We start from the raw sequence: 56,681 nt of genomic DNA on the forward strand, positions 1-56,681 counted from the left end.
AATCATTGCTTCCCATCAAATTATAAGAGGCTAAACTCTGAAAACCAAAAAATAAAATAAAGTTGAAGAACATTGCCAATATGTACGCCATGACTTGATTTTTGGTAAGACTTGATGCGAAAATTCCAACTGCTGCAAATAAACTTCCCAATAAAATCAAACCCAAATAGCCGCACCAAATGATGCCGTAATCGATATTCTGTTCAGGTAAAACCAGCTTTTCTAAGCTGTTGAGGTAGGGAAGGGTGAAAAGTAGGATGAATAGCACCAAGATGATGACGCTGGCATATTTTTCGAGTATGATTTGACGAATGTTGATCGGTTGTGTGAATAACCATAGCAAAGTACCATTGGCTTGCTCTTCAGCAATTTGGCGCATGGTAAGGGCTGGGATTAAGAACATCAGAACCCAGGGCGCTATGAAAAAGAAGCTGTTGAGACTTGCCAACCCAGAATTGAAGATGTTGTAGTCTTGATCGAAAAACCAGAGAAAAAGTACGCAAACCACATTGAAGATAAGCGCGGCGATATAAGCCGTGTAACCTAAAAAGTAAGTTTGCAATTCTTTTTTGAGAATGGTGAGCATAACCAATTATTTTTTGTTTCGATTTACAAGTTTCACGATCATCATCAAAATGATTCCAACCCCAAAAAAACTAATGATTGCCCAAGGCCAATGCCTTTCGAATCCGCTTTTTTGTATCACGGCAAACACAACGGCGAATAAGATTATGGTCGCTACTTCGTTCATCATCCGCAACCTTACAGAAGTGTATTTGAAGATGTTTTGCTGAAACTCTCTCAGTGTTTTCCAACACCAATAATGATAAGCGAACAAAAGCAGTATAAAACCGAGTTTGAATTGCATCCAACCTGCATTCAATAGACCAGGAGATTTGTACAGCATATTGATCCCCATAACGACCATGATCACAAACGCTGGAACAGTGATGATATTCCATAAACGCTTCTCCATGAAGGTATATTGTTTGGTCAATATTTCTTTTTCTGGCGAAGGTAATTTTTGGGCATCGGTATGGTAAATCATCAGACGCACGATATAGAAAAGCCCAGCAAAGTAACTCACGACAAAAATGACGTGTAATGATTTGTATATGTAATAATTGTAAGGTTCCATAAACGTTATACTGTAAATTCAATAGAGATGACATCTCCTTTTTTCAATCCCATCAGACGTTGTGCGCTCCCATTCTGCGATGGATTACTTTTGTACAAAGTAACTTCTAAAAAGCCAGAGCTGTTGAATATCGCCATTGTTTTACCGTTGGCAATAGATTCTTTGTTGTAGTCGATTACCATATCGTTGTAATGATTGTGTATCGTGGTGACTTGTATGGATGAATAATCGTGCTGACGTAAAAAAATCTTGTAGGCTCGTCCTTTGTTCACGCTTTGGAAATATTGGCGAGAGATGTTGGTTACCGCATTTCCGAAATGATCGATGTACACAATGTTTCCTCTCAGAACACGGTCTTCGATATAAATGGGTTTCAATCCCGTCAACTGATGATAAGTGCTCCGTTTGTTGCCAATGAGCGATATCACGCCGCCGCGTGCCAAATGACATGCAACCGGAACAAAAATATCTGCTACAGCATTCATGCTATTCGATTTCTCGGAATTGATCGAAATTTCGTAAATTGCGTCTGGTAACTTTTCTTCGCATAGCAGCGAAATGAAACCATTGTCTGCCACAATAAAATAATGCTCATCGAATAAAAAACACATTGGTTTTTGGTTGGGATGTAACACCGCATTCACACCAATGATATGGATGCTTCCTTTCGGAAAGTGGGGATAAGATTTCTGTACAATAAACGCAGTTTCGGCGATGTCGTAATGACTTACCTGGTGTGTGATATCAATAATGCTCGCATTGGGGAGCTCACTAAGAATCTGACCTTTTAAGGCAGCTACAAAATAATCCTTGTATCCAAAATCAGTTGTTAATGTAATTATTGACATTTTATTTATAATAGAGAACAAATATATTGCTTATTTTTGTGTTAGTACAACTAAATAAATCAGCACTTTTGACAGAAATAATTATAGAACTCAACGAGATCAATGCACAAGACTTTTATGGTGCAAACAATGAACATCTTAGAAGAATCAAAGAATACTTTCCGAAGTTGAAAATTGTTGCAAGAGATAAAACACTCAACGCCCTCGGAAACGAAGATTTACTAAAGGTTTTTGAGAAAAAAGTACAACAAATCATCCAACACATTCAGCATTATAATCGATTGACGAATCGGGATCTCGAAATCATTTTGACTTCCGATTCCAAAGAAGAGAAAGATTTGACCAATCTGAAAGATGTGATTGTGCATGGTGTAAACGGTAAAATGATAAAACCGCATACGCCAGGGCAAAAAGAGTTGGTGCAAAAAGTGCACAAAAACGATATGGTTTTTGCTATCGGACCTGCTGGTACTGGTAAGACCTATACTGGGGTTGCATTGGCAGTACAGGCGCTCAAAAACAAAGAGGTAAAACGTATCATTCTTACTCGGCCAGCTGTTGAGGCGGGCGAGAGTTTAGGTTTTTTGCCTGGCGATCTCAAAGAAAAACTCGATCCGTATCTGCAACCACTCTATGACGCCTTGAAAGATATGATCCATTACGAGAAACTCAGCTCTTATCTCGAAAGAAGTGTAATCGAAGTAGCTCCCTTGGCATTTATGCGTGGTAGAACATTAGACGAAGCTTTTGTTATTCTCGACGAGGCACAAAACACTACCAGTGCGCAAATGAAAATGTTTTTGACGCGTATGGGAAAAAACTCAAAATTCATCATCACAGGCGATCCAGAACAGGTCGATTTGCCACCGAAACAAAAATCGGGGCTTCGTCAAGCGATGACGATTTTAGATGGTTTGAAAGATATCGGCTTTGTTTATTTGGATGAGAAAGATGTGGTGCGTCATCAATTGGTGCGCGATATCCTGAAAGCGTATAAAGTGAGTGAAGACAAAGAGCGAGAATTTGAGCAAAAAAGAGAAGAAAATCGATTGAAAATCAAACAAACAAATTCAAATCATGATTAAAAGTGGCATCAGCCACTTTTTTCATTTCCATTGATCTCTATCCAAACTGCGGTATTGAATCGCCTCGGCAATATGACTCGAGTTGAGCGATTCCGAACGATCCAAATCTGCAATTGTTCGGGCTACTCGTAATATTCGATCATAGGCTCTTGCAGACAAGTTGAGCCTTTCCATTGCTATTTTGATGAGCTGTTTCGAAGCCTCGTCCAACTTGCAATACCGATCCAATTCTTTAGAACCCATTTGTGCGTTATAATGAATGTTCGATCCTTTGTACCGCTCCAATTGAATAGCCCTTGCGCAGATTACTCGGGCTCGTATGGCTTCGCTTTTCTCTCCTTTCCGCTCATCCGACAAGTCGTCAAAAGGCACCGGATTCACCTCGATATGCAAATCGATTCGATCCATCAACGGACCAGAAATTTTGTTCATGTACCGTTGCATCTCGGCGAGCGTCGAAGTGTTTTTGGGATCATCTGGAAAATAACCACTCGGACTAGGATTCATCGATGCAACCAACATAAAACTGGCAGGATAAGTAACCGTAAAACGTGCGCGAGAAATGGTAACTTCTCGATCTTCTAGCGGTTGACGCATGACCTCTAAAACAGTGCGTTTGAACTCGGGTAATTCGTCCAAAAATAGAACTCCATTGTGAGCCAAAGAAATTTCACCTGGCTGAGGGTAAGATCCGCCACCCACCAAAGCAACGTCGGAGACCGTGTGGTGCGGATTGGAAAATGGGCGGAAGGTAACCAATGAATTTTTATTCAATTTCCCAGCAACACTGTGAATTTTTGTTGTCTCGAGCGATTCTTCAAGGCTCATCGGTGGCAATATAGACGCAATGCGTTTGGCGAGCATGGTTTTTCCACTTCCGGGCGGACCAATCAAAATGATGTTGTGACCGCCAGCCGCAGCAACTTCCATAGCGCGTTTTACATTTTCTTGTCCTTTGACCTCGGCAAAATCATAGGGATACTGTTGGACGAGATCGTTAAAATCTTTTTCTAAATCGACCCGATGCGGATTCAAATCGTTTTTACCATCAAAAAAATCGATGAGTTCTTGTATGTTTTCGATTCCAAAAACCTTCAAATCCTTCACTACTGCGGCTTCGTTTGCATTTTCTTTGGGTAAAATAAAACCTTCGAAGCCGTCTTGTGCAGCTTGTATTGCGATTGGTAAAGCACCTTTTATTGGGCGTAGCGAACCGTCTAACGATAATTCACCCATGATGATATATCGCCCAATATTGTCGCATTCGATTTGTTCAGAAGCCGCTAGAATTCCGGTTGCAATGGTAAGATCATAAGCCGAACCTTCTTTTTGCAAATCGGCAGGCGCCATGTTGATGGTAATTTTCTTGCCCGGAATTTTATAGCCTACATTGCGCAATGCAGCATTGATTCTGAAGTTGCTTTCTTTGATAGCGTTATCGGGCAAGCCTACCAAATGATACCCCACACCCGTATCGATGTTAACTTCTACCGTTATCAATTTAGATTGAACACCATAAATTGCACTTCCGAAAACTTTTACCAACATACCGAATCGTGTTTAAGGATTGAATAATGTGTGAATTTGACTTTATTAAATTAATAAATTTTTTTTGAAGAAAGTCAATTTCAGCTCAATTTTATTAAATTTACATCCTTATTCTTCTGATGAAAAAGGTGAAATTTAATGAAAATCAATTGTAAAAACAGCATTTTCTGTCGATGAAAAAAATAAAATTTTCATTTGAATATCTTGAATATCAAGATGTTGATGAGTTGACTGCCGAGCAAGCTGAGGTTTTGAAAAAAGCTTTGGCCATCTCGAAACAAGCTTATGTACCGTATTCCAATTTTCATGTTGGTGCAGCTTTGGAATTAGAAAACGGGAAGATATTTGCCAGCACCAATCAAGAGAATGCATCCTATCCTGTCGGGACCTGTGCCGAGAGAGGTTTGTTGGTCTATGTTTCGTCTCAATTTCCAAATGCCGTTATCAAACGATTAGCAGTTTCTACCGAAGATTTAGACCAACCATTGCCGCCTTGTGGGATGTGTAGGCAAGCCATTTTGGAATACGAAAAAAAACAAAAACAACCCATCGAAATTATTTTAGCCGGAAAAACTGGTGTAATCCATGTTTTAGCATCGGCAAAAGATTTGTTGCCCTTGCATTTTGATGATGATTTTTTAGAGCTCTAAATTTTGGCTTATAACAAGCAAAGACTTATTTTTGTTGAGTGAAAAGTGTAATATGGAAAAATTAACGAAAGAAAAATACCTAGAATGGTACAAAGACATGAATTTTTGGCGTCGCTTCGAAGATAAATGTCGCTCATTGTACTTGAAACAGAAAATCAGAGGATTTTTACATTTATATAACGGACAAGAAGCTTTACCTGCTGGTTTCTTGCATGCCATGAAAGAGGGTGATAAAGTCATCACGGCATATCGTTGTCACATTTGGCCAATGGCAATGGGTGTAGATCCGAAACAAATCATGGCAGAGCTTTGTGGTAAGGCTACAGGAACTTCGCAGGGTTTGGGTGGATCAATGCACATCTTCAGTAAAGAACACAATTTCTTCGGTGGTCATGGTATTGTAGGAGGTCAAATTCCGCTTGGCGCAGGGATGGCTTTCGGAGATAAATACAATGGCAAAGACCATGTTACCATCTGTCTGATGGGGGATGGAGCTACACGTCAGGGAACATTGCACGAAACTTTTAACATGGCAATGAACTGGAAATTGCCTGTAGTATTTGTATGCGAAAACAATCAATATGCGATGGGAACATCGGTAAAACGTACCGCCAACCATGAAGAAATTTGGAAATTAGGATTAGGCTACGAAATGCCTTCGTTTGCAGTAGACGGAATGGATCCGGTAAAAGTAGCAGAAGCCGCATACGAAGCTATCGAACGTGCGCGCAGAGGCGACGGTCCTACTTTTTTAGACATTCGCACTTACCGATATAGAGGTCATTCGATGTCAGATGCAGAACCTTATCGTACCAAAGAAGAGGTCGAAGAGTACAAACAAGAAGATCCTATACTTCACGTAGAAAAACAAATTTTAGATAACAACTGGGCTTCTCGAGAAGAGTTGGATGCCATCATATCTGAGGTAAAAAAAGAAGTTGAAGCATGTGCAGAATTTGCCGAAAATTCTCCTTATCCAGAAGATGATGTGATGTATAAATACACTTACACCGATCAAGAATATCCTTATTTAGATAAATACGAAAACAACTAGATTATGGCTGAAATTATTACCATGCCACGCTTAAGCGATACAATGGAAGAAGGAACTGTTGTAAAATGGCATAAAAATGTAGGAGATAAGGTTTCTGAAGGAGATATTTTAGCAGAGATTGAAACAGATAAAGCAATCCAAGAATTCGAATCAGAATTTGATGGCGTTTTATTATATCAAGGTGTTAAAGAAAACGAACCGTCGCCCGTAGATGCGATTCTGGCTATTATAGGAGAAGAAGGAGAAGATATTTCGGGGCTTACCAGTGGAAATACAGCAAAAACGGAAGCATCTGTTCCTACAGAAGTAAAAGAAGATCAAGACCTTGTGACAGAAGAAGCAACGTCTGAATCGAATACCACAGCAGCAATTCCAGACAATGTAAACGTGATCACCATGCCGCGTCTGAGCGATACGATGGAAGAAGGAACAGTCGTGAAATGGCACAAAAACGTAGGCGATTCAGTTGCTGAAGGAGATATTTTGGCTGAAATCGAAACCGATAAAGCAGTTCAGGAATTCGAATCAGAATTCGACGGAACCTTATTGTACCAAGGAGCAAAAGAAAACGAATCTGCACCAGTAGATACCATTTTAACTGTCATTGGAGAAGCAGGCACCGATGTTTCTACTCTAATCAACGGAGGTGGTCAATCGAAAAACGATGCCGTTAAGGTAAAAGAAGAAGCGGCTCCAAAAGATAAAACCCAAGAGACCAAGCACACCGAAGTAGCGACTGCAGAAAACACTTCAACCGATCGTATTTTTGCTTCCCCTTTGGCAAAATCTATTGCCAAAGAAAAAGGAATCGATTTGGCGCAAGTAAAAGGTTCTGGTGACAACGGACGCATCGTTCGTAAAGATGTAGAAGCATTCAAATCTACAACTGTAACTGCAGAATCTACTGCGTCTTCTGCCAAAGCAACAACGGTATATACTTCTGGTGAAGACCAGAAAATTCCGAATTCGCAAATGCGAAAAGTGATTGCAAAACGTCTGGCCGAATCCAAATTTACCGCACCTCATTATTATTTGAATATCGAGTTGGATATGGACAATGCCATAGCGGCTCGCCAATACATGAATGCTCTGCCAGATACCAAAGTATCGTTCAACGATATGGTGGTAAAAGCAGTTGCAATGGCTTTGCGCAAACACCCAGCGGTGAATGCTACTTGGACCGACACCGAAATCATTCAGCATGGTGACATCAATATTGGTGTAGCGGTAGCAGTAGAAGACGGATTATTGGTGCCGGTGGTAAAAAATACCGATCAGAAATCGCTTTCTCAAATATCTGCAGAGGTAAAAGATTATGCCGTACGCGCAAGAGATCGCAAACTGAAAGCGGACGAAATGGAAAAATCAACTTTTTCTGTATCGAATCTTGGAATGTTTGGTATCGAATCGTTTACATCGATTATCAATCAACCCAACTCGTGCATCTTATCGGTAGGAGCAATCATCGAAAAACCAGTGGTGAAGAACGGGCAGATTGTCGTTGGCAACACCATGAAGCTTTCGTTGGCTTGTGACCATCGAACAGTTGATGGTGCGACTGGAGCACAGTTTTTACAGACTTTAAAATCGTATATCGAAAATCCGGTAACGATGTTGGTATAATACCATCCGAAAGATAAAATTTTAGGCTATTCGAAAAAGAATAGCCTTTTTTCATTAATTTAGTTACATGCAAATGCTCAAAGCGATTTTTCAAATATTTAAACAAACCATTACAGAATTTTCTGACGATCGAGTGATGAAAATGAGTGCATCACTTACCTATTACGCCTTGTTTTCTCTTTCACCTATAATTCTGATTATCATATCGTTGGCGAGTTTGTTTTACAAAAAAGAAGCAATTGAGAACCGATTGTATTACGAAATCAAAGAATGGGTCGGTTCAGATCTTGCCTTGCAAATACAGAATTTCGTGGCAAATTCTACCATCTCGGGTGATAGTAATTTTATTCTCTACCTCGGTGTCGGGGTGTTGGTTTTTGGTGCAACCACCATGCTCACCGATATGCAAGACAGCCTCAACCTCATTTGGCATGTAGAGGCAGTGCCCAAAAAAGCCTTTCTCAAGTTTTTAGCCAATCGAGGTGTCTCTTTTTTATTCATTATGGCAATGGGCATTTTGCTGTTTTCATCTGTCCTTGTCAGTAGTGTGATGATGCGTTTTGGCGAAGATCTCTTTGCACTATTAGAGTTAGACAAAACCATTTCTGCCTCCACCTTTTTGGTGATCAACAACATTTTTTCTTATTTATTGTCGGTCATCGTCTTCTTTCTGCTATTCAAATTTTTACCCGATATAAAAGTAAAAGCGAAACCAATTTGGGTGGGCGCATTTGTTACAGGGGCATTTTTCTTTTTTGCTAAATATTTCATCCATTATTACCTGTCAATTTCCAAGTACAATACCATTTTTGGCTCTGCGGGTTCGGTGGTAATCCTCATTCTTTATATCTATTACAATGCAACCATCATGTATTTCGGAGCGAAATTCACCAAGGTGTATGCAGAATATTATCATTTCGAGATACGTCCGACCAAATTGGCAAAAAGGCGTAAAGTAACACACGAAGATAACGAGGTGGAGTAGATTTTGGGCGTGCCCTTCGGTCGGGCTCTCCGGTCTCGCTTTGTGCTTTCGCTGGGCTCCAGCACAAGAGCTCAAACAAACCTTCGATCCCTCACGCGAATCGAGATCGTCATCCTACCCGATTCGGATTGTCTTTGAGAAATGCATCCCAACCCGAATAGCTTTTTTGTTTGCTTCCCAAAGCGTTCATGTTCAAATAATGACAAACCGCAGCGGCAAGCCCGTCGGTAGCATCCAATCTTTTCGGAATTTCTTTCAGACCGAGCAAATTTTTCAGCATTCCCGCGACCATTTCTTTCGACGCATTTCCGTTACCAGTAATCGCCATCTTTATTTTTTTAGGAGAATATTCTGTAATGGGAACCTCGCGATACAAACCCGCAGCCATAGCAACCCCCTGTGCTCGACCCAACTTCAACATCGATTGTACGTTTTTCCCGAAAAACGGAGCTTCAATCGCCAACTCATCTGGATGATATTCGTCGATTATGGAAAGCGTCTTGTCGAAAATCCGTTTCAATTTCATTTCATGGTTGGGCAGTTTGTGCAACAGTAATTCGTCCAAAGTAATCAATTTCACCTTGTTGCTTTTTACTTCGATCAAACCAAATCCCATAACGGTTGTCCCAGGGTCTATTCCCAAAATAATTTTTTCCATCTCGATTATGCCGAATTTCTACCTGCGTTGATGTTTCCGAACAACGCTCGCGTTACCATTTTTTCGTATGCACTTTTCAAATCTGCATTTCGATGAATCTTGTCCAACGCATATTGCTGAATGGTAAGCAAAGGTAAAACTATTTTTTCTCGCATCAAGACAGAAGCTCGGTTGATGGGTTCGTCTTCCATCAGACTTTGCAATCCCGAAACTTCTAAACTCAGATCTTTCGATAATTCGTATTCATCGTAGAGCATTTTCCAAAATTCGCCATATTCTGGGTCGTCTTTCATATAAGCCGTTAACGGAAAATATGTTTTCTGCATCGACATCATGCTATTCAAAATCAAAGTTCTGAAGAAACCTACCTCTCTGAAAAGTTTTTTCACCTCATCCAATCGTCCTTGTTGCTTCATAGTTTGCAGTGCGTAGCCAACACCGTAATAGCCTGGGATGTTTTGTTTCAACAAACTCCAAGATCCAACAAAAGGGATGGCCCTCAAATCTTCAAATTTCATTCTTTCGTCGTTACCTCTTTTGCTCGGTCGGCTGCCGATATTGGTGTTGCCATAGTATTTGAGCGTACTCATGTTTTCTAAATAGGGTAGAAAACTCGGATGAGCTTTGAGCTCGCTATAATGTTGATAACTGATGTTTGCCAACTCCTCGATAAGCAATCGCTGATCGTGGTCGATTTCCAACAAATCTTCGTCAAAAACCGAGGCAATGATACCTGCCGTAAAGAGTTGCTCGAAGTTGTATTGCGATTGTTCGAGAGTACCATAATTCGAGGTGATAGTTTGCCCTTGTATGGTGATTTGTATTTGGTGGTTTTCGATTGTTTTGCCTTGTGTTGCGTAAAATTCGTGGGTTTTTCCTCCGCCTCTTGCTGGTGGACCACCTCGTCCGTCGAAGAAGATTACTTTCACTCCATGGTTTTGTGAAATCCGCGTAAGGACTTCTTTCGTGCGGTAAATTTCCCAATTTGCCTTGATGTATCCACCGTCTTTGGTCCCGTCAGAAAAACCAAGCATGATGCTTTGTCCTTGTTTTCGCCTTCTCAGATGTGCTACATAAACGGGAAGTGTAAAGAGTTTTTCCATCGTTTGTTCAGCATTTTCCATACCTGCTATGGTTTCGAAAAGCGGCATAATGTCGAAATGAATTTCGTCTAATGCGTAACCACAGAACCGAAAAAGAGCCATCACATTCAGTACATCGAAAAGGTTTTCAGAGTTGGAGATGATGTATCGATGCGTCCCCAATTCACCATTCAGAGTCTGTATTTGTTTCAGTTGTCGAATGTTTTTTATCGTGTCGATAATGAGGGGATTGGTAAAATCTTCTGCTTTTACAGTAAAACTTGGGTTGATCATCAACTCTATTCGTTCCGATTCTTCCAAATCCTCGAGATTGATTCCGGTATAATGTTCTACAATTTCGCACACAATATTTTCGTGTACACGTGCGTCTTGTCTGATGTCTAAGGAGGCAAAATGCAATCCGAAAATGTGAATTTTCTGAATGAATTCATCAAGCAGCGATAGAAAAATTCCATTATGAAATTCGATGAGAAACTGGCGTACTTGTGCCAAACGCATTTTGATTTCCTCTAAGGTCAAAGTGCCTTCATCACGGTATAAATCGTGATAAATGCGATCTCTAAGTTGTTTTAATGGCTCTTTTACTTGTTTGAAAGTGAGCCTGCGTTGCAAAAACTTTACATCGTCGTAATAATTTTTTAGAAGAGCAGTTCGCAATGTTTGGGCTACTTTCTTGGTGGTCTCGTACGTAACGAATGGATTTCCATCTCGGTCCCCTCCTGGCCAAAAACCGAGCTGTATTATTGGCGATTGCAATTCTTCGTTCGGAAAGAATATTGTTTTTATTTTCTGATTCAAATCACTTATCGCATGGTAATAAACATTTTTCAGGTAATAAATAATCGATAAAGCTTCGTCGTATGGGGTTGGTCGTTGCTCGTTGAAAAATGGGGTTTGACCTAATTGTTGCAACAGCAAATCGATCTTGCTCACCGAATCTTCACGAATCGCATTGCGTAAATCTTGAATGATTTGTTGCACTTCGGTCGGGTAAAATTGTGTCGGATGCGCTGTGAAAACAACTCGGGTAATAAAATCTTGAATTTTCGATTTTACTTTTTCGAGCTTACCTTGTTGCAAAGCAATCAAATAGATACTTTCCAAACTTCCTTTGCCGTTGGCAGGAAAAAGCTTAGAAAAGGCTGCGTCTTCTATACTGTCGAACAATACCACTTGTCGTTCGATGTATTGAATCATCCGAAACATCAAATCTAGTCGTTCGGCTTCGTTTTGGATGTCGGTGTATTTCTCGAAAAAATGATGGATAATTTCTTCTGGAGATTTTCCACTTTCAAAGCCTAATTTACTTTCTTCGTACAAAAACGGAATCAACGAGCCAATGTTGAACATATTTTCGTAGGGAAGATTCATAAACAGACTGTTGTAGATTTGGTATTTATTTTCTACACTCTGATGAAATTTTTGGTTTACAGCAGCCGTTTTATTCATAGGTTGATTTTTTTTTGTTTCCTCGCTTAGGTTATCTAATTTATCTAGGGATTGACAACCAAAAACCGAATAATTGGGATAAAAATTATTATCTATTTGGTAACGCCATCTAACAGGTCGAATTGTGTGTTTGATTACATTTCGCTCGATGCGATTATGATTTATTTGATGTTCATCTGAGCGTTTAACAACAGCAAAGGATCGATAAATTCTCGAGTATTGGAAAGGCGAGGAACTTTGTTCTGGCCACCCAGTTTTCCACGAGATTTCATCCATTCCAAAAACAATCCGCGTGCTGCTCGATGCACTACTGGCAGATTCAAGGTCATATTGTTGAAACGCTTTGCTTCGTAATCCGAATTGATGCTTTGCAAGGTTTTGTCCAAAGTCTCGACAAACAGATCGAAATCATCTGGATTTTTATCGAATTCGATGATCCATTCATGCGCACCTTTTTCATTTCCAGTCATGAAAATAGGACCCGCACTGAATTCTGATATAATGGCATTGGTTTTCATACAGGCTTGTTTCAAACCTTCTTCAGCGTTTTCGATCATCAATTCTTCACCAAAAGCGTTTATATAATGTTTGGTGCGCCCTGTAATGACAATGCGATGCGGAGTGGTAGAAGTGAAACGAACCGTATCGCCGATGATGTATCGCCAAAGTCCGCCGTTTGTCGTAATGATCATGGCGTAATTTTTTCCAACTTCTACCTGGTCTATGGTGAGGACTCGAGGATTGTCGTTGTGGAATTCTTCCATGGGAATAAACTCGTAAAAAATTCCGTTGTTGAGCAAGAGCAACAAGTCTTTAGAGTGCAATTGATCTTGTATGCCAAAAAAACCTTCCGAAGCATTGTATACTTCAAAATAGTTCAGCGATTTTTTGGTAATTAATTCATAATTGTCGGCATAGGGTTTGAAACTTATTCCACCATGAAAAAAGACTTCTATATTTGGCCAAAGATCGTCTAAATAGGTGTTGTTGGTTTCTTTCAGCATTTTTTGCAAAACGACCAACATCCACGATGGTACGCCAGTAAGCGACCCGACATCTTCGTTTTTGCTCGCTCGTATTATGGCATCCATTTTTACATTCCAATCCGACATCAGCGATATTTCTTTGTTTGGAATATTTTTCAGTTCGGCGTAAAACGGAAGGTTGTCGATAAGAATTGCTGAGAGGTCCCCAAATCGGGTTTCGTATTTTTGATACAATTCAGAACTTCCGCCAATTCTCAAATTTTTGTGGGTAAAAATTTCTGTTTCTGGATTTGCATTCAAATATAATGCAAACATGGTTTTGCCCGCCGCATAGTGGCAATCTTCTAATGATTCTGTGCTGATGGGGATAAATTTGCTTTTTGCATTGGTCGTGCCCGATGATTTGGCAAACCATTTTATTTTACCATTCCAGCTTACATCTTTTTCGCCTCTACGCGCCAATTCTATATAAGGTTCGAACTCTTCGTAGCTCACCATCGGAACTTGGCTTTGGAACTGGTCTATGGTTTTGATGTCTTCGAAACCAAATTCTTTTCCGTAAATGGTATGTTTAGCTTTTTTTAGGTTGTTGAATAATACCTGCTGTTGGGTAAGAAAAGGATGTTTGATACTTTCTTCAATCACTTTCATACGGCTACGCATCATTATTTCCATCACTTTATTTACAATTCCCATTCGCTATTAATTTTGTAGATTTACTCACAAATTTAATAAAAAGAATCTCCAATTATGATGTTCGAAGGACAAATCCATAAAATGATTACAGAAGATGCAAATCCTATTCAGTATTATCTCGACTTTTCGTCTGAATTTGTTGCGATGAATCAATTGATTGGTCGAGATGTGCGATTGCGTTTCGACCACTACCAATGTTTAGGTTGCAACCAAGACCTAGAAATATTTCGCATGGGGTATTGCAAGAATTGCTTTTTTACCTTACCCCAAGCCAACGAGAGTATCATTCGTCCAGAATTGTCTACAGCTCATCTAGGAATCGAACAACGTGATTTGGAGTGGGAAATGAAATTCGAGTTGCAGCCTCATATTGTGTACTTGGCAAATTCGGCTGGGCTCAAAGTTGGCGTGACGCGAAAGACCCAAATTCCGACGCGTTGGATCGATCAAGGCGCTTCGTTTGCGTTGGTGGTGGCGCGTACAGAAAACCGCTATCAAGCCGGTGTGATAGAAGTTGCACTCAAAGCACATTTGGCAGACAAAACCAATTACCAAAAAATGTTGAAAAACATGCTCGAAGAGGTTGATTTGATTGCCGAATTCGAAAAGGTAAAACAATTTGTGCCAGAAGATCAGCAAGTTTTTTTGGTTGATGAACCTCAAATTTACGCCTTCGAATATCCCGTGTTGCAATATCCAACCAAAATAAAATCGGTAAACCTAAAAAAAGATTTAAGCGTCGAAGGAAAATTAGTTGGCATTAAAGGGCAGTATTTGATTTTCCATAACGGACGAGTTTTGAATGTTCGTAGCCATGAAGGGTTTTATCTAAAGTTGGAAGTTTAGAAATCGTTAATTTTAAGAAGAAGTATTTGGTAATGTAGAAAAAATGTTGTAGATTGGTTTCAGATATCACTTTAAAACACAATTTACTATGAGGACTTTACAATTATCATTCGTTATTTTTGTCTTATTGTCAATTTTATCATGCACCGATGCTGGGACTTTGCCCCACTACAAAGTAGAATCGGCGGTGCAGCATGCCTACCGTTACCGAACGATGGAACTCGACGATTCTTTGGCAAAATATGTACATAATTTTGACGATACAGCATTCAAAAAAGCCAAAGCAGACTTCGGTGATGTCAATATTTACAACCTAGATAATATCCAAGAAGAAGGTTCTGGATCCGATAAAACCTATATCGCAACCTACAACGTAGAATATGAAGGGGCAGAAGGTACCGAAGTCTTCAAAGTGAAGTCGATAGATAAATTACCCAAAATTGTGGACTACTCAAACGCAATAAAACCAGTGGTTGTCGAGCTTGTAGATTCTACTTCGGTAGTGGTAGATTCGCTCGACTAGAATTTTTCTAAAATATTTAATTTGATCCTATCGAAACTATGGTTTCAATAGGATTTTTTTTACTGTTTCTAGGTTTTACGTTTTTTCAAAACTTAGTTATCTTTGTCTCGTTTTGGAACAAAAGACTTTAGAAAATGTACTTCGCCTTTACGAAACCTCAGGTTTTGTACGGGATATTGTGGCTTCTTGCGAGGCAGAATCAACTGCAAAAATTCATGTCAAAGGATACCTAGGTTCTGCTATGTCCTTTGCCGTAGCCCAATTGTTTTTGCAGCTGCATCGTCCTGTATTGTTATTGACCGATGATAAGGAAGAAGCAGCTTATTGGTTGAATGATTTAGAAAGTTTGGTGGGGAAAGATCAGGTATTGTTCTACCCGAGTTCGTATAGGCGACCCTACGAAATAGAGGAAGTCAATAACGCGAATGTGGTCATCAGAACCGAAGTGCTCAACACGCTTTCTACCTCTAAAAAGTCCAAAATCATGGTCGCCTATGCCGATGCTTTGACCGAAAAAGTGGTTACCAAAAAGGTATTGTCCAACAACACTTTAAAAATCAAAACAGGATCTGAGTTAGGTTTGGATTTTATACGAGAAATGCTATTTTCTTACCATTTCAGGCAAGTGGATTTTGTTACCGAACCTGGAGAATTTTCGATTCGTGGAGGGATCATCGATGTGTTTTCGTATTCGGGCGAACATCCTTTTCGAATTTCTCTTTTTGGTGATGAGGTCGAGACGATTCGATCTTTCGATATCGAAACTCAACTCTCGATTCAGACGGTGAAAGAGATTGTCATTATACCAAATTTAGAAAACAAATTACTCGAAGAAAATCGGGAAAGTTTTCTAAACTTCATCCCGAAAAATACCATTGTTTTTGCTCATAACCTTTCGCTGATTAAAAATAAATTAGAACATAATTTTACGCTTGCTAAGACTAATTTCGAACAGCATAGAGGTGAAATAAAATTGAGTTCTCCCGAAACTTTATTTTTGGACGAGGAAACATTTCAGCAAGAAGTAACGCGTTTTACCTTGCTAGAATCTTGTGCAATTCCAACTTTTAGCGTAGATAAAACGATCGAAACACCTTTCAAACCGCAACCTTCGTTCAATAAACAATTCGATTTTCTGATAGAAGACCTCAACGATCATAGCGCCAATGGATATCGAAATGCCTTAGTTTGTTCTAGTGAAACTCAAGTGAAGCGTTTTGAGGAAATTTTTGAAGACATTGGCAAAGAAGTTCAGTACATCCCGATTTTGGGTTCGCTGTATCAAGGCTATATCGACGACGAACTCAAGCTGACGTGCTATACCGATCATCAGATTTTCGAACGATACCACAAGTATAAACTCCGTAACTCGTTTGCCAAAAAAGACGCCATCACGCTGAAGGAAATCAACACCCTACAGATTGGCGATTTTGTAACACATATCGATTATGGGATAGGAAAATTTGCCGGTTTGGTACGGATAGAGAACAATGGAGTGCAACAAGAAAGCATCAAATTATTCTATCAGAACAACGATATTTTGTATGTCAACATCCATTCGTTGCATAAGATCTCCAAGTTCAGAGGAAAAGACGGTGTTGAGCCAAAAATAAGCAAATTAGGTTCGCCAGCATGGAAGAACCTGAAAAACAAAACCAAATCCAAAGTCAAAGAAATTGCATTCGATTTGATTAAACTCTACGCTAAGCGTCGAGCTCAGAAAGGATTTGCCTTTTCGCCCGACACCTATCTTCAAACCGAATTAGAAGCTTCGTTTTTGTATGAAGATACGCCGGACCAGTACAAGGCGACACAAGAGGTGAAAGCCGATATGGAATCGGAGCGTTCGATGGATCGTCTGGTTTGTGGCGATGTAGGATTTGGTAAAACAGAGGTGGCGATACGAGCAGCATTCAAAGCAGCCGTCGACGGCAAACAAGTGGTCGTTTTGGTGCCTACTACAATTTTAGCCTTTCAACATTTCAAAACCTTTAGCGAACGCCTCAAAGAATTACCCGTGCGCATTGAATATCTTAATCGTTTTACAACCACCAAAAAGAGAAACGAAATTCTTGCCGATCTCGAAGCGGGAAGAGTAGATATTATCATCGGTACGCACCAATTGGTCAATCCGAAAGTGAAATACAAAGACCTCGGTCTGTTGATTATAGACGAGGAGCATAAATTTGGAGTAAGTGTAAAAGATAAATTGAAAACCTTACGCGAGAATATCGATACCTTGACACTCACGGCAACGCCCATTCCGAGAACACTGCAGTTTTCGTTGATGGCAGCTCGAGATTTGTCGGTTATCAAAACTCCGCCACCCAATCGTCAACCGGTCGACACACAACTCATAGGATACAACGAAGAGTTGATACGCGATGCGGTGATGTACGAATTGCAGCGTGGTGGGCAAGTTTATTTTATCCATAATCGCGTGCAGAATCTGAAAGAAGTTGCCGGGATGTTGCAACGCCTTGTTCCGGATGCACGAATAGCAACCGGACACGGACAAATGGATGGAAAACAGCTCGAAGCCATCATGCTGGATTTCATCGATGGTCGATACGATATTTTGGTTTCGACTACCATTATAGAATCGGGTTTAGATGTGCCCAATGCCAATACTATTTTCATCAACGAAGCACAGAATTTCGGTTTGGCCGATCTGCATCAGATGCGAGGTAGAGTGGGGCGAAGCAACCGAAAAGCTTTTTGTTATCTGATTGCACCACCCATTTCGGTACTGACCAATGAGGCAAGAAAACGTTTGCAAGCAATAGAACAATTTTCTGACTTAGGAGCTGGGTTTAATATCGCGATGAAGGATCTCGAAATTCGTGGCGCTGGAAATCTTTTGGGGGCCGAGCAGACCGGATTTATGATGGATATCGGATTCGATACCTATCAAAAGATTCTGAACGAAGCTATAGAAGAGCTGAAGTCAACAGATTTCAAAGATTTGTTCGAAGAGGAAAACAAGTCGGACATTCTGGAATTTGTTTCCGAGGTGCAAATCGATACCGATTTAGAAATTCTGATTCCAGATGATTATGTGAACAATGTAGAAGAACGACTGGCGTTGTACAAACAATTGGCAGAAATCGACAATGAAGAGCAACTGAAGACCTTTGTGCTCAACCTCGAAGATCGTTTTGGAGCGATGCCAAAAGAGGTGAAAAGTCTGGTGCAATCGATCCGATTAAAGTGGTTGGCAAAAGAATTAGGCTTTGAGTGCGTTGTACTGAAAAATGGAAAACTCACCGGCTATTTTGTAAACAAACCACAAGGCGGATTTTTCCAGTCAGATAAATTTAGAACAATTTTAAATTACGTTCAGTCGAATCCTCAAAACATCAATTTTAAAGAAAAACCAGCTAAAAATTCTGATGAATTACCAAGCCTGATGTTGAAGATGGACAAGGTAGAAAATATTGAGATTGCTTTAAATTCTTTCCAAAAAATGTTGAATCAATAATAATAAGGCGTGCTTTTTATCTATTTCCTAATATCTTTACAAACTGTTAAAAAACACCGAGGCCAGATTGGAAGGAGATAAAGCAAGGCGGTTTAAGGAAAATTGAGCCAAAGATTGGGATTAGAAAATTTCATGCCAAACAAAAGACATTAGGTAGAAAAATTATAATTGTCTATTTTTACGCATTGAAAACAGAAGTGTGTAAATTTTAGAACTTATGGAAACCTCTTACGATTATATTCCAATTATAATATTGTTTGTTGTTGCCTTTCTTTTTGTTGCTTTTACGATTGTTGCAACGCATTATTTAGGTCCTTCTCGCAAGACAGACGAGAAATTAGAAAATTTCGAATCGGGGATAGAGAAGGTCGGGAATGCTCGGCAACCATTCGCGATTAAATATTTTTTAGTAGCAATTTTATTCGTATTATTCGACGTAGAAGTCATTTTCTTCTATCCTTATGCCGCCAATTTCAAAGAATTAGGATGGGAAGGCTTTGCTGCAGTCGTAACTTTTGTCGGATTCTTTTTTGCCATGTATGCATACGCTCGTAAAAAAGGAGCCTTACGTTGGGAAAAGTAAAACGATGTTAATCAATTAAAAAACAAAACAAATGATTCATAATAGAAGACCAGTTACGCACAACACCAATGTAAAGGTGATAGACGAATTGCCAGAAGGTTATCAAGGCGAAGGGTTTATGACGATGCAATTGTCCAAAGTTGTGGGACTTGCACGTAAGAACTCAATTTGGCCATTGCCTTTTGCTACTTCATGCTGCGGAATCGAATTCATGGCGACAATGGGTTCTAAATATGATTTGGCTCGATTCGGTTCAGAGCGTTTAGCCTTCACGCCTCGCCAGTGCGATTTGTTGATGGTGATGGGAACAATATCTAAAAAAATGGCGCCAGTCTTGAAGCAAGTGTACATCCAAATGGCAGAACCACGTTGGGTGATTGCAGTTGGAGCCTGTGCCAGCTCTGGAGGTATTTTCGATACGTATTCGGTGTTGCAAGGGATAGACGAAGTGATCCCAGTAGATGTCTACGTGCCAGGTTGTCCGCCAAGACCAGAAGGAATCATAGAAGGCGTGATGCGTATACAAGAATTGGTTGAAACCGAAAGCGTTCGCCGCAGAAGTTCGCCAGAGTATCAAGAGTTGTTGACTAGTTACGGAATTAAATAATTTTTTTGAACGAATGGAAAATGCACAATTACAGGAACGTTTAGTTCAAAAATTTCAAGATAAAATTTTCGGTTTCGAAGAGCATTTCGGTATCTTAAAGGCTTATGCAGATAAAAATTTCAACCTCAAAATTATACAATATCTGTATGATGAAGATGATTTAGCCTTTCGCTTTCTTACCGATCTCACAGCGATACATTATCCAAAACATGTAGGAGCAGAATTAGAGGTAAGCTACCTTCTGTACAATATGTATCGCAATCAACACATCCGATTGAATTTTGCTTTGGATATCAAGAAACCAGATATTTTTACCGCAACCAAATTATTCGAAACAGCCAACTGGCTAGAACGCGAATGTTACGATTTTTTTGGGGTGAATTTTATCGGTCATCCAAACCTTATTCGGGTGATGAATGTAGAAGAGATGGATTACCATCCGTTACGAAAAGAGTTCCCGTTAGAAGATCAGACACGTCGAGACAAAGACGATGAAATGTTTGGTCGTGGCGGATCGTTCAATTACGGTAATATGAATATCAAAGGTTAAGCAATGGGAAAAGTAAAAACGAAAAAGAACGCGAACGTAACTTTGCCAGAAGGTTCCTTAGAAAAGAAAACAATTACCCTCAACCTTGGGCCTACACACCCTGCAACGCATGGGGTTTTTCAAAATATTTTAGAGATCGATGGCGAAATTATCAAATCTGCTGTGCCTACAGTTGGCTATATCCATCGCGCTTTCGAAAAAATTGCAGAACGCAGACCACTATATCAAATCACACCACTTACCGACCGGTTGAACTATTGTTCGGCACCCCTGAATAATCTAGGATGGCATATGACGGTAGAAAAATTCGTTGGTATCGAAGTGCCTAAACGCGCTTCGTATATGCGGGTCATCATCATGGAGCTGGCTCGTATTGCCGACCATATTGTTTGTAATTCGATTATGGGTGTAGATACTGGTGCTTTTACAGGTTTCCTATATATGATGAAATACCGAGAGTTGATCTACGAAATATACGAGGAAATTTGTGGCTCACGATTGACGACCAATATTGGTAGAATTGGAGGTTTCGAACGAGATTTTTCTGCCACAGCATGGGAAAAGATCAACCGATTTGTAAGCGAGTTTCCAGCTGTTTTGCAAGAATTCGAAAACCTGTTTGTGCGCAACCGTATTTTCATGGACCGTACCCAAGGCGTAGGAGGAATTTCGGCAGAGCGTGCTTTGAATTACGGCTTTACTGGTCCAAACCTTAGAGCAGCAGGAGTAGATTACGATGTGCGTGTCGCTCGTCCGTACTCGCGCTACGAAGAATTCGAATTCATCATTCCAGTTGGGACTACAGGCGATTGTTACGATCGTTTTCAGGTTCGCAATCAGGAGATGAAAGAAAGTTTGAAAATCATCAGACAAGCTTTAGATAAAATCAATGCCTTAGAGGGCGAAGAGGCAACCTTATATCATGCCGATGCACCTGATTTTTATTTGCCTTTGAAAAAAGACGTTTATACCAAAATGGAGGCTTTGATCTATCACTTCAAGATCATTATGGGAGAGGTAGAGATGCCTGTGGGAGAAATTTACAATTCAATCGAGGGCGCAAATGGTGAGTTGGGATATTACTTGGTATCCGACGGAGGGCGTTCTCCGTATCGCTTGCACTTCCGTAGACCATGTTTTATCTATTATCAGGCTTATCCAGAATTGATTGTCGGCGGTATGATCTCAGACGCTATCATAACAATGAGTAGTCTGAATTTAATTGCTGGAGAGTTAGATGCTTAATTTTAAGTAAAAAAAGAAATGGAAATTCAATTTTCAGAAGCAACACAACATAAAGTTAATCAGCTTATTGCACGTTATCCAGAAGGAAAACAGAAAAGTGCGTTGATACCTTTGTTGCATATTGCACAAGAAGAATTTGGCGGATGGTTAGATGTACCACATTTAGACTATGTTGCAAAAGTATTAAATATTTTACCAGTAGAGGTGTATGAAGTCGCTTCGTTTTATACCATGTTCAACCTCAATCCGGTTGGGAAATACGTTTTAGAAGTATGCCAAACTGGCCCATGTATGTTGAGAGGATCTGACCAGATTATCGAGCACATCAAAAAGAAACTCGATATCATAGAAGGCGGAACATCGGCAGACGGACTCTTCACCTTGAAGACAGTAGAATGTCTAGGTGCCTGCGGTTATGCACCAATGATGCAGTTAGGAAAAACCTATCGCGAAAATTTGACGATAGAAAAGGTAGATGAATTGTTAGAAGAATTGAAAAAATTAGCCTAATGGGACAAAAACTTTTACTCAAAAATATTGATGTTCCTGGGATAAGACACTATCAAACTTACCGAGAACATGGCGGTTATGAAAATGCTGCAAAAGCTTTCAAAATGACAACCGACGAAATCCTAGAAGAAGTCAAAACCTCTGGATTACGCGGACGCGGTGGAGCAGGTTTCCCAACAGGAATGAAATGGAGTTTCTTGGCAAAGCCCGAAGGTGTCCCACGCCATCTAGTCGTGAATGCCGACGAATCGGAGCCAGGAACCTTCAAAGATCGTTATCTGATGGAATATATCCCTCATTTATTGATCGAAGGAATTCTGATTTCTTCCTATTGTTTAGGATCCAACACCTCTTTCATCTACATCCGTGGCGAATATGCTTGGGTAGCAGAAATCTTAGAAGAAGCCATCGAAGAAGCCAAAGAAGCCGGATGGTTAGGAAAAAATATTCAAGGCACAGGTTTCGACCTCGAAATCTATGTACAACGTGGAGGCGGAGCTTACATCTGTGGTGAAGAAACAGCATTGCTCGAATCCTTAGAAGGAAAACGAGGAAACCCACGTTTGAAACCACCTTTCCCTGCAGTGAAAGGCTTGTGGGAAAGACCAACAGTGGTCAACAATGTCGAGACCATTGCGGCAGTCGTGCCCATCATCGAAATTGGAGGCGAAGCATACTCGAAAATAGGAGTAGGACGATCTACAGGAACGAAGTTGATTTCGGCTTGTGGTAACATCAACAAACCAGGTGTTTATGAAATCGACATGACCATCACAGTAGAAGAATTCATTTATTCTGATGAATATTGCGGCGGAATCGCCAATGGAAAACGATTGAAAGCCTGTATCCCAGGTGGGAGTTCGGTTCCTATTGTTCCTGCAAACTTATTGCTGAGAACCGCAGAAGGCAAACCGCGTTACATGAACTACGAAAGCTTGTCTGAAGGTGGATTCCAAACCGGAACCATGATGGGGTCTGGCGGATTCATAGTTTTGGACGAAGACCAAGATATCGTGTACCACACCTACACCCTAGCACGCTTTTATCGACACGAATCATGTGGGCAATGCTCACCTTGTCGCGAAGGAACAGGTTGGATGGAAAAATTACTAAAACGCATTCACGAAGGAAAAGGAAAAATGTCGGATATCGACCTGTTGTGGGATATCCAACGTAAAATAGAAGGAAACACCATTTGCCCATTGGGTGATGCCGCCGCTTGGCCAGTAGCCTCTGCAATTCGTCATTTCCGTGACGAATTCGAATGGCATGTGTTGAATCCTGAAGAATGTTTAACACGAAACTATGGATTAGCGCATTATGCTGATCCGATCGAATTAAAACAAGAACCTGCAAATACATAATCTTATGGCAGAAGAAAATACACCACAATTGTTTACCGTGACAATTGACGGACATACAACACAAGTGCCTGCAGGAACAACCATCTTGCAAGCTGCTCGCTTAATTGGTAAAGAAGTAGCACCGCCTGCAATGTGCTATTATGGCAAATTAGAAAACACAGGCGGAAATTGCAGAACCTGTATGGTTGAAGTAACCAAAGGGAGCGACGTAGATCCAAGACCAATGCCAAAATTGGTAGCCTCTTGTCGTACAACAGTAATGGACGGAATGGTTGTCGGAAACAAAACATCGGAAAGAGCAGTGGCAGCCCGTGAAGGTGTTGTCGAATTCTTACTACTAAACCATCCGTTAGATTGCCCAGTATGCGACCAAGCTGGTGAGTGTAAACTACAAGATCTGAGTTACGAACATGGGAAAGAAGAAACACGATACGATTTTGATCGCCGTACATTTGCACCAGAAGATTTAGGGCCCAACATTCAATTGCACATGAATCGTTGTATCCTCTGTTATCGATGTGTGAAAACTGCAGATCAGATCACAGGATGTCGCGAACACGGCGTAATGTACCGTGGAGATCACGCCGAAATTTCGACCTATCTAGGAAAATCATTGGATAACGAATTCATCGGAAACGTGATAGATGTTTGTCCGGTAGGAGCTTTGACCGATAAAACTTTCCGATTCAAAAATCGCGTTTGGTTTCTGAAACCAGTAGACGCGCATCGTGATTGCCCAACTTGTTCGGGTAAGGCTCAAATCTGGTTCAGAGGTAATGAAGTCTTCCGGGTGACAGCTCGCAAAAACGAATGGAACGAAGTCGAAGATTGGATTTGCAATACATGCCGTTTCGAGAAGAAAGACCTCAACGATTGGATTTTAGAAAAACCATCAGAAGTAGCGAAAGATTCGGTGATACGCGCCAATCATTACCTCAATACAACGGTAAAACCTAAAGAAACCTTACCAAGGGTGATCCATCGAGATCCAAAAGTATTATTGGACATCCATACCGTAAGTGAGGTGAACGAACCAAATCGAGATATTTCTAAAATTCACGGACCAGCAACCAGTGAAGATTATAAAGATTAACCAAAAGTTATAATTGATAACCATGACGGAAGAATTTATCGCTGATTCTTTAGAAAAATTAGCATTAGTAGGATTGTTGATTGCGATCGCATTGGGCGTTGCCGCATATTCTACTTGGGCAGAACGTAAAGTTGCCGCATTCTTACAAGATCGCTTAGGTCCCAACAGAGCGGGAGTGTTTGGCTTGTTGCAACCGCTTGCCGATGGATTGAAGTTATTTTCTAAAGAAGAAATCGTACCTAAAGATTCTAATAAATTTTTATTCATCCTTGGACCAGCATTGGCCATGATTGTAGCCTGTATGACGGGCGCTGTAATCCCTTGGAGTACACCGTTCGAATTTGGTGATCGCCTAGTCGTACCCCAAATTGCCGACGTCAACATTGGATTTTTGTACATTTTGGGCGTTTTGAGTTTGGGCGTATATGGCATCATGATCGGGGCTTGGGCATCGAACAACAAATACTCGCTCATGGGAGGATTGCGTGCCGCATCGCAAATTATCTCGTACGAATTGCCTATGGGTATCGCCCTGATTACGGTTTTGATGATTACCGGATCTTTGAAATTGAGCGACATTGTAAACTACCAGCAAGATCAATATTGGATGGTGATTTTGCAACCGCTAGGATTTCTTATTTTCTTGATCTGTTCCTTTGCTGAAACCAATCGTACACCATTCGATTTGCCCGAAGCAGAAAACGAGTTGATCGGGGGGTACCACTCCGAATATTCATCGATGAAAATGGGCTTTTTCTTGTTCGCAGAATATGTCAACATGTTCATCTCATCGGCAATTATAGCAACTTTATATTTTGGCGGATACGATATACCATTTGTCAATGACAACCAATTGGTCGATGCTGTCGGGAATAATTGGGCAGCCGTTATCCATTTTGCCGTATTGTTTGCCAAAACCAGTTTCTTTATCTTCTTCTACATGTGGGTAAGATGGACAATTCCACGTTTCCGTTACGACCAGTTGATGAATTTAGGATGGAAAAAATTATTGCCTTTGGCATTAGTAAATATGCTGATTACAGGTTTAATCATTTTATTATTAAACAATTAAGCTGAGACAAAAAAATTATGAAAGCAATTACCAATAGAGCACAACAAATAGATCGTCGCCCAATGAATTTTTGGGAACGTATTTATTTAGTTGCCATCATAAAAGGATTGATGATTACCATGAAACACTTTTTCATGAAAAAACAAACCATCAATTATCCAGAAGAGAAAAGACCTTTTAGTCCTGTATTTCGCGGTTTGCATATTTTGAATCGGGACGAGGAAGGACGCGAAAATTGTACGGCTTGTGGTTTATGCGCATTGGCATGTCCGGCAGAGGCAATCACCATGGAAGCGGCCGAGCGTTTACCAGGCGAAGAACATTTGTACCGCGAAGAGAAATATGCTGCAAAATACGAAATCAATATGTTGCGATGTATTTTCTGTGGTTTCTGCGAAGAGGCTTGCCCGAAAGATGCAGTTTATCTTTCGCAAACGGTTCCGCCACCAAGTTTCAATCGTAAAAACTTTGTGTATTCAAAAGAAGATTTATTAATTCCACACCCAAAAAACAACTAAATGGCTATAGAAGAAATTTTATTTTATGTCTTGGCAGGATTGACGGTTTTGAGTGCTCTTTTGATGGTGACCAGTAGAAATCCCATTCACTCGATTTTGTATTTGATCATCACGTTTTTCTGTATCAGTGGGCATTATATCTTACTCAACGCCCAATTTTTGGCAGTAGTCAACATCATTGTTTATGCCGGAGCGATCATGGTTCTTTTTCTTTTTGTGGTGATGTTGATGAATCTCAACTCCGAAAAGAAATCCTTTGGAACGCCAGCCAAGTTGGCTGTTGCGGGCGTTGTGTGTTTGGTTTTCATCATCCTCACGATCAGTATTCTTACGACCAACGGCAAACCTACAACTGCTGTTGAAATGGGAACAGGCGAGATCGGATTAATTCACAATTTGGGAATGTTGCTGTACTCAGACTATGTATTGCCGTTCGAATTGAGTTCGATCTTATTCATCTCTGCCATGATAGGCGCGGTGATTTTATCGAAAAAAGATAAAGAATTAATAGATTAAAACGACTCGAAAAATTAATACATGTTACCGATTAATTATTATATCATTTTTACATTAATTCTCTTTACAATAGGGATGACGGGCGTGGTGATACGTCGCAATGCCATTGTACTCTTTATGTGTATCGAGTTGATGTTGAATTCTGTAAACTTGTTGTTGGTTGCATTCTCGAAGATGCACCATCAACTCAATCCAGCCTCTTCGACTGGTACCGATGCTCAGCTCATGGTGTTTTTCATTATGGTTGTGGCAGCGGCAGAAGTAGCCGTTGGATTATCTGTTATTATACTCTTGTTTAGAAAAGTTTATCATGTGGATATTAATTTATTAAACCGTTTAAAGAATTAATTTATGGCACAGTATATATGGTTAATTCCACTCATTCCGTTGATTGGATTCTTTATTAATGGTTTAGGACGAAATAATTTACCAAAAAGTCTCATCGCTTTCATTGGTTCAGGAGCTGTTTTGTTCAGTTTCATTTTATCGATTTTGGTTTTTTTCAATGTCCCTACAGGTGAGGGCGTAGAACCATTGGTATTCAAGGCATTTGATTTAATCAGTATTCCAACTTTTCGTGTTCCATTTGCATTTCAGATAGATGCATTGACGAGCTTGTTCTTGTTAATCATTACCGGCGTTGGTTTCTTGATTCATGTTTACAGTGCAGCCTACATGCACGAAGATCAAGGATTCGGGAAATTCTTTGCTTACCTCAATCTCTTCATCTTCTTCATGCTATTGTTGGTCATGGGGAACAATTTGGTGGTGATGTTTATTGGTTGGGAAGGAGTAGGACTTTGCTCGTTTTTGTTGATCGGATTTTGGTTTACCAATCCAGACTATGTTGCAGCAGCAAAAAAAGCCTTCATCATGAATCGTATTGGTGATGTTGGTTTCTTGTTGGCGATGTTCTGGATTTACAAAGAGTTTGGTACCTTTGAATACCAACCGTTGGCAGAGGCTGTATACAATTTTGTAAGCCATTCTCCCGAGACTATATCCGGAGTTTTGGCTGGCATTACCCTTTTACTCTTTTTAGCAGCGACCGGTAAATCGGCTCAGTTGCCATTATTTACTTGGTTACCAGATGCAATGGCTGGGCCAACGCCTGTCTCTGCACTCATCCATGCCGCTACCATGGTTACGGCGGGTATTTTTATGATTACACGCCTCAATTTTCTATTCGACTTCGCGCCGATTACCATGACCGTGATACAATGGGTAGGAATTATTACCGCTCTGGTAACGGCAACAATAGCCATGAAACAAAATGATATCAAAAAAGTTTTGGCCTATTCTACCGTATCGCAACTGGGATTGATGTTTGCCGCAATCGGCTCTGGAGCTTATATCGCAGCTGTATTTCATGTGCTTACCCACGCTTTCTTCAAGGCCTTGTTGTTCTTAGGAGCAGGATCGGTAATCCATGGAATGAACAACGAACAAGATATGACCAAAATGGGCGGACTGAAAAAATACATGCCAATCACCAACGCTACAATGCTGGTCGGTTGTTTGGCAATTGCTGGAATCCCTGGCTTGTCGGGCTTTTTCTCTAAAGACGAAATGCTCGTTGCCATGTTCGCTTCCAATCCTTTTGTATACGCAATAGGCTTTATCGTTTCTGTCATGACAGCTTTTTATATGTTCAGATTATACGCGCTTACATTCTTGGGTGATTTGCGCGAACAAAACATCCATCCGCACGAAAGTCCAATGCCAATGACGCTGCCGCTGATAATTTTGGCTGTACTCTCTATTGTTGGTGGTTATATAGGAATACCAGCAGTATTTGCAGAGGATGCCCATTCGCTCAATAACTTTTTGGGCGGTGTAGTGCATCCCATCAATATAGAACTTTCGCATACCACAGAATACATCATGATGGGCGCCTTGTTCATAGCGGTATTGTTGAGCATTTATTGGGCGATAAAAACTTACACCAATCGACCAGAAAATGAATTTAGTGGTATTAGCAAAGCCATGGCAGATAAATGGTATATAGACGAATTGTATCACAATGCGATAGTTGTACCAGTTTTACAAATCGGTGATGCGTTGAAGTGGTATATCGAAGAAGCTGGTATCGCCCGCTTGGTATCGGGTATCGGTTGGTTGAGCAACAAAGAAGCCAGTAGAGTGAAAGCGCTACATAACGGAAACGTTGGTTTCTATATCATGATGATGATCGTGGGAATTGTTGCCGGATTAGGATTGTTTTTTATTGGATATTTTTTAAAATAAGGAAAGATGCTTTTATCATTATTTATCGTTTTACCATTAGTTGTAGGGCTCATTCTATTGCTAATGAAAAATCAAAAACCAATGAAATGGTTGGGAGCATTTGTCGGTGGCGTTTTGTTGGCTGCGATGACTTACCTATATTACAGAGGAGGATCAAAAGAAATGAGTTTTGCTGTAGAATGGTTCAACTTCAATCACCTGAAAACTTATTTCGCACTCAACGCTACAGGTTTAGGTGGTCTGATGGTATTTCTTTCCAATTTGGTTTATGTACTCTTGTTTGGCTATTTGGCAAGCACCAAACAGAAATTCAATAATTCGTTCTATGGATTATTGTTGATTACACTTGCCGGGCTCAACGGTGTTTTTCTTGCACAAGACCTTATCCTATTCTATTTCTTTTGGGAAATTGTTTTGATTCCGATCTATTTCTTAATCGGGATCTGGGGTAAAGGAAATGATAAAATCAAAGCCAATATGACTTTCTTTCTGTACACCATTTTCGGGTCGATGTTCATGTTGGCAGGTATAATTTTTATTGGTTTCAACCTGAAGCCAACCTCTTTTCTATTGGAAGATGTACAAGCGGTAACCGCAAGCAGATATTGTGCAACGAGCTTGCTGGCTTTGTTGTTTTTGTTTGCCTTTGTTATCAAAATTCCAATTTTCCCATTCCATACGTGGCAACCTACCATCTATAAAACATCGGCAACACCAGTTACAGTAGTGTTGAGTGCCTTGATGGCAAAGATGGGATTGTTTGCAGTGGTGAATTGGTACATTGGATTATTCTCAATTCAATCAGAATATTTGCCGTATTTCTTGATTCCAGCACTGATCGGGATTCTCTACGCTTCGTTTATCGCCATTAGTGCAATCGATGTGAAGAAGATAATTGCTTACAGTTCGATAGCGCACTTGGCATTGATTTTCATTTCTTTGTTCACCAACGATGCTACAGGCTATACGGGTGCTTTTTTCCAAATGTTTTCGCACGGTTTGGTGGTTTTGGGATTATGGTTGATTGTCGATATAATGGAGCGTCGCTACGATGTGAGAGATATCGAATCGATGAGTGGTTTGGCAACAGTAAATCCTGTCTTGGCGATTTTCTTCATCGTCTTTGCAATGGCAAACATCGCTTTACCACTGACTTCATCTTTCATCGGCGAATTCATGATGCTTACCGCATTGTTCAAATACAACGTGGCTTGGGCAGTAATCGCTAGTTTGGGTGTTATTTTGTCTGCGGTATACATGCTTCGTTTGGCTGGTGCCCTTTTGTTTGGCGAAGTGAAAACGAGATTCGTAGCGGTAAAACATATCGAGAGCACTGGGGTTATTTTTGTTCTAAGCCTTATTGCAATTTTGATCATTTATTTTGGAGTAAATTCCAACTCTATATTTTATTTATTAGCTCGTTAAATCATTTTGAATTAAATTGATATGAATATTATAATATTATCAGCACTCTCAGGTATCATCTTAATGTTTAGTGGATTCTACATTAAGAATCATCGTGCGTTGAATATATTGTCTGTTCTTCTATTTATCATGATGATTATAGGAGGAATTTGCCAATTGAATGGCTGCGAAATATTGCATGCACAATACGACAACATGATAAAATCGTCGCCGTTTGGGGTAACATTTTTCATAGTATTGGCATTGCTTGCAATCTTTTATTTGTTATTGAACAAAGATTTGTTTCCTAAAGTAGGAAAACATTTGAGCGAATATTATGCACTTATATTTTTCTCGTTTGTTGGGATAGCAGTTTTGGCTCAGTTTACCAATTTGGTATCGATGTTTTTGGGAATCGAGTTGCTTTCTATACCCATGTATCTGATGGCAGGTACAGCAAAGAAAAGCCTGAGAAGTACCGAAGCTTCAGTAAAATATTTCTTGATGGGAGCTTTCTCTACCGGCGTTCTGATATTGGGAGTGGCTTTCATTTACGGCGCAACTGGTTCTTTTTTACTCGAAAACATCAGCACTTTTTTGGCACAGTTTGAAGCCATGTATTATATTGGTTGGGCATTGATCATCTTTTCGTTCTGTTTCAAAATTGGTTCGGCGCCATTCCAATTCTGGATTCCAGATGTGTATTATGGGACACCAACGGTTTTCACAGCTTATATGTCGACCATTATCAAAGGAGCTTCATTCTTAGGATTCATCCAATTGTTACAGTATTTACCGTTGACAGAAGACAACGCCAACAATTACCGCTACTTATTGGCTGCCATCATAGTGCTTACCTTATTTATTGGTAATTTCGGAGCTTTGGCACAAAGATCAGTGAAGAAAATGATGGCTTATTCGTCTATTGCTCAGGCAGGTTTCATGCTGTTTGTGTTGTTTACCATAAACGTGATGTCCAAAGAAGCTTTGATGTATTACACCATCAGCTACGCTATTGCCAATTACATTATCTTCTATGCCATTGCGCAACTCAACAAAGGATATTATCCAGATTTTGCAGGTTTGGGTAAAGAAAATCCGGTATTAGCTATCTCGGTAACCATCGCGTTGATTTCGTTGGCAGGTATTCCGCTTACGTCTGGTTTCATGGCAAAATTCATGGCTTTGAGTATAGGAGCTGCAGACGAGCGTAATTTGGTCTTGATTATTATCGGATTGGTGATGGCTGTATTGAGTATGTATTACTATTTCAGAGTGATTGTCGAAATGTACTTCAAAAAAGGTAAACCGAAATTAAAATCACAAGATGGAATGACCAATTTTATGTTGATTCTCGGGGTGATCATCATCCTAGTATTTGGAGTAGTGCCAGATTTACTCAGTAGAATTTTGAATACCCCAATGTGGTAACGATATAGAAAAACTCGAAGATTAGCTTCGGGTTTTTTGTTTTAATGCCTCACTCAAAAGCTCGGTCAAAGCATTTCTTTTCCTATCACATTGTATCATTAAAATTAAACTCAACTCCTCAACTTCTCGTATTAGCATTCTAATAAATACCCAAGAACGCTCCGCCATTTTGCTGGAATTTTCGTAAGTTTGGCAAACGATAAAAAATACTTTTCATGAGAATTCTTACAGTTTTTATGAGCCTTTGTCTGATGCAGCTTGCCATTGCTCAACGCAAAGGTTATTGGCAACAGCGGGTGGATTACCAAATGACGATTGATGTCAACGAAAAAACTTATCAGTACGATGGTACAATGAAATTGAAATACACCAACAACTCGGACCAAGAGTTGAACAAGGTGTACTTTCATTTATACTTCAATGCTTTTCAGCCGGGGAGCATGATGGATCATCGTTTGGCAAATATTCCAGACCCAGACCGTAGAATGGTGGTAAACAACGGAACGAAAGATAATCCGAAATTAGAAAGTAGAATAGCATCGCTTTCGCCAGAAGATATTGGATATCAAAAAATAACGTCGTTAACCCAAGACGGAAAAAAATTAAACTATAAAGTAGACGGAACTATTTTGGAAGTTAGCCTTGCCAAACCCATAAAACCAGGGACAACCACAACCTTCGATATTGTTTGGAAAGCGCAAGTGCCAGAACAGATTCGCCGTTCTGGAAAGTTGTCAAAAGAAGGAATCGAATTTTCGATGACGCAATGGTATCCAAAAATGGCTCATTTCGATGAGTTTGGATGGCATTTGGATGAATATGTTGGACGTGAATTCGTGGCGCCTTTTGGTAATTTCGATGTTAAAATTAAAATTGACAAATCCTACATTGTAGGTGCATCTGGCGTATTACAAAATCCAAAAGAAGTAAAAGGCTACCTGCCAAATTACCAATTGAAACTAGCCAATGATAAGGCAACGTGGCATTTCAAAGCAGAGAATATCCATGATTTTGCTTGGGGAGCAGACCCAGATTATGTGGTAGAAAGCGGTAAAACAAAAGGTGGTGTCACGGTGTATTTTCTGTATCAGCCCGGGAAGAAAACAACCGAAAATTGGAAAAAATCCATTCCGATCACTTTAGACTTTTTCGATTTTGCTAGCGAACGTTTCGGTGAATACCCTTGGCCTACGTATTCCATCATACAAGGAGGTGACGGGGGTATGGAGTACGGCACTTCGACTTTGATTACTGGCGAACGAAGCTTAGAGAGTTTGGTTGGTGTCATTTTTCACGAGGCGGCGCACTCTTGGTATCAACATCTTTTTGGGATCAATGAAACACATGATGAATGGTTCGATGAAGGATTTACTTCTTACATCGAGCAATTGGGACATTTGAATGCAACCAACCAAGAAATATTAGCCAATCCAAATCCAGAAGCTTATGAAGGTTATTTCGGCTTGGTAAAATCGGGTAAGGAAGAACCAGCGAGTTTGTTGGCAGATTATTACAATACCAATTATGCCTACAGCTTGCAAGCCTATTATAAAGGACAAGTGTTGGCAATCCAATTAGGTTATATCATTGGAGACGAAAATCTAAAGAAAACCTTCAAGAAGTTCTACAACGATTGGAAGTTTAAACATCCAACGCCCAACGACTTCAAACGCACAGCAGAAGAAGTCTCGGGAATCAACCTCAAATGGTATTTCAATCTGTTTATCAATACAACACGCTATGTAGATTATGCTATAGAGAAAGTCGCAGACGGCGAAATTACCTTGGTCAACAAATCAGATTTTGCTATGCCAATCGATTTGTTGGTCGAATATAAAGATGGTTCTAAAGAACTATTTTATATTCCACTTCGTGAAATGCGAGGCGAAAAACCTGAAGAAAACCTGAAAGAATTACAAGGAGCAAAACGAACTGTTTTGGAAGATTGGTTTTGGACCAAACCCCGTTATACCGTAAAAACAACCAAAGAGGTAAAAGCTGTACAAATCGATCCTACGAAGCGTTTAGCAGACGTAAATCCTCAAGATAATACGTACATCAACTAATGTTATTAGCAGTAAACATAGGAAATACCAATATGCGTTTTGCGGTATTTCAAGATCAGAAAGAAACCATTACTTGGACCATCAATTCCAAACCCTATCGTACCGAAGATGAGCTTTTTGCAAAGTTTAGCAGCATGTATCGTCCGTTCGGAATTGATGGCAGCGAAATTACAGATATCGTGATCGGTTCGGTAGTGCCTGCGCTTACGATTTCGGTGCAAAATGCATTAATGAAAATTCATGGTTTCGAACCAATGATTGTCGACCGCAACACTCCTTCGCCCGTGAAACACAGCTCGAACCAAATGGGAACCGACCTCTATGCCAATGCAATAGCCGCTCACGGAGGAAGCTATAAGGGCAAAAAAATTATTATCGATTTTGGAACAGCGCTTACGTTTCTAGGAATCGACGAACAAGGCCAAGTAGGTGGAGTGGTTATCGCACCAGGAATCAATACCGCCCTGAAATCGTTGGTAGGTGAAACAGCTCAATTACCAGAAATAGAATTGATCCGACCACAATCGGTCTTAGGAATGAACACCGAGGCTTGCATGCAAAGTGGGATGGTTTATGGCTATTTGAGTATGATAGAAGGCATGATCGACCGCATCAACCAAGAAGTGGGAGAGAAGTGCTTTGTAATCTCTACCGGAGGTTTAGGCGGAGTCTACGCACCTTTGACCAACAAAATCGATACAGACGATCGCCTGCATACCATCAAAGGATTGAAATTGTTATACGAAATGAATCGATAAAAAAGAGAAGCTTTTGCTTCTCTTTTTTTACTTCTTTTTGAAAAGTGGAACCGTGCTACACGCTTCACCAAACATCAACGATTTGGCGACCGGTTGCAATTTGTTGATGAGCTCGATGTACGCATTTTCGGGTACTGGCTTTCTGCTACAACCCTTGATGATGATGCGTTGATCAACGTATTCGTCAATCGGTAGATTTTCGATGATGTCGTGGTATAACAAAACATCCAAATCTGCCAAATCGCCAAAAATTACTTTTTTAGCATACGGCTGTAAATAGGTCAACACCAACATATAAGCCCAGGAGGGCACAATGGCATCTACCGAGCAACTCATGGCAACATAGGCGTCTTGGTATTGCGACCAATCGTGTTTTTTCAGATTCTCTCTGAAATCTTTTTCCTTCAAGATGATTTCTTCATACAGCCAATCTTTTAGATCGAAAACGATTCGTTTCCCATCGGGGTAGAATTCTTCCAAATCCAAATTAACCAATCCACTCTGTGCAACTTTATTTATAATCTCGTCCATAACTTCGTTTTAAGGTACACAAATTTACGCATCTTTTTATGAAATTGTCGTTGGGCGAAATTGTATCTTTGTTGAAAATTTGAAGGGTGAAATATTATATCATTTCGGGCGAAGCCTCTGGAGATCTTCACGGTTCTAATCTGATGAAAGCACTCAAGCAAGAAGATGCACAAGCAGAATTTCGGTTTTGGGGCGGTGATCTGATGCAAGCCGAAGGAGGAACTTTGGTCAAACATTACAAAGACCTTGCTTTTATGGGATTTGTAGAAGTGGTGATGAACCTGAAAACTATTCTCGGAAACATCAAATTTGCCAAAAAAGATATTGAGCATTACCGACCAAATGCTGTGATTCTTATCGATTATCCAGGGTTTAATTTGCGGATTGCCGACTTCGTAAAATCGTTGGGTATAAAGGTCTATTATTACATTTCGCCCCAAATTTGGGCTTGGAAGACCAGTCGCGTTCATCACATCAAAAAAGTGGTCGATAAAATGTTTGTCATCTTACCATTCGAACAAGCATTTTACAAGAAATATGAGATGGACGTCGATTTCGTAGGTCATCCGTTGTTGGATGCGCTCAAAGAAAAAGATTTCACACCGAAAAATGAATTTTTGATGCAATATCATCTTCACGAAAAGCCTATAATTGCGCTCTTACCCGGAAGCCGGAATCAAGAAATCAAGGTGAAATTACCGATCATGCTGTCGGTGATGGACGAGTTTCCAGCTTACCAATTTGTGATTGCAGGTGCACCATCGCAACCCAAGGCTTTCTACGAGTCGTTGTTACAAGGCAAAGCGGTGCCCGTGGTGTCGAATGATACTTACAATCTTTTATACCATGCAGATGCTGCTTTGGTAACCTCTGGAACGGCAACTTTAGAAACCGCCTTGCTCAACGTGCCCGAAGTGGTTTGCTACAAAGGTAACCGAATTTCGTACGAAATCGGAAAACGATTGATCAAACATATCCAATTCATTTCTTTGGTCAACCTGATTATGGATCAAGAAATTGTAAAAGAATTGATTCAACAAGAGTTGAATACCCAAAATCTCAGCATAGAACTTCGTAAGATTTTGACAGAACCGCATCGCTCTTTGATGTTTCAACAATACCAAGACTTGCGCGAAAAATTGGGTGGTGAAGGTGCTTCTCATCGTACAGCAAAAGCAATTGTACAAGACTTACAACAATCGTTAGCGTAGGTAGAGCGTGATTTCTCTGTTGTCTCTGGTAATTTCGATTTTAGCCTCTTCGAACGTTGGTTCTCTGAAATAAGTACGAATATTTCCCGAAAAAGCATAAGGTTCTTTGCGAATACCGATCCATGTTTTGTCCAACGTTTTGTTTTCATTTTTATCTAAAAAAACTTTGATGGCATAGACGTTATTCGGGAAATCCTTAATGCTCAATTCGTATCGATCCATTTCATCAACCTTGATGTAGAATGACTTGTAAGCATTTGCATCTTTGGTGTAATTCTCTACATTCCGGTAAATATCGATCTTCAAAAAACCTTCTTGTCCTTTAAGATTTTCAATATTCAGGGTGAATTCTTTTAGATGGTTTTGTGCAAATCCGAAGCTTGCCAACAATAGAAAGAAAAAATATAAATGTCTTTTCATTTTGATATATTCTTGTAATCTAGTAACTTAAAAGAGTCTAATCCATCTCAATTAAGATGAAAAACTATTTGTTTGTTTTTCTATTTTTCTCATTTGCTTTGGGCATTGTATTGCACGAATACCTCAACTTGCAATACGTGATTGGGATATTGTGCGGTCTCTTTTTTCTAAACTACATCGTTTACAAGGACAAATCTAAAACGTTTTTTTCACAATTGATGTTAATTATTTTCATTGGTTTAGGATTTTTTGTACAATTGGTACGCAGCCATCAACAAAATGAAACGATAATTTCACCCCAATATTCGGTTTATAAATTAACCATAGCCCAACAGCTTGGTTCTTCAGCAAAATATCAAAAATACAAAGCCATTGTCCACTATCCGATTGTTTTACAAGGCTCAAATTTTTTACTGTATATTCCTCAAGATCAAGCGCTTTGTTTTCCAGATGATGAGTTGGTGGTTCATGCGCGAGCCGAGACATTGCCCAAAGCTATGAATCCGTATCAGTTCGATTATGGAAAATTTCTGAAAAGGCGAAAATTTAACGGTCAATTGTTTGTAAACGAGCTGATTGAGTATAAAACTGGTCGAGGTTTTTTTCATCATGCAGCGAAGTCCAAATACCTTTTGCTCGCAAAAATGAAAAAATATGGTTTCAACGAAGATGCAATTGGTATTGTAGGCGCGATGTTGCTGGGAACTTATAGCGAACTCAATCCAGAGACTCAACAAGCCTATGTCGATACCGGAGTGGTGCATGTACTTTCTATTTCTGGTTTGCATGTGATGATGCTGTACGGCTTGCTGTGGGTGATTTCTAGTCCTGTTCGGCGTTTACCAAAAGGACGGACCTTGCGTATCGTGGTTTGTTTATTGGCTATTTGGTGTTATGCAATGTATGTAGAGCTTAGACCTCCAGTTTTTCGGTCGGCACTGATGATTAGCATTTATCATTTTACGGTATTGCTCAAACGTAAACCGAATATTTACCACACCTTGGCGTTGAGTGGTTTGATCCTCCTATTCATCAATCCCAATTATCTTTTCGAGGTTGGATTTCAACTTAGTTTTTCAGCTGTTTTTTTTATTGTTTGGCTCAACCCGATTTTTGACAATTGGGTATGGAAAGGCAATCGGATTGTACGTTACCTGAAAGGTCTAAGCGTGACGAGTTTGTCGGCTCAATTAGGCACAATGCCTTTTGCAACGTATTACTTCAATCAGTTTTCTTGGTTATTTTTGTTGGGAAATCTACTGTTGATTCCGGCTTCTTTTTTTATGATGGTCGGTGGAATTATTGTGGTGACGGGCTTGAGTTTCGATTGGATGCCTTCTTGGTTGATTGGGCTGTATAACGGATTTATAGGCGTGATTAATGCTTATATTTTTCAACTTTCTAAATGGGATGAAGCGATTTGGCAGAATATTTACATCAGTCCGTTCACCTCTTTTCTAATTATTTGTTCGTTGATTTGTCTTCGGTTAGCCTTCAAAAATCGATCAAAAATTGCAATGATTATTCTGCTCATTTGCCTTAGTACCAATCTTCTTCATCGAACGATTGATACCTATCAGAAGAACAAACAAGATGATTTGGTGATTTTTGATCAGTACCGATCGACTTTAATAGGCGTGAAGACGCACAACGAGCTGAACGTTTTCAGCAATGCGTTGGAAGATTCTTTGAGTTGGAAGAAATACATTATTTCGCCCTATGCCATTCATCAACGCATAAAACGAGTTGCACTGCATTCGATAGAAAGTAATTTTCATCATCCAAAATTTCAGAAGACAAAATCTTTTCTTAATTGGAATAATCAAATGATTTTCATCGGTGATGAATTGAATTTGGATACCATCGAAGTCGATTATTACCTTTTGAGAAATCAAAGTTTACGCTTTAAACAAGTACCATCTGTCAAAACAAAAAGGATAATTGCCGATGCCAGCAATTATCCTAAATATGTTCATCGAGTTGATTCTATTTTGCTAAATCATCATCTTGATACGGTGTGGTATACCAATCGAGACGGATTTTTTAGTTTGGGTTATTGAGTTGAGCCATAAAATTGCTCGGACTTAAATAGCCCATGAGAAATTGCGATGCTTTTGTGTCTTTGTTGATGATGATAGTGCTTGGATAAGCAGCCTGACCTTGCAACAAGAAAAAAGCAAATGCATTCACTCTCCCTTTTGGAATGTACGAATAATTATAGCCCAAAAAATGGACATTATCTTTGCTCTCTGCATTGAATTTTACGGGGATATAATGCTGGTTGATAAAATCAGCAGCTTCACTTTGTGCAAAGGTTTCTTTTTCCATCTTTTTGCAGTATCCACACCAATCGGTATAGAAATAGAGCAAGATTTGTTTCGTTGGATCTTTTTTTATCAATGCTTCTGCCTCTTCAAGCGATTTCCATTGTACTCCTTGTGCAAAAACAGCAGAGCTAAAGATGAGCGAAATGAATAAAATAATTGTTTTCATTTTAAAAATTATTTAATACCGTGCATTAATTTTTTGATAATCGGATGCAAACACATAACCAATAATCCTGCTACAACAGGCACAATTGTAAAAATAAGGAAGAACGTTGATAAGGAGTATTGATTGGTGATGTTTTCGATTTGTCCACCCAAAATTGCCGCCAATTTGTTTCCGATGGCAATTGCCAAATACCACATACCGAACATGAAGGCGATCATACGTGCTGGAACCAATTTCGAAACATAAGATAAGCCAACAGGCGACAAACAAAGTTCGCCCAAAGTGTGGAATAAATATGCCAATACCAACCAAATCATCGATACTTTTACGCCCTCTTGTATACCAGCAGAGCCAAATGCCAACAATCCAAAACCGATTGCCATGATGATGAGTCCAAGACCATATTTTATAGCAGCTGGCGGGTTGAATTTAGAATCCCAAATTTTGGAAACCGATGAGGCAAAAGTGATGATAAAGAACGAATTTAAGATAGAAAACCAAGAAACTGTAATTTCTGAAGTTTCTGCAGTAAACTCTCTATAAAGCATCCACAAAGCAACACCCCAAACACCCGCAAAACATACAAATTGTACAATATTGCTCAACGGTGCTTTGCCAAAGGTTTGCTGAGTAAGTTTTACTACAACATAGGTAATCAAACCTAAAGGAATTATCGTTAAGGCTGCATTCACAATATTGAAAGTCATGAGCGAACTACCTTCCAAAGTACGGTCTACATTGTCACGTGCAAAAATTACCAAAGACGACGCGCCTTGTTCGAATGACATCCAAAAGAATATAACAAAAAACGCAAAGATGATTACAGCAATCATCCGATCTCTCACAACTTTGGTGTAGCGTGTAAGTCTAGAAATAACGACAAACAAAAACAGCACGAGAGCAGAAATAATCGCAATGTTTTGTCCAGCCATATCGCCAACTTGTAACCAAGAAAAAATATCGACACCAGCGATTTTAGACAAAGGGTCGTTGAAGGCAAATCCCAATCCCAAAAGTGTCATAATCACGATTAAGATCGAATCCAAAGTGGTGAAAGGATTTGGTTTGTCATCTGGATCATCTGATTTACGTGCATTTTCTGCAGCAATCGCTTTTTGTTCTGCAGTTGGTGGATCACCAATTGTACCAAAAATAGGTTTTGCGAACCAGAATTGCAAAGTTCCCAAAAACATGAAAATCCCTGCTAATCCAAAGCCCCAATGCCATCCGATTTTTTCGGCTAAATATCCGCACAACATCATCCCAAAGAATGCCCCTGCATTTACACCCATATAGAAAATGGTGTACGCGCCATCTTTTTTCTCTGGATGAGATTTGTACATTTCAGATAAAATTGAAGTCATATTGGGTTTGAAGAAACCGGTACCAATCACCAAACATCCCAGACCCAAATACAAAAACAGCGGCGAGTCGAATGCCATAAACAAGTGCCCAAGCGTCATGATTGCTGCACCAATGACAACGGCATAGCGATAGCCAAGGTATTTATCGGCTAGGATTCCACCAAAAATTGGGGTGATGTACAATAACATGGCGTAGGTACCATACAAAGCGCCAGCCTGCACTGGATCCCATCCCCAACCAGAAAATGGACTCCCATTGATGATGGTGTAAGTAAGAAAGTTGATCAATAAAACTCGCATTCCGTAGAATGAGAACCGTTCCCACATCTCTGTGAAGAAAAGAACAAATAATCCCGAAGGATGCCCTAAAACTTTCGAATCAAAAAAGTTTTGTTCTTGTGTTGCGTTCATTATTTTTTAGTTTGAAAGTTCGAAAATACTAAGATTTTTTTAATAAGAATTAAGTTTTGATTAAACAGTTCGATTTTTAACATTAGTCATTTTCTGCTAATTTATTCTTTTGTTCGATGGGTTTGATGATCACATAATCGTAAATCATCAGGGTGACAATCGAGAAAATACCCACAGCCACAATCACATACCAAATCTTGTTGGGGTTGTACGTTTGCCAAAGCATATCGACAACTTGCCAATGGTCCATGCCCAATTTTTGTTCTGCCAAGGAAAAATACTCGTTTTTAGAAAATGGTAAATGTACATGGCTTACATCTATTCCTTTATTATTTGCAAAAGTCTGGAATTTTGATCCTACGTCTGACCAATTGATATTTTCGGCTTTCAAATCGAAGGTGTTTTCAAAATCAACGATTTTCATATCCAAAGATTTTGCGCCTTGTTCTATAAATTCTTCTCGCGATACCACTTCGGGCATTTCGATGTTGCGTTTGGCCATTTCGGTTTTCAGCAGCGATAATTTATCGGACCAGGCTTGGTACAAATTCCCAGAGATAAAACTTGTCACCCAATAACTTGCGGCTACAGGTAAGAAATAGGTTCCTTGGTACAAGCCTTCTTTGCCTTTTGGCGTAATCAAGGCTATGAAAGAAGAAACAGTCGGACTCGACATCATTTCACCTACGGCAAAAATTATGGTTCCAATAATCACAAACCAAACATTACCGAAATAGAATGTGAATCCAATACCAATTGTTGCAATGACAGCCCCACGAATTACCGCTGAGATGTGGCGCATCTTGGTTACGAAAAACGAAATGGTCACTTGTAAGAGAATAATCATCAAGGCATCGATATTGGTAAACCATTCGGGTTTTACTTGTCCAGCGTCGGTTAATAATTTTGCAATTCCGGCTGGCATATTGGTATTAATCCAGTTGCTGAGTTGCGAAGAGTCTACCCAATCTTCGATAAAGTTTGGTAACGTATTGAAGAGTTGATTGAACATGGTCCAGAAACCAACCATCAACAACAACAAAATCGAAAGCCTTTTATCTCTAAGAGCATCTACAATATTCTTTACCGAATCGCCTATAGCTTTGCCGATAGAATCTTTTGGTTTTTCTACCTTCGGTTCTTTGTATAAAAACAACACAATTAATAGATTGATGGTAATCACAACGGCTGCTTGTATGAAGATCACTTTCCAGCCATATTCTGTTCTTAGGTATGATGACATACCAGGTCCTATAAAACCACCGATGTTTACCATCATATAAAAAATTCCAAAGCCAACTGTTCCCGTTGTTTCATCGGTGTTGCGCGCCACAATAGCCGAGGCAACTGGCTTGAAGAATGCAGCACCTATGGCCACCAGTAAAAACACAATATAAACACTAGAGTAGGTGCGAACCTCTCCTAGCAAATAATACCCTACGATAAGCAGAATATAAGAAATGATTAAGGATACTTTATAGCCAATTCTATCGGCAATTACCCCAAAAAACAAGGGCAATAAATAGAGAATGGCAACGATATTTCCCATGATGTTTCCTTTTTGGATGTGGTCGAAACCTAAACCACCGGTATCGGTAGAACCCACCAAATAGAGTCCCAAAAGTGTATAAATTCCGTACCACGCCCAACGTTCCATAAGTTCCATGACGCTGGCTATCCAAAAGTTTCCGTTCATGGAGAAAAGGGTTTCGAAAAATGATTTTTTATTTTTAGACATTTAGATAAAAATTAAAGCCCACAAATTAAATAAAATAATCGACCTATCTAAAAAATAATCGCAAATAAAAAAGAGCTCCTCAGGCGAAGCTCTTTTTTAGGATCAAAAATGATGGTTGATTTTATCGAATACCGTGCATCAACTTTTTCAATATCGGGTTGAATACAATGAGCAATAATGCTGTAAATGCTGGTATAATCGCAAAAATCATAAAGAAATAACTCATCGAATGTTCTGCTACAATTTTATCGATCGTTGATCCTAAGAATCCACCAATAAAGTTGGCGATTGCAGAAGCGCAGAACCAAAAACCAAACAATAATCCTAAGAATTTTTTTGGCGAAAGTTTCGATACATAAGAGAGTCCAACAGGAGATAAACACAATTCGCCTGTCGTATGGAAGAAATAAGCGATTACTAGCCAAATCATGCTCACCGATGCGGTTTTTGCTCCTTGCGGAATTTCACTTGCTCCGTAGGCCAAAACGGCAAATCCGACACCGACCAAGATCAAACCCATTGCAAATTTTATTGGTCCAGAAGGATTCCAAACTTTCTCCCAAAATTTACTGAAACTTCCAGCCAAGGCAATGATGAAGAATGAGTTGAGAATCTGAAACCAAGATGCAGCAACCTCTGTTTGCACAGCATTGAACTCTCTAGAGATTTTCCAAATACCCAATCCCCAAATGATGATGAATGAGATGGCAGTAAAAATAATGGTCAACGGATATTGCTTGAATATTTTTTTTGCCAACGCGTACAACACGACAGTCACAATTGCAATAGGTACAATGGTGAGCAGAGTGTCGATCCATTTGAATGTGATTGCTGTATTGCCGTCGAGTACACGCTGGGTATAGTCGAGTGCAAAAATAGACATCGATCCGCCAGCTTGTTCAAAAGATAGGAAGAAAACGATACTTGCCAGCATCAGAATTCCTACCACAATAAGTCGGTCTCTCACAATGTTTGCTGGTAAAACTTCTTCTTCCTCTTCTTCGTGATTTTGTATTTTTTTGTCGTGGAAAGCTTGTAATGCTTTTGGAGATTCGCCAATGATTCCGAAAATTTTGTTTCCGAAATAGAATTGCAACATACCAAAAAACATGAAGACACCCGCTAGTCCAAATCCGTAATGCCAACCAATTTTTTCGCCTATATAGCCGCACAACAGCATTCCTAAAAATGCTCCTGCATTGATTCCCATGTAGAATATGGTATAGCCCGCATCTTTTTTCGAGCTGTTGTCGGGGTAAAGATTTCCGACCATCGACGAAATATTGGGTTTGAAAAGTCCGTTCCCTAAAATCATCAAGGCTAATCCTAAATAAAAGAAATTCTGGTTGAATCCTTCCAACGCCATCGAAGCGTGACCAAGCGTCATGATGAGTGCTCCCAGCAAAATCGCTTTTTTGAATCCCGTTAATTTATCGGCAATCATACCGCCAATCAGTGGGGTTAAATATACCAATCCAGTATACCATCCGTATAATTTCATGGCGTCTTCTCGAGTCCATTCCCATCCGCCTTCGGCTAAAGAGCTTACTAAAAATAAAGTTAATAAAGCCCGCATTCCATAATAACTGAAACGTTCCCACATTTCGGTAAAGAAAAGGACGAATAGTCCAGCAGGATGCCCGTTTACCATTTTCTCGTCCATACCCAAATTGTGGAGATGACGAACTAAACTTTTGTCTTCACTCATGTTGTATTATTTTATTTTTTTTATAAATTTTCTAATATATAATTGGTCATCAAATTGTACAATTGTATTCTCGTTTTTCCACCGTAGATTCCGTGGTTTTTATCGGTATAGATGTGCATATCGAATTGTTTGTTGGCTTGTGTCAATGCTTCGGCAAGTTCGTAAGTATTCTGCACATGCACGTTGTCGTCTGCTGTTCCGTGTATCAAAAGTAAATTTCCTTTGTTGAATTTATCGACATGGTTGATGGGCGAGTTATCGTCGTATCCGCTAGCATTTTCTTGTGGCGTGCGCATAAATCGTTCGGTATAAACAGTGTCGTAAAAACGCCAACTGGTCACTGGTGCCACCGCAATTGCCATTTTAAAGAGGTCGTTGCCTTTGAACAATACATTGGATGCCATGAACCCTCCGTAGCTCCAACCCCAAATTCCGATGCGCGAAGCGTCTACATAAGGCAATTTTGCCAAGGCTTTTGCCGATGCAACTTGGTCTTCTACTTCATATTTACCGAGTTGTAAATAGGTCTGTTTTTTGAAATTTGCGCCTCTCAAACCTGTTCCGCGTCCGTCAACTGCTACAACCAAATATCCTTTTTGGGCGAGCATCAAATGCCATTGATCGTTGGCGTTGTACCAAGTATTAGAAACCGTTTGTGAGCCTGGACCAGAATATTGATACATCAATACTGGATATTTTTTTGTTGCGTCGAAATCCTTTGGTTTGATGATATAGGCATTCAATTCGAGTCCGTTTTCGGTTGTCAGGGTGAATAATTCTTTCGTACCCGCATTGTCGGCAAGATAAACCGATTTTATCGAGGCGTTATCTACAAAATTTCCGAGTTTTTTCGCAGTTTCCGTTTCCACCAAAGCAATCGATTTCGGGTTGTTTACCGAGCTGTGCGTGTTGATGAAATATGAAAAATCTTTACTGAAATCGGCCTTGTTGATCCCTGCTTGCGAAGTGAGCATTTTCAGGTTTGTACCATCCAATTTTATCGAAAAAATCTGACGCTCTGTCGAAATTCTTTTTCCGTTGTTGGCGTTCGACTGAAAATACAAGGTTTTCGTTTTGGCGTTTACACCGTAGAAATTGGTAACCTCCCAATCGCCTTTGGTAATTTGCCGAATAAGTTTTCCGTCTTTACTATAATGATACAAATGTCTGTTCCCATCACGCTCAGAAGTCCAAAGCAAAGAGTTGTTGTCGAGGAATTCTAAGGTCAAATCATCGGTTTCGATCCAAGCTTTATCGGTTTCGGTAAAGAGTTTTTTGGTCTGATTTTTTGTGATGTCTACCATCGAAACATCGACTTTGTTGTGGTGGCGATTCGATGTGACAACGGCTAAAAGATTCGCGTCTTGGGTGAATTTTATTTTCGGAATATAGTAATGCTCAACCTTGCTCAAATCTACTTTTTGAGTCGATTGGTTTTTGAGCTGATAGACCTGTAAACTCACCTCCGAATTGTCTTCTCCGGCTTTCGGATATTTGAATCGCATTTCGCTCGGATACAGGTTTTGATAATAAATCGGGATGAAAACTTCTTTCACCTTCGATTCGTCTAAGCGAACATAGGCGATTGCAGTTCCGTCTTTGTTCCAATCGAAATTGCGTACAAACCCAAATTCCTCTTCATATACCCAATCATTGATTCCGTTCAGAATATGATTTTTCTTTCCGTCGAACGTAATTTGTACTACTTGATTGCTCGTTAAATCTTGGTAATATAAATTGTTCTCGAAAGCAAAAGCAACTTTAGAATTGTCTGGAGATAACAACGGTTCTTGAATCGGATTTCCGTTGTGTATCACAATTTTTTGTTTGGTTTTCGTATCGTAAATTTCGAAGGTAGCCGTGAAAGAATGGCGATAAATCGGCGTGGTATTTGTTTGTAAAACAATATAACGCTCGTCGTTGCTGTAAAAATAATCATCAAAACTACCAGCAACAATCGTTTCGTAATTTACGTCTTTATTCAAAGCGCCAAGATAAGTTGCTTGTTGAATACCTTTTTGATTGAGCGTGGTGAAATTTTTCCCATCCTTCATCGAATTGATGCCGAAGAGTCCTTTCTCATAATAGCGACCGCCATAGATTTTGTCTACAGTAATCGTTTGACCAAATGCTAAAACATTCGTTATCAGACAAAATTGGGTCAAAAGGTTTTTAATCATAAGTGTTAAAAATTGCTTAAAACATTCAAATATATAAAAATAATGTTTTATTCGGTTGCAAACCTGCTATTTTAGCATATTACTAGAAAGAATGTCGAAAGCAATCCACACATTCGATTCTTATTTATAATTTTGTACCAAAACAAATCCAAAATGAACAAACAACCAGTAGAGGGATTTTCTAAACTGTCTAAAGACGGTAAAATAGAATGGTTAGTGAACGAATATTTGAACGGGGACGACAAGGCAATCAAAACCCTGAAACAATATTGGAATAATGATGAAGACCTGCAAAAACTGCACGACGAATTCTCAGAAAACACCATTTCCAACTTTTATATGCCATTTGGGTTGGCTCCAAATTTCTTGATCAACGGCCGTTTGTACACCATACCAATGGCAATAGAAGAATCGTCGGTTGTTGCCGCAGCATCCAAGGCTGCTAAATTTTGGATAAATCGAGGCGGATTCAAAACTACCATTCTTTCGACCGAAAAACTTGGGCATGTACATTTTATATTCAAAGGCGATTGCAACAAGTTGAAAACCTTTTTCGATGAGGTGTTGAAAGACAAATTGCATCAAGATACAGCAGATATTACCAAAAATATGCGAGCGCGAGGTGGTGGAATTTCTAAATTAGAATTGATTGATAAAACCAGCCAAATGGAAAATTATTTCCAGATCAAAGGAACTTTCGAGACCGTAGATTCTATGGGAGCCAATTTCATCAATTCGTGTTTGGAGCAGTTTGCCCAAACTTTACAAACCGAAATTGCCACGTCGAGCATTTTTTCAGACCAAGAAAAAGAATCTTTACAAATCGTTATGTGTATTTTGTCTAATTACACGCCAGATTGCATGGTAAGAGCCGAAGTTTCTTGTAAAGTAGAAGAATTGAAAGACGGAAAAGTGTCGGCAGAAGAATTTGTAGAAAAATTCACTCGAGCGGTTCGTATCGCAGAAATAGAGCCTTATCGTGCCACAACTCACAACAAAGGAATCATGAACGGTTGCGATGCTGTGGTGATTGCGACGGGGAACGATTTTCGTGCCGTAGAAGCTTGTGCGCATACGTACGCAACAAAAGATGGCCGTTATTCATCGCTTACTCATTGCGAAGTGGAAGATGGAATTTTCCGTTTTTGGATCGATTTGCCTATTGCAGTGGGCACGATTGGTGGCCTTACTTCGCTGCATCCCTTGGTGAAGTTGGCGTTGGATATTTTGGGAAAACCAAATGCCAAAGAATTGATGGGATTCATCGCGGTTGCAGGACTGGCACAGAATTTTGGAGCACTTCGGTCGTTGGTCACCACCGGAATTCAAAAAGGGCATATGAAAATGCATTTGATGAATATCCTCAATCAGCTCGAGGCGACAGAAGAAGAAAAGCAATATTTTGTAAATTATTTCAAAGATAAAACGGTTTCGCATCATGCGGTGATCAACGAGTTTTGTCGTTTACGCGGGGTGAGTCATCCCGATGAGTTGAAAAAAATCGATTGATTGAAATCTAAAACTTTTAATAAAAGTTCAGCTTTTTTTTGATGATAAAACGATGGGAGAAGATTTTTTGAAGGAATATCAAGCGAAAGCGAAACAAAAACAAGCCGAACACAGGACTTTTTTGGCTAAGCTCAGAAAGAGACCCCCCAAGAATTTGGATCAAGAAATGCAACGTATTCACGATGAGGTTTTCGATCGTATCGATTGCCTATCGTGTGCCAATTGTTGTAAATCAACGGGACCACTTTTTACCCAAAAAGATATCGAACGTTTGGCTTATCTTTTTCGATTGAAACCAAGTCAATTCATCGAGAAATATCTTAGAATAGACGAAGACAATGATTATGTTTTACAGCAATTGCCTTGTCCGTTTTTAGATTCAGAAAACTATTGTTTGGTGTACGAAGATCGACCGAAAGCGTGCAAAGAATATCCGCATACAGACCGCAAAAAGTTTCATCAGATCAATGATTTAACCCTCAAAAACACCCAGATTTGTCCAGCAACCTATGAAGTTGTTGAGCAGATGATTGCCGAACTAAAGCTATAGAATCGTTTAAGATTGTCGAAAATCCACTCTCAAGGTTATGATATTCTAAAGTTTTGAATCTACGATTTGAAATATTCTGTTATATTTAGTGCATAATTTTAGTACATTATGCAAGAATATACACAAAAGACCAATTGGGGGCAATTCATCCCGCTGATTTCGGTGTTCTTTTTTTGGGGATTTGTTGCCGCAAGCAACGATATTTTGATTCCCGTTTTCAAACAAGCGTTTGACCTTAGCCAATTTCAGAGTCAGTTGGTTGCCTTTGCTTTTTATGTTGCCTATACCGTGGGCTCTCTGATTTATATGGGGATTTCTGCTGTGATGGGTAAAGATTTGATCAACACGATCGGATACAAAAATGCCCTGAGTTTAGGATTGGCAATCTCTGCTTTGGGTACGATTTTGTTCTATCCGGCAGCCAACCAGCAGTCATTTGCGCTCATGTTGTCGGGATTGTTCGTCGTGGGTTTGGGGTTTTCTTTACAACAGACCGTTGCAAATCCTTTGGCTGTGCTCATGGGACAAAAAAATACAGGATCGCAACGACTAACTATGGCGGGCGGAATCAACAATTTCGGGACGACTATTGGTCCTTTGATTGTTGCTTACGCAATCTTTGGTAGCGTAGCTTCTGCCAATACTACGGCGAGCATCGAGAGTGTAAAAACACCCTATTTGATTTTGGGTTTGGCGTTTTTGGTAGTCGCTTTGTTGCTTAAATTTTCCAACATCCCCAACAAACCATCGGAGGAGCAAGAAAATGTAGAAAATTGCACAGGAACCAATGATCGCAAATCTGCCCTTTCTTATCCGCAGTTGGTTTTGGGTATGATTGCCATCTTTGTGTATGTAGGAGCAGAGGTTTCTACTGCGAGCAATATGCCTGCCTATCTAGAGAAAGATTTAGAGTTTTCGGTGGTCGAAATTGCGCCTTACATCTCGTTGTATTGGGCAAGTATGATGATTGGTCGCTGGGGTGGAGCGGTTGAGGCTTTCGGATTTGCTAAGTCAACAGAAAAAATCATGAAGTTTGTGTTGCCTTATGTGGCATTTGGTATTTTTTTGTTGGTCAACAAAATAGCTGGACACGATTTGCAACCGTTTTATATCTATAGTTTAATCATTTTGGTTTTGATTGTTGCCGATTATCTAACCCAAGGGAATCCTGCGCGTATGTTGCTTATTTTCTCGATGTTTGCAATTACCGCCTTGGTCATTGGCATGGCGAGTTCGGGTATGGTGAGTGTCTATGCGTTTACCAGTGTCGGTTTGTTTTGTTCTACACTTTGGCCTTGTATTTTTGCTTTAGCCATCAGTGGTTTGGGTAGACATACCAGCCAAGGAAGTAGTTTTTTGATCATGATGATCATGGGCGGCGGATTCATCAGTGTGGCGCAAGGTTATTTGGCCGATATTAGTTCGATTCATTATAGCTATATCATTGTTGTTTTGTGTTTTGCGTACTTAGCTTTTTATGCAATTCGTGTAACGCAGATTTTGAAAAATCAAGGAATTCGCTTCGATGAAAATGCAAAATAATCTTGTTGTATTCATTTAATCAATAACCAATAAAAAGTTGAAGTTGTGAATATCATTGTTTTTATATTTCTACTGTTGCCTATTGTTTACCAAGCTATTTTTGGTTTTCGGGCGAATAATCATCAAGCGATTGTGAAACAAGGTTTGCAGAGTGCCGGCATGGAGGTTCTTGGTGTTGCCATTGTCTATACGGTTTTGCATTGGGCAGGCGATGATTTCAAAACTACGGTACTTTATACGGGTATTACTTTTCTTCTGAGTATCGGGTTGTTGGTCTTGATACAGAATATTTTACTGTATCTGCGAAACAACCAATCTTGATTGCCAATGTTGCTTTTGCAAAGGTGGTATCCTTTTTAGTAATTAAATTTAACAATTTGTTAAATAAAAAAAACTATTATGCTTGACTAATGTTTAATTTAAAATACACACACATAAAAAAAACAGCTTTAATTTTAGGTTTTATTTTATTAGGTAATTTTTCATTTTCAAAGAATTAGGAAACTGACCCATCAAATGCAATCGTTGAAAATCTTTTAGATCAAGAACATCAATCAGCTTTAAAGGATTTTAAATGTTATAGATATATATAGGATATAAACGGAAATATAGTTGGAAAAGTAGAAGTTCCATGTCCTGATGAGATAATTGTTGTGCAAGATTAATTATCATTAAATTACAGAAATTATGAGAGTTTTATTTGTTTTCTTGATTTGTTTTTTATCGGTTCAAACTCAAGCTCAGGCTTATTATATAGAATAGGATCTTGTTCGTTCTATAAACTATATAGATTTTTTTGCTAAAAGTGAGTGGTATATAGATTCAGATAAAACTCTTTTTCTATTACATCCTTATCAAAATTTGTTGAAAGATGGTCAAGAAGTAAATACTAGCGTTGGCGACGGAGTGGTCATGAGCAAGGTCAATGAATTATGTAAAGATCCAAAGAAATATTATCTCGATTTTGCTAAGAAAAAACGATTAGAGTTTTTGTATGAGAACGATTGTCGTGCGTCTATGTGGGTAGAAGAGCCATACCAAGCTGTTGAATGGACGATTCTGAACGAAACAAAAACCATAGGAGAGTTTACTGCAATTGCAGCCGAGACTTATGTGGGCGATCGAAAATGGGTCGCATATTTTACCTTGGCTATTCCAATCAGTTATGGTCCGTGGCGTTTGCACGGTTTGCCTGGATTGATTTTGGAAGCTCATAGTTTGCCAGACGGTAGAAATGATGTAGGCGCAGATCCCAATGCTCCCGAATTATTTTCTTTCAAATTGGTTCAGTTCAAAGAAACTAACCAATCGATTGACTTTCCGAAAATCTAATCGACCTAAATTTTTGATGAGTATAAAAACAATATCATCAAGCGCGAAACCAATTCGATCAAATACCTGAGAAGTTCTGTGCCTAATATGGTATTGGATTTAGACATTCCATTGATCAAAAGTATAAATTTTATAGAAGACAGAATAATTAAAAAAACGGATGAATGATAAGGAGTTTAGACTCAAAAATTTTTTTTCTGATTTCTTTCATTCTGTCGACATGTTTTGGTTTTTCGCAAACAATTGAAGGAGTTGTCTATTCAGAAATAGAGGAGGGATTACCCCAATGTACTATCTTGATCAAAGATTCTCAGAATCCAAATCAACTTTTAAAACATAGCCTGTCCAACCAGAATGGCGCGTATTCTATCACCGTCAATCCAGGTGTAAATGAATTCATCTTAGAGTTTACTAAATTGGGTTATGAGTCAGAAAGTTTTCGTTTCAAAACCTCAGAAATTAGCGAGAAAACCAAGCTCGATGTGACCTTGTATGAGTCTATCGTGAGTTTGGATAGTGTTTATATCCAGCGAGCGCCCCGAATTCGGGTGAAAGAAGATACCGTGAGTTATAGAGTTTCGGCGTTTTTAGACGGAACAGAACAGAAAGTTGAAGACCTTTTGCGCAAATTGCCCGGCGTGCAAGTTGAAGCCGACGGTCAGGTGAAGTATAAAGGTAAATATATTGAAAAACTTCTGCTCGAAGGCGATGATTTGTTCGATCTGAATTATGCTATCGGAACTAAAAACATGAATGTTGGCATGGTGGATCAAGTCCGAGCGATAGAAAACTATTCAGAAAATTCGCTGTTGTCTGGAATCGAACATAGCGATAAAGTAGCTTTGAATTTGAAGCTGAAGAAAAATATACTCGATTTTTCGGGAAACCCATCCTTTGCTTACGGAATTGAGAATCGGCACCAAACCGATAGCAATACATTGATGATTTCGAGAAGAAATAAAAATTTCTCCAACATTCCGTACAACAACATCGGAGAAAATTATTCGCCTTTTGATTTCTTTTCAAACAACTCTTTCAGCATCAATCGTATGAGCCAATCGGCGATGGCGCCAAGGCTGATTGCAGATAACACCTTTTCTAATCGTTTGGATAACGCTCGATCTACGATCAATGACAATTGGTTCGGTTCGATCAATCACATTTTCAAACTATCGAACCGTGTCAATGCGAGATTTATTTTCGCTTATTTTCAAGATAAATTGAACATCAATCAAAACAATACCTCGAACTATATTTTTGATGACGGATAGTTTCTATCGACTTCCCAAAATGAAACGAACGTGAAAAAACCAGAAGTTTTTAACGGAAGTTTGAAAATAAGTTGGGAAACTTCGAGCCGTTCTTCTTTAGATTTTTTATCGTTTTGGAACAAAGAAAATATCAGAACTCGTTCGAATTTGCTCACCAATCATCAGCACGATTTGTCTACATTTTTGCACACCAAAAGCTATTTTACACAACAACAGCTTTCGTTCACTCAAAAAATAAAAGACAAAAACACCATTCAATTCAAGAGTTCATTTATATACCACGATAGCCCACAAAACTTCGAGCTTTATCCTGGTTTGGATGTACTTACTGGGCAAATCGCTTTGGGTATCGAAAACCAACAATTGAGTAATTTTCTGAAAAAGAATTGGAATTTTGAGTCGATTTTATTTAGCTTAAATGATAAAGATAAATTTCAATTCTCAGCTTTTCTCAATTTTAATCAAAATAGATTGAAAACTCATCTCTATCAAAATAATCAAATTGTCAATGATTTGTATGTCAACGATTTAGAGTACGATCGTTTGCAGACATAATTTGAAGGAAATTATAATTTTGATTTTGATCGATTGAATATAAAAACTACTTTGGCGGTAAAAAATTATTGGTGGAAGAGAGTTGAAGATTGGAATGCAATCGACACCCAACATGATAAGTTGGTTGTTTCTCCCTCTCTGAACCTGAACTATAAGTTGAATCAATTGATGAAAGTTTTTGCAAATTATAGTTACGACCAAACGCCTGTAAACGACAATAGATTGTTTGCTTCTTATGTGCTGACTTCGAATCGTTCGGTGAGTAGAAACGAAATTTCGGACAAATTACATAAAAAACATCATATCTTATTGGGTTACAATATGTATGATATGTACAAATTGTTTACGTTGGATTTTAACCTTAATTATACCATTGAGCAAAACAATTTTTTTGCGAAAACCTATGTGACAGAGAATTTAACCCAAATTGAATACTTGTTTCTTCCAGAGTCGAATATTGGATTCAGTTCGTTCTTGAGTTTAGAAAAATTCATTCCCGCGTTTAGTACATCTTTCAAACTCAGCGGGATTTACGTCAATAATCAATACAAAAACATCGTAAATAATTCAGATATCAGAGACAATCGATTAGAATATTATCAATTGGGTTTGCTCGGTAAATCGGCTTTTAAATCACGCATCAATTTCGAAAATGAATTCAAACTTTTTTATACCACCGCAACAAACAAGGGTGTAGAACAGAAATTTAACAATACCTATCTAAATAATACGTTCAAACTTATTCTGAAACCGCATCAATATATAACCTCTACCCTCAATTACGATAATTTTTCGCCCAATCAAAAACACGCCATCGATTATCATTTTATAGATGCATCTGTTCGTTTTTCAGATCCCAACAAAAATTTTACCTATAGTCTAATCGCGAAAAATATCACGAATAATAAGTATTTCGACGAGATTAGGATTTCAGATTATTATGAATCTTTTTCTTCTCAAAGTTTGAATAGAGCATATTTATTATTCGCAATTGGATTTAAATTTTAAATCAATACCATTGTATCACCGCAAATTCAAAAGAAATATAGAATTATTTTTTCTGTATATAAATCAGATAGTCAACCACTTAAAAATTTCAATAACTTTTCTTTGAAAAATTTTTCAAAAAAAGCTTGGAAGTTGTATAAAGCTTGTTATCTTTGCAACCGCTTTACAAAAAAGCAGTAGTTCATTGGTAAAGAAAATTTTTGAGAAGGTTTTTTAAGTTAAAAATTCAATCGAATTTATTTTTAAAAATTCTTTTGTCAATTTATAAAAAGTTCTTACCTTTGCGCTCGCAACTTTGAAAAAAGGTTTTGCGAATAGAAAAAGAGCAGTTCATTTGAAAGATAAAATAAACTTAGAAGAAACAAAATAAGCCAAGAACCGTCAATTTGAGTTTTTAGGATTTAGGCATTGTAAAAAGAAATAATTATTACAATGGAGAGTTTGATCCTGGCTCAGGATGAACGCTAGCGGGAGGCCTAACACATGCAAGCCGAGCGGTATAAGTAGCTTGCTACTTAGAGAGCGGCGTACGGGTGCGTAACGCGTATGGAACTTGCCCTTATCAACGGGATAGCCCAGGGAAACTTGGATTAATACCGTATAATATATTGATTGGCATCGATTGATATTGAAAGATTTATCGGATAAGGATAGTCATGCGTAAGATTAGCTAGTTGGTGAGGTAACGGCTCACCAAGGCGATGATCTTTAGGGGTCCTGAGAGGGAGATCCCCCACACTGGTACTGAGACACGGACCAGACTCCTACGGGAGGCAGCAGTGAGGAATATTGGACAATGGGTGGAAGCCTGATCCAGCCATCCCGCGTGTAGGACGACTGCCTTATGGGTTGTAAACTACTTTTCTCTGGGGATAAACCTACTCACGAGCTGAGTAGCTGAAGGTACCAGAAGAATAAGCACCGGCTAACTCCGTGCCAGCAGCCGCGGTAATACGGAGGGTGCGAGCGTTATCCGGATTTATTGGGTTTAAAGGGTCCGTAGGCGGCTAAATAAGTCAGTGGTGAAATCCCTCAGCTCAACTGAGGAACTGCCATTGATACTGTTTAGCTAGAATTTGTATGAAGTAGCTAGAATGTGTAGTGTAGCGGTGAAATGCATAGATATTACGCAGAATACCAATTGCGAAGGCAGGTTACTAATACAACATTGACGCTGATGGACGAAAGCGTGGGGAGCGAACAGGATTAGATACCCTGGTAGTCCACGCCGTAAACGATGGATACTTGCTGTTGGATTTTCGGATTCAGTGGTTAAGCGAAAGTAATAAGTATCCCACCTGGGGAGTACGATCGCAAGATTGAAACTCAAAGGAATTGACGGGGGCCCGCACAAGCGGTGGAGCATGTGGTTTAATTCGATGATACGCGAGGAACCTTACCAAGGCTTAAATGTATTTTGCTGTATTCAGAAATGGATATTTCTTCGGACAGAATGCAAGGTGCTGCATGGCTGTCGTCAGCTCGTGCCGTGAGGTGTTAGGTTAAGTCCTGCAACGAGCGCAACCCCTATTTCTAGTTGCCAGCGTTTAAAGACGGGGACTCTAGAGAGACTGCCGGCGTAAGCCGCGAGGAAGGTGGGGACGACGTCAAGTCATCACGGCCCTTACGTCTTGGGCTACACACGTGCTACAATGGCCGGTACAGAGGGCAGCTACCTGGTGACAGGATGCGAATCTTCAAAACCGGTCTCAGTTCGGATTGGAGTCTGCAACTCGACTCTATGAAGCTGGAATCGCTAGTAATCGCATATCAGCCATGATGCGGTGAATACGTTCCCGGGCCTTGTACACACCGCCCGTCAAGCCATGGAAGCTGGGGGTACCTGAAGTCGGTGACCGTCAAAGGAGCTGCCTAGGGTAAAACTGGTAACTAGGGCTAAGTCGTAACAAGGTAGCCGTACCGGAAGGTGCGGCTGGAACATCTCATATTTAGAGCAATACGATGTTTAGGTTATTATGACTCAAATTGTCTTGGCTTAGTTTTTTCTAAAAAAAATAAATAAACGAAATAAAAAGGAAACAGACCACTCTTTTTAGAGTTTAGAAAGAGTCTCATAGCTCAGCTGGTTAGAGCGCTACACTGATAATGTAGAGGTCGGCAGTTCGAGTCTGCCTGAGACTACAGCTTGGTTAACACTAAAAAAGAGGGGAATTAGCTCAGCTGGCTAGAGCGCCTGCCTTGCACGCAGGAGGTCATCGGT

General features: G+C 39.5%; 48 protein-coding genes, 1 tRNA gene and 1 rRNA gene (1 of these 50 running past the window's edge). 36 read left to right on the forward strand and 14 right to left on the reverse strand.

Going from position 1 to position 56,681, the window contains the following annotated elements:
• The 3 genes in view from BN8061_RS07100 to BN8061_RS07110 are tightly spaced (at most 6 nt apart) and all read right to left on the reverse strand, a layout consistent with a single transcriptional unit that may run on beyond the window.
• Window positions 1-586 carry the 5' portion of an ABC transporter permease subunit gene (locus tag BN8061_RS07100; protein WP_068597744.1) on the reverse strand. The gene continues 149 nt to the left of window position 1, outside the view, so only the first 586 of its 735 coding nucleotides appear in the window; the start codon lies at window positions 584-586; its stop codon lies beyond the left edge, outside the window.
• A 6-nt stretch (window positions 587-592) separates the two neighbouring features.
• Window positions 593-1,138: a CopD family protein gene (locus BN8061_RS07105; protein ID WP_068597747.1), complete on the reverse strand. Its 546-nt coding sequence runs from the start codon at window positions 1,136-1,138 to the stop codon at window positions 593-595.
• 5 nt (window positions 1,139-1,143) lie between these two features.
• On the reverse strand, window positions 1,144-1,986 hold the full coding sequence (locus BN8061_RS07110) for an SAM hydrolase/SAM-dependent halogenase family protein (protein ID WP_068597749.1): 843 nt from the start codon (window positions 1,984-1,986) through the stop codon (window positions 1,144-1,146).
• A gap of 68 nt (window positions 1,987-2,054) precedes the next feature.
• Between BN8061_RS07110 and BN8061_RS07115 the strand changes: the two genes are divergently transcribed.
• A complete protein-coding gene (locus BN8061_RS07115; RefSeq protein WP_068597751.1) occupies window positions 2,055-3,071 on the forward strand; it encodes a PhoH family protein in 1,017 nt (338 codons plus the stop codon).
• A gap of 21 nt (window positions 3,072-3,092) precedes the next feature.
• Here BN8061_RS07115 and BN8061_RS07120 read toward each other — a convergent pair whose 3' ends face one another.
• The gene (locus BN8061_RS07120; RefSeq protein ID WP_068597754.1) at window positions 3,093-4,619 is read right to left on the reverse strand and encodes a YifB family Mg chelatase-like AAA ATPase; all 1,527 of its coding nucleotides are present in this window, start codon (window positions 4,617-4,619) and stop codon (window positions 3,093-3,095) included.
• Between the two features lie 173 nt (window positions 4,620-4,792).
• Between BN8061_RS07120 and BN8061_RS07125 the strand changes: the two genes are divergently transcribed.
• The 4 genes from BN8061_RS07125 (at window position 4,793) to BN8061_RS07140 (ending at window position 8,931) form a co-directional block, all read left to right on the forward strand.
• Window positions 4,793-5,269, forward strand: coding sequence for a cytidine deaminase (locus BN8061_RS07125; RefSeq protein WP_068597755.1), 477 nt, complete (start codon window positions 4,793-4,795; stop codon window positions 5,267-5,269).
• 52 nt (window positions 5,270-5,321) lie between these two features.
• Window positions 5,322-6,323 carry a pyruvate dehydrogenase (acetyl-transferring) E1 component subunit alpha gene (pdhA, locus tag BN8061_RS07130; RefSeq protein WP_068597758.1) on the forward strand — a complete coding sequence of 334 codons (1,002 nt, stop codon included), beginning with the start codon at window positions 5,322-5,324 and terminating at the stop codon, window positions 6,321-6,323.
• Between the two features lie 3 nt (window positions 6,324-6,326).
• On the forward strand, window positions 6,327-7,946 hold the full coding sequence (locus BN8061_RS07135) for a 2-oxo acid dehydrogenase subunit E2 (RefSeq protein ID WP_068597760.1): 1,620 nt from the start codon (window positions 6,327-6,329) through the stop codon (window positions 7,944-7,946).
• A 67-nt stretch (window positions 7,947-8,013) separates the two neighbouring features.
• Window positions 8,014-8,931, forward strand: a complete 918-nt coding sequence (locus BN8061_RS07140) for a YihY/virulence factor BrkB family protein (protein WP_068597761.1) — start codon at window positions 8,014-8,016, stop codon at window positions 8,929-8,931.
• A 109-nt stretch (window positions 8,932-9,040) separates the two neighbouring features.
• Here BN8061_RS07140 and ruvC read toward each other — a convergent pair whose 3' ends face one another.
• The 3 genes from ruvC to BN8061_RS07155 all read right to left on the reverse strand — a co-directional run bounded on the left by ruvC (window position 9,041) and on the right by BN8061_RS07155 (window position 13,823).
• On the reverse strand, window positions 9,041-9,595 hold the full coding sequence (gene ruvC, locus BN8061_RS07145; protein ID WP_094745884.1) for a crossover junction endodeoxyribonuclease RuvC: 555 nt from the start codon (window positions 9,593-9,595) through the stop codon (window positions 9,041-9,043).
• Window positions 9,595-12,141, reverse strand: a complete 2,547-nt coding sequence (locus BN8061_RS07150; protein ID WP_068598008.1) for a phosphoenolpyruvate carboxylase — start codon at window positions 12,139-12,141, stop codon at window positions 9,595-9,597. Before BN8061_RS07150 ends, ruvC begins: the two co-directional genes overlap by 1 nt.
• 161 nt (window positions 12,142-12,302) lie before the next feature.
• Complete coding sequence (locus BN8061_RS07155) at window positions 12,303-13,823, reverse strand: GH3 auxin-responsive promoter family protein (protein WP_068597764.1); 1,521 nt, start codon at window positions 13,821-13,823, stop codon at window positions 12,303-12,305.
• A gap of 54 nt (window positions 13,824-13,877) precedes the next feature.
• Here BN8061_RS07155 and BN8061_RS07160 point away from each other — a divergent pair, with 54 nt between their 5' ends.
• The 19 genes from BN8061_RS07160 to BN8061_RS07250 all read left to right on the forward strand — a co-directional run bounded on the left by BN8061_RS07160 (window position 13,878) and on the right by BN8061_RS07250 (window position 34,637).
• A complete protein-coding gene (locus BN8061_RS07160) occupies window positions 13,878-14,669 on the forward strand; it encodes a DUF2797 domain-containing protein (RefSeq protein ID WP_068597766.1) in 792 nt (263 codons plus the stop codon).
• A gap of 88 nt (window positions 14,670-14,757) precedes the next feature.
• On the forward strand, window positions 14,758-15,192 hold the full coding sequence (locus BN8061_RS07165; RefSeq protein WP_154662280.1) for a hypothetical protein: 435 nt from the start codon (window positions 14,758-14,760) through the stop codon (window positions 15,190-15,192).
• Window positions 15,193-15,304: 112 nt separating this feature from the next.
• Window positions 15,305-18,673 carry a transcription-repair coupling factor gene (gene mfd / locus BN8061_RS07170; protein WP_068597770.1) on the forward strand — a complete coding sequence of 1,123 codons (3,369 nt, stop codon included), beginning with the start codon at window positions 15,305-15,307 and terminating at the stop codon, window positions 18,671-18,673.
• Window positions 18,674-18,890: 217 nt separating this feature from the next.
• Window positions 18,891-19,256 (forward strand): NADH-quinone oxidoreductase subunit A, encoded by a 366-nt coding sequence (locus BN8061_RS07175; RefSeq protein ID WP_068597773.1) that lies wholly within the window; start codon window positions 18,891-18,893, stop codon window positions 19,254-19,256.
• 31 nt (window positions 19,257-19,287) lie between these two features.
• Window positions 19,288-19,863 carry an NADH-quinone oxidoreductase subunit B gene (locus tag BN8061_RS07180; RefSeq protein ID WP_068597774.1) on the forward strand — a complete coding sequence of 192 codons (576 nt, stop codon included), beginning with the start codon at window positions 19,288-19,290 and terminating at the stop codon, window positions 19,861-19,863.
• Between the two features lie 13 nt (window positions 19,864-19,876).
• Window positions 19,877-20,413, forward strand: coding sequence for an NADH-quinone oxidoreductase subunit C (locus BN8061_RS07185; protein ID WP_068597776.1), 537 nt, complete (start codon window positions 19,877-19,879; stop codon window positions 20,411-20,413).
• Window positions 20,414-20,416: 3 nt separating this feature from the next.
• Window positions 20,417-21,658, forward strand: coding sequence for an NADH-quinone oxidoreductase subunit D (locus tag BN8061_RS07190; protein ID WP_068597779.1), 1,242 nt, complete (start codon window positions 20,417-20,419; stop codon window positions 21,656-21,658).
• 18 nt (window positions 21,659-21,676) lie between these two features.
• Window positions 21,677-22,168: an NADH-quinone oxidoreductase subunit NuoE family protein gene (locus BN8061_RS07195; protein WP_068597780.1), complete on the forward strand. Its 492-nt coding sequence runs from the start codon at window positions 21,677-21,679 to the stop codon at window positions 22,166-22,168.
• Window positions 22,168-23,532: an NADH-quinone oxidoreductase subunit NuoF gene (nuoF, locus tag BN8061_RS07200; RefSeq protein WP_068597783.1), complete on the forward strand. Its 1,365-nt coding sequence runs from the start codon at window positions 22,168-22,170 to the stop codon at window positions 23,530-23,532. The genes BN8061_RS07195 and nuoF overlap by 1 nt, the downstream gene beginning before the upstream one ends.
• A gap of 4 nt (window positions 23,533-23,536) precedes the next feature.
• Window positions 23,537-24,625, forward strand: coding sequence for an NADH-quinone oxidoreductase subunit G (locus BN8061_RS07205; RefSeq protein WP_068597785.1), 1,089 nt, complete (start codon window positions 23,537-23,539; stop codon window positions 24,623-24,625).
• Window positions 24,626-24,647: 22 nt separating this feature from the next.
• Entirely contained in the window at window positions 24,648-25,697 is a 1,050-nt protein-coding gene (gene nuoH, locus BN8061_RS07210; RefSeq protein ID WP_068597787.1) for an NADH-quinone oxidoreductase subunit NuoH, read from the forward strand.
• A 17-nt stretch (window positions 25,698-25,714) separates the two neighbouring features.
• On the forward strand, window positions 25,715-26,215 hold the full coding sequence (gene nuoI / locus BN8061_RS07215; RefSeq protein WP_068597789.1) for an NADH-quinone oxidoreductase subunit NuoI: 501 nt from the start codon (window positions 25,715-25,717) through the stop codon (window positions 26,213-26,215).
• A complete protein-coding gene (locus BN8061_RS07220) occupies window positions 26,216-26,731 on the forward strand; it encodes an NADH-quinone oxidoreductase subunit J family protein (protein WP_068597791.1) in 516 nt (171 codons plus the stop codon). It abuts the gene before it with no gap.
• A 21-nt stretch (window positions 26,732-26,752) separates the two neighbouring features.
• A complete protein-coding gene (gene nuoK / locus BN8061_RS07225) occupies window positions 26,753-27,079 on the forward strand; it encodes an NADH-quinone oxidoreductase subunit NuoK (RefSeq protein WP_068597792.1) in 327 nt (108 codons plus the stop codon).
• A gap of 3 nt (window positions 27,080-27,082) precedes the next feature.
• Window positions 27,083-28,978: an NADH-quinone oxidoreductase subunit L gene (gene nuoL / locus BN8061_RS07230; RefSeq protein WP_068597794.1), complete on the forward strand. Its 1,896-nt coding sequence runs from the start codon at window positions 27,083-27,085 to the stop codon at window positions 28,976-28,978.
• Between the two features lie 6 nt (window positions 28,979-28,984).
• Window positions 28,985-30,403 (forward strand): complex I subunit 4 family protein, encoded by a 1,419-nt coding sequence (locus tag BN8061_RS07235; protein ID WP_068597796.1) that lies wholly within the window; start codon window positions 28,985-28,987, stop codon window positions 30,401-30,403.
• Window positions 30,404-30,424: 21 nt separating this feature from the next.
• Window positions 30,425-31,813, forward strand: a complete 1,389-nt coding sequence (locus BN8061_RS07240) for an NADH-quinone oxidoreductase subunit N (protein ID WP_068597799.1) — start codon at window positions 30,425-30,427, stop codon at window positions 31,811-31,813.
• Window positions 31,814-32,028: 215 nt separating this feature from the next.
• Window positions 32,029-33,879, forward strand: a complete 1,851-nt coding sequence (locus BN8061_RS07245) for a M1 family metallopeptidase (RefSeq protein ID WP_068597801.1) — start codon at window positions 32,029-32,031, stop codon at window positions 33,877-33,879.
• Window positions 33,879-34,637: a type III pantothenate kinase gene (locus BN8061_RS07250; RefSeq protein WP_068597803.1), complete on the forward strand. Its 759-nt coding sequence runs from the start codon at window positions 33,879-33,881 to the stop codon at window positions 34,635-34,637. Before BN8061_RS07245 ends, BN8061_RS07250 begins: the two co-directional genes overlap by 1 nt.
• 27 nt (window positions 34,638-34,664) lie before the next feature.
• On the opposite strand, the gene BN8061_RS07255 is transcribed toward BN8061_RS07250, so the two are convergent.
• Complete coding sequence (locus BN8061_RS07255; RefSeq protein WP_068597806.1) at window positions 34,665-35,168, reverse strand: DUF2480 family protein; 504 nt, start codon at window positions 35,166-35,168, stop codon at window positions 34,665-34,667.
• An 86-nt stretch (window positions 35,169-35,254) separates the two neighbouring features.
• Between BN8061_RS07255 and lpxB the strand changes: the two genes are divergently transcribed.
• Complete coding sequence (gene lpxB, locus BN8061_RS07260; protein WP_068597808.1) at window positions 35,255-36,379, forward strand: lipid-A-disaccharide synthase; 1,125 nt, start codon at window positions 35,255-35,257, stop codon at window positions 36,377-36,379.
• Here the strand turns inward: lpxB and BN8061_RS07265 are convergent.
• Window positions 36,371-36,799, reverse strand: coding sequence for a DUF2141 domain-containing protein (locus BN8061_RS07265; protein WP_068597809.1), 429 nt, complete (start codon window positions 36,797-36,799; stop codon window positions 36,371-36,373). The genes lpxB and BN8061_RS07265 overlap by 9 nt on opposite strands.
• A 56-nt stretch (window positions 36,800-36,855) precedes the next feature.
• Between BN8061_RS07265 and BN8061_RS07270 the strand changes: the two genes are divergently transcribed.
• Window positions 36,856-38,859 carry a ComEC/Rec2 family competence protein gene (locus tag BN8061_RS07270; RefSeq protein ID WP_094745885.1) on the forward strand — a complete coding sequence of 668 codons (2,004 nt, stop codon included), beginning with the start codon at window positions 36,856-36,858 and terminating at the stop codon, window positions 38,857-38,859.
• Here BN8061_RS07270 and BN8061_RS07275 read toward each other — a convergent pair.
• From BN8061_RS07275 to BN8061_RS07295, 5 genes are all read right to left on the reverse strand, one after another.
• Window positions 38,843-39,292, reverse strand: coding sequence for a thioredoxin family protein (locus tag BN8061_RS07275; RefSeq protein WP_068597814.1), 450 nt, complete (start codon window positions 39,290-39,292; stop codon window positions 38,843-38,845). The genes BN8061_RS07270 and BN8061_RS07275 overlap by 17 nt on opposite strands.
• 8 nt (window positions 39,293-39,300) lie before the next feature.
• Complete coding sequence (locus BN8061_RS07280; RefSeq protein ID WP_068597816.1) at window positions 39,301-41,067, reverse strand: peptide MFS transporter; 1,767 nt, start codon at window positions 41,065-41,067, stop codon at window positions 39,301-39,303.
• An 82-nt stretch (window positions 41,068-41,149) separates the two neighbouring features.
• Window positions 41,150-42,805 (reverse strand): MFS transporter, encoded by a 1,656-nt coding sequence (locus BN8061_RS07285; protein WP_068597818.1) that lies wholly within the window; start codon window positions 42,803-42,805, stop codon window positions 41,150-41,152.
• 121 nt (window positions 42,806-42,926) lie between these two features.
• Window positions 42,927-44,513, reverse strand: coding sequence for a peptide MFS transporter (locus BN8061_RS07290; RefSeq protein WP_094745886.1), 1,587 nt, complete (start codon window positions 44,511-44,513; stop codon window positions 42,927-42,929).
• A gap of 20 nt (window positions 44,514-44,533) precedes the next feature.
• A complete protein-coding gene (locus BN8061_RS07295; protein WP_068597820.1) occupies window positions 44,534-46,693 on the reverse strand; it encodes a S9 family peptidase in 2,160 nt (719 codons plus the stop codon).
• A 153-nt stretch (window positions 46,694-46,846) separates the two neighbouring features.
• Here BN8061_RS07295 and BN8061_RS07300 point away from each other — a divergent pair, with 153 nt between their 5' ends.
• The 10 genes from BN8061_RS07300 (at window position 46,847) to BN8061_RS07345 (ending at window position 56,602) form a co-directional block, all read left to right on the forward strand.
• On the forward strand, window positions 46,847-48,202 hold the full coding sequence (locus BN8061_RS07300; protein ID WP_068597822.1) for a hydroxymethylglutaryl-CoA reductase, degradative: 1,356 nt from the start codon (window positions 46,847-46,849) through the stop codon (window positions 48,200-48,202).
• A gap of 52 nt (window positions 48,203-48,254) precedes the next feature.
• Window positions 48,255-48,752: a YkgJ family cysteine cluster protein gene (locus BN8061_RS07305; RefSeq protein ID WP_068597824.1), complete on the forward strand. Its 498-nt coding sequence runs from the start codon at window positions 48,255-48,257 to the stop codon at window positions 48,750-48,752.
• 108 nt (window positions 48,753-48,860) lie between these two features.
• Complete coding sequence (locus BN8061_RS07310; protein WP_068597825.1) at window positions 48,861-50,294, forward strand: MFS transporter; 1,434 nt, start codon at window positions 48,861-48,863, stop codon at window positions 50,292-50,294.
• A 45-nt stretch (window positions 50,295-50,339) separates the two neighbouring features.
• Window positions 50,340-50,615, forward strand: coding sequence for a hypothetical protein (locus tag BN8061_RS07315; RefSeq protein WP_154662281.1), 276 nt, complete (start codon window positions 50,340-50,342; stop codon window positions 50,613-50,615).
• Between the two features lie 540 nt (window positions 50,616-51,155).
• Window positions 51,156-51,626 carry a GLPGLI family protein gene (locus BN8061_RS07320; protein ID WP_068597829.1) on the forward strand — a complete coding sequence of 157 codons (471 nt, stop codon included), beginning with the start codon at window positions 51,156-51,158 and terminating at the stop codon, window positions 51,624-51,626.
• A 164-nt stretch (window positions 51,627-51,790) separates the two neighbouring features.
• On the forward strand, window positions 51,791-52,897 hold the full coding sequence (locus BN8061_RS07325; RefSeq protein WP_068597831.1) for a carboxypeptidase-like regulatory domain-containing protein: 1,107 nt from the start codon (window positions 51,791-51,793) through the stop codon (window positions 52,895-52,897).
• Between the two features lie 30 nt (window positions 52,898-52,927).
• Window positions 52,928-53,452: a hypothetical protein gene (locus BN8061_RS07330; RefSeq protein ID WP_068597833.1), complete on the forward strand. Its 525-nt coding sequence runs from the start codon at window positions 52,928-52,930 to the stop codon at window positions 53,450-53,452.
• A 33-nt stretch (window positions 53,453-53,485) separates the two neighbouring features.
• Window positions 53,486-54,460: a TonB-dependent receptor gene (locus BN8061_RS07335; protein ID WP_068597834.1), complete on the forward strand. Its 975-nt coding sequence runs from the start codon at window positions 53,486-53,488 to the stop codon at window positions 54,458-54,460.
• A gap of 429 nt (window positions 54,461-54,889) precedes the next feature.
• Window positions 54,890-56,409 (forward strand): 16S ribosomal RNA (locus BN8061_RS07340).
• A 119-nt stretch (window positions 56,410-56,528) separates the two neighbouring features.
• Window positions 56,529-56,602: transfer RNA gene (locus tag BN8061_RS07345), tRNA-Ile, on the forward strand.
• The last annotated feature ends 79 nt before the right edge of the window (window positions 56,603-56,681 follow it).

This window comes from Vaginella massiliensis (genome assembly GCF_900089075.1).
In the GTDB taxonomy this organism is placed as follows: domain Bacteria; phylum Bacteroidota; class Bacteroidia; order Flavobacteriales; family Weeksellaceae; genus Weeksella; species Weeksella massiliensis_A.

Coding starts and splice junctions, on each gene's coding strand:
- BN8061_RS07235 (WP_068597796.1), top strand. CDS start 28,985: ATGCTTTTATCATTATTTATCGTTTTACCATTAGTTGTAGGGCTCATT.
- BN8061_RS07110 (WP_068597749.1), bottom strand. CDS start 1,986: ATGTCAATAATTACATTAACAACTGATTTTGGATACAAGGATTATTTT.
- BN8061_RS07245 (WP_068597801.1), top strand. CDS start 32,029: ATGAGAATTCTTACAGTTTTTATGAGCCTTTGTCTGATGCAGCTTGCC.
- BN8061_RS07190 (WP_068597779.1), top strand. CDS start 20,417: ATGGGAAAAGTAAAAACGAAAAAGAACGCGAACGTAACTTTGCCAGAA.
- BN8061_RS07120 (WP_068597754.1), bottom strand. CDS start 4,619: ATGTTGGTAAAAGTTTTCGGAAGTGCAATTTATGGTGTTCAATCTAAA.
- nuoH (WP_068597787.1), top strand. CDS start 24,648: ATGACGGAAGAATTTATCGCTGATTCTTTAGAAAAATTAGCATTAGTA.
- BN8061_RS07240 (WP_068597799.1), top strand. CDS start 30,425: ATGAATATTATAATATTATCAGCACTCTCAGGTATCATCTTAATGTTT.
- BN8061_RS07155 (WP_068597764.1), bottom strand. CDS start 13,823: ATGGGAATTGTAAATAAAGTGATGGAAATAATGATGCGTAGCCGTATG.
- BN8061_RS07250 (WP_068597803.1), top strand. CDS start 33,879: ATGTTATTAGCAGTAAACATAGGAAATACCAATATGCGTTTTGCGGTA.
- BN8061_RS07295 (WP_068597820.1), bottom strand. CDS start 46,693: ATGATTAAAAACCTTTTGACCCAATTTTGTCTGATAACGAATGTTTTA.
- BN8061_RS07300 (WP_068597822.1), top strand. CDS start 46,847: ATGAACAAACAACCAGTAGAGGGATTTTCTAAACTGTCTAAAGACGGT.
- pdhA (WP_068597758.1), top strand. CDS start 5,322: ATGGAAAAATTAACGAAAGAAAAATACCTAGAATGGTACAAAGACATG.
- BN8061_RS07185 (WP_068597776.1), top strand. CDS start 19,877: ATGGAAAATGCACAATTACAGGAACGTTTAGTTCAAAAATTTCAAGAT.
- BN8061_RS07205 (WP_068597785.1), top strand. CDS start 23,537: ATGGCAGAAGAAAATACACCACAATTGTTTACCGTGACAATTGACGGA.
- BN8061_RS07125 (WP_068597755.1), top strand. CDS start 4,793: ATGAAAAAAATAAAATTTTCATTTGAATATCTTGAATATCAAGATGTT.
- nuoL (WP_068597794.1), top strand. CDS start 27,083: ATGGCACAGTATATATGGTTAATTCCACTCATTCCGTTGATTGGATTC.
- BN8061_RS07160 (WP_068597766.1), top strand. CDS start 13,878: ATGATGTTCGAAGGACAAATCCATAAAATGATTACAGAAGATGCAAAT.
- BN8061_RS07290 (WP_094745886.1), bottom strand. CDS start 44,513: ATGAGTGAAGACAAAAGTTTAGTTCGTCATCTCCACAATTTGGGTATG.
- BN8061_RS07135 (WP_068597760.1), top strand. CDS start 6,327: ATGGCTGAAATTATTACCATGCCACGCTTAAGCGATACAATGGAAGAA.
- BN8061_RS07140 (WP_068597761.1), top strand. CDS start 8,014: ATGCAAATGCTCAAAGCGATTTTTCAAATATTTAAACAAACCATTACA.
- BN8061_RS07220 (WP_068597791.1), top strand. CDS start 26,216: ATGGCTATAGAAGAAATTTTATTTTATGTCTTGGCAGGATTGACGGTT.
- nuoF (WP_068597783.1), top strand. CDS start 22,168: ATGGGACAAAAACTTTTACTCAAAAATATTGATGTTCCTGGGATAAGA.
- BN8061_RS07305 (WP_068597824.1), top strand. CDS start 48,255: ATGGGAGAAGATTTTTTGAAGGAATATCAAGCGAAAGCGAAACAAAAA.
- BN8061_RS07165 (WP_154662280.1), top strand. CDS start 14,758: ATGAGGACTTTACAATTATCATTCGTTATTTTTGTCTTATTGTCAATT.
- BN8061_RS07280 (WP_068597816.1), bottom strand. CDS start 41,067: ATGAACGCAACACAAGAACAAAACTTTTTTGATTCGAAAGTTTTAGGG.
- nuoK (WP_068597792.1), top strand. CDS start 26,753: ATGTTACCGATTAATTATTATATCATTTTTACATTAATTCTCTTTACA.
- BN8061_RS07275 (WP_068597814.1), bottom strand. CDS start 39,292: ATGAAAACAATTATTTTATTCATTTCGCTCATCTTTAGCTCTGCTGTT.
- BN8061_RS07270 (WP_094745885.1), top strand. CDS start 36,856: ATGAAAAACTATTTGTTTGTTTTTCTATTTTTCTCATTTGCTTTGGGC.
- BN8061_RS07265 (WP_068597809.1), bottom strand. CDS start 36,799: ATGAAAAGACATTTATATTTTTTCTTTCTATTGTTGGCAAGCTTCGGA.
- BN8061_RS07150 (WP_068598008.1), bottom strand. CDS start 12,141: ATGAATAAAACGGCTGCTGTAAACCAAAAATTTCATCAGAGTGTAGAA.
- BN8061_RS07195 (WP_068597780.1), top strand. CDS start 21,677: ATGGAAATTCAATTTTCAGAAGCAACACAACATAAAGTTAATCAGCTT.
- BN8061_RS07175 (WP_068597773.1), top strand. CDS start 18,891: ATGGAAACCTCTTACGATTATATTCCAATTATAATATTGTTTGTTGTT.
- BN8061_RS07255 (WP_068597806.1), bottom strand. CDS start 35,168: ATGGACGAGATTATAAATAAAGTTGCACAGAGTGGATTGGTTAATTTG.
- BN8061_RS07325 (WP_068597831.1), top strand. CDS start 51,791: ATGATAAGGAGTTTAGACTCAAAAATTTTTTTTCTGATTTCTTTCATT.
- nuoI (WP_068597789.1), top strand. CDS start 25,715: ATGAAAGCAATTACCAATAGAGCACAACAAATAGATCGTCGCCCAATG.
- BN8061_RS07180 (WP_068597774.1), top strand. CDS start 19,288: ATGATTCATAATAGAAGACCAGTTACGCACAACACCAATGTAAAGGTG.
- BN8061_RS07285 (WP_068597818.1), bottom strand. CDS start 42,805: ATGTCTAAAAATAAAAAATCATTTTTCGAAACCCTTTTCTCCATGAAC.
- BN8061_RS07105 (WP_068597747.1), bottom strand. CDS start 1,138: ATGGAACCTTACAATTATTACATATACAAATCATTACACGTCATTTTT.
- BN8061_RS07310 (WP_068597825.1), top strand. CDS start 48,861: ATGCAAGAATATACACAAAAGACCAATTGGGGGCAATTCATCCCGCTG.